This window comes from Winogradskyella sp. UBA3174, from assembly GCF_002364335.1.
Lineage (GTDB): Bacteria > Bacteroidota > Bacteroidia > Flavobacteriales > Flavobacteriaceae > Winogradskyella.
Genome location: NZ_DEXW01000025.1, coordinates 57,672 through 104,042, shown reverse-complemented (window position 1 = coordinate 104,042; position 46,371 = coordinate 57,672). Strand labels below are relative to the sequence as shown.

Annotated in this window: 40 protein-coding genes (1 of these 40 cut by a window edge); 32 read left to right on the top strand and 8 right to left on the bottom strand. The window is 32.4% G+C overall.

Annotation, left to right across the window (positions count from 1 at the left end):
- The 11 genes from B2U95_RS02895 to B2U95_RS02845 form a co-directional block, all read left to right on the top strand.
- The coding region (locus tag B2U95_RS02895; RefSeq protein WP_296312914.1) for an SET domain-containing protein-lysine N-methyltransferase at window positions 1-143 on the top strand (143 nt) is incomplete at its 5' end.
- A 202-nt stretch (window positions 144-345) separates the two neighbouring features.
- Window positions 346-2,553: a RelA/SpoT family protein gene (locus tag B2U95_RS02890; protein ID WP_296312593.1), complete on the top strand. Its 2,208-nt coding sequence runs from the start codon at window positions 346-348 to the stop codon at window positions 2,551-2,553.
- 107 nt (window positions 2,554-2,660) lie between these two features.
- Window positions 2,661-3,113 (top strand): Fur family transcriptional regulator, encoded by a 453-nt coding sequence (locus B2U95_RS02885; protein WP_296312591.1) that lies wholly within the window; start codon window positions 2,661-2,663, stop codon window positions 3,111-3,113.
- Between the two features lie 11 nt (window positions 3,114-3,124).
- Window positions 3,125-4,405: an adenylosuccinate synthase gene (locus B2U95_RS02880; RefSeq protein ID WP_296312589.1), complete on the top strand. Its 1,281-nt coding sequence runs from the start codon at window positions 3,125-3,127 to the stop codon at window positions 4,403-4,405.
- A 75-nt stretch (window positions 4,406-4,480) separates the two neighbouring features.
- Window positions 4,481-6,271 (top strand): OstA-like protein, encoded by a 1,791-nt coding sequence (locus tag B2U95_RS02875; protein ID WP_296312588.1) that lies wholly within the window; start codon window positions 4,481-4,483, stop codon window positions 6,269-6,271.
- Between the two features lie 7 nt (window positions 6,272-6,278).
- Window positions 6,279-7,454, top strand: coding sequence for an aspartate aminotransferase family protein (locus tag B2U95_RS02870; protein WP_296312586.1), 1,176 nt, complete (start codon window positions 6,279-6,281; stop codon window positions 7,452-7,454).
- 160 nt (window positions 7,455-7,614) lie between these two features.
- Window positions 7,615-9,021, top strand: a complete 1,407-nt coding sequence (locus B2U95_RS02865; RefSeq protein ID WP_296312582.1) for a tetratricopeptide repeat protein — start codon at window positions 7,615-7,617, stop codon at window positions 9,019-9,021.
- Between the two features lie 38 nt (window positions 9,022-9,059).
- Entirely contained in the window at window positions 9,060-10,028 is a 969-nt protein-coding gene (locus B2U95_RS02860; protein ID WP_296312579.1) for a DUF368 domain-containing protein, read from the top strand.
- Window positions 10,028-11,047, top strand: a complete 1,020-nt coding sequence (locus B2U95_RS02855) for a DUF368 domain-containing protein (RefSeq protein ID WP_296312576.1) — start codon at window positions 10,028-10,030, stop codon at window positions 11,045-11,047. The genes B2U95_RS02860 and B2U95_RS02855 overlap by 1 nt, the downstream gene beginning before the upstream one ends.
- Window positions 11,016-11,777: a shikimate dehydrogenase family protein gene (locus B2U95_RS02850; RefSeq protein WP_296312573.1), complete on the top strand. Its 762-nt coding sequence runs from the start codon at window positions 11,016-11,018 to the stop codon at window positions 11,775-11,777. The genes B2U95_RS02855 and B2U95_RS02850 overlap by 32 nt, the downstream gene beginning before the upstream one ends.
- A gap of 89 nt (window positions 11,778-11,866) precedes the next feature.
- Window positions 11,867-13,948 (top strand): DUF349 domain-containing protein, encoded by a 2,082-nt coding sequence (locus tag B2U95_RS02845; RefSeq protein ID WP_296312570.1) that lies wholly within the window; start codon window positions 11,867-11,869, stop codon window positions 13,946-13,948.
- A gap of 45 nt (window positions 13,949-13,993) precedes the next feature.
- Here B2U95_RS02845 and B2U95_RS02840 read toward each other — a convergent pair whose 3' ends face one another.
- The 5 genes from B2U95_RS02840 to ruvX all read right to left on the bottom strand — a co-directional run bounded on the left by B2U95_RS02840 (window position 13,994) and on the right by ruvX (window position 17,290).
- Window positions 13,994-14,527 carry a hypothetical protein gene (locus tag B2U95_RS02840; protein ID WP_296312567.1) on the bottom strand — a complete coding sequence of 178 codons (534 nt, stop codon included), beginning with the start codon at window positions 14,525-14,527 and terminating at the stop codon, window positions 13,994-13,996.
- A 505-nt stretch (window positions 14,528-15,032) separates the two neighbouring features.
- Window positions 15,033-15,806 (bottom strand): nucleoside triphosphate pyrophosphohydrolase, encoded by a 774-nt coding sequence (mazG, locus tag B2U95_RS02835; RefSeq protein ID WP_296312565.1) that lies wholly within the window; start codon window positions 15,804-15,806, stop codon window positions 15,033-15,035.
- A gap of 2 nt (window positions 15,807-15,808) precedes the next feature.
- Window positions 15,809-16,237 (bottom strand): DUF5606 domain-containing protein, encoded by a 429-nt coding sequence (locus tag B2U95_RS02830; RefSeq protein WP_296312562.1) that lies wholly within the window; start codon window positions 16,235-16,237, stop codon window positions 15,809-15,811.
- Window positions 16,238-16,247: 10 nt separating this feature from the next.
- Window positions 16,248-16,838 (bottom strand): peptide deformylase, encoded by a 591-nt coding sequence (gene def, locus B2U95_RS02825; protein WP_296312559.1) that lies wholly within the window; start codon window positions 16,836-16,838, stop codon window positions 16,248-16,250.
- A 38-nt stretch (window positions 16,839-16,876) separates the two neighbouring features.
- The gene (gene ruvX / locus B2U95_RS02820; RefSeq protein ID WP_296312555.1) at window positions 16,877-17,290 is read right to left on the bottom strand and encodes a Holliday junction resolvase RuvX; all 414 of its coding nucleotides are present in this window, start codon (window positions 17,288-17,290) and stop codon (window positions 16,877-16,879) included.
- A 374-nt stretch (window positions 17,291-17,664) separates the two neighbouring features.
- Between ruvX and B2U95_RS02815 the strand changes: the two genes are divergently transcribed.
- On the top strand, window positions 17,665-18,480 hold the full coding sequence (locus B2U95_RS02815; protein WP_296312553.1) for a 2,3,4,5-tetrahydropyridine-2,6-dicarboxylate N-succinyltransferase: 816 nt from the start codon (window positions 17,665-17,667) through the stop codon (window positions 18,478-18,480).
- Window positions 18,481-18,549: 69 nt separating this feature from the next.
- Window positions 18,550-19,611: a glycosyltransferase family 9 protein gene (locus B2U95_RS02810; RefSeq protein WP_296312549.1), complete on the top strand. Its 1,062-nt coding sequence runs from the start codon at window positions 18,550-18,552 to the stop codon at window positions 19,609-19,611.
- Here B2U95_RS02810 and B2U95_RS02805 read toward each other — a convergent pair.
- Window positions 19,598-20,218: a YrbL family protein gene (locus B2U95_RS02805; protein ID WP_296312545.1), complete on the bottom strand. Its 621-nt coding sequence runs from the start codon at window positions 20,216-20,218 to the stop codon at window positions 19,598-19,600. The two genes, B2U95_RS02810 and B2U95_RS02805, sit on opposite strands and share 14 nt — an antisense overlap.
- On the bottom strand, window positions 20,218-21,042 hold the full coding sequence (locus B2U95_RS02800) for a glycosyltransferase family 2 protein (RefSeq protein ID WP_296312542.1): 825 nt from the start codon (window positions 21,040-21,042) through the stop codon (window positions 20,218-20,220). The genes B2U95_RS02805 and B2U95_RS02800 overlap by 1 nt, the downstream gene beginning before the upstream one ends.
- Before the next feature lie 30 nt (window positions 21,043-21,072).
- Between B2U95_RS02800 and B2U95_RS02795 the strand changes: the two genes are divergently transcribed.
- Complete coding sequence (locus tag B2U95_RS02795; RefSeq protein ID WP_296312540.1) at window positions 21,073-21,843, top strand: glycosyltransferase family 2 protein; 771 nt, start codon at window positions 21,073-21,075, stop codon at window positions 21,841-21,843.
- A 5-nt stretch (window positions 21,844-21,848) separates the two neighbouring features.
- Here the strand turns inward: B2U95_RS02795 and B2U95_RS02790 are convergent, their stop codons facing one another.
- A complete protein-coding gene (locus B2U95_RS02790) occupies window positions 21,849-22,619 on the bottom strand; it encodes a lipopolysaccharide kinase InaA family protein (RefSeq protein ID WP_296312537.1) in 771 nt (256 codons plus the stop codon).
- A gap of 102 nt (window positions 22,620-22,721) precedes the next feature.
- Here B2U95_RS02790 and B2U95_RS02785 point away from each other — a divergent pair, with 102 nt between their 5' ends.
- From B2U95_RS02785 to B2U95_RS02700, 18 genes are all read left to right on the top strand, one after another.
- Window positions 22,722-23,726, top strand: coding sequence for a glycosyltransferase family 52 (locus B2U95_RS02785; protein WP_296312534.1), 1,005 nt, complete (start codon window positions 22,722-22,724; stop codon window positions 23,724-23,726).
- A gap of 58 nt (window positions 23,727-23,784) precedes the next feature.
- Window positions 23,785-24,972 carry a UDP-N-acetylglucosamine 4,6-dehydratase gene (locus B2U95_RS02780; protein ID WP_296312532.1) on the top strand — a complete coding sequence of 396 codons (1,188 nt, stop codon included), beginning with the start codon at window positions 23,785-23,787 and terminating at the stop codon, window positions 24,970-24,972.
- A 3-nt stretch (window positions 24,973-24,975) separates the two neighbouring features.
- On the top strand, window positions 24,976-26,115 hold the full coding sequence (locus B2U95_RS02775; protein WP_296312530.1) for a LegC family aminotransferase: 1,140 nt from the start codon (window positions 24,976-24,978) through the stop codon (window positions 26,113-26,115).
- A gap of 166 nt (window positions 26,116-26,281) precedes the next feature.
- Complete coding sequence (locus tag B2U95_RS02770; RefSeq protein WP_296312525.1) at window positions 26,282-26,917, top strand: acetyltransferase; 636 nt, start codon at window positions 26,282-26,284, stop codon at window positions 26,915-26,917.
- A gap of 11 nt (window positions 26,918-26,928) precedes the next feature.
- Window positions 26,929-27,933: an N-acetylneuraminate synthase gene (neuB, locus tag B2U95_RS02765; protein ID WP_296312522.1), complete on the top strand. Its 1,005-nt coding sequence runs from the start codon at window positions 26,929-26,931 to the stop codon at window positions 27,931-27,933.
- Window positions 27,930-29,087: a UDP-N-acetylglucosamine 2-epimerase gene (gene neuC, locus B2U95_RS02760; RefSeq protein ID WP_296312519.1), complete on the top strand. Its 1,158-nt coding sequence runs from the start codon at window positions 27,930-27,932 to the stop codon at window positions 29,085-29,087. Before neuB ends, neuC begins: the two co-directional genes overlap by 4 nt.
- Before the next feature lie 5 nt (window positions 29,088-29,092).
- The gene (locus B2U95_RS02755; protein ID WP_296312516.1) at window positions 29,093-30,130 is read left to right on the top strand and encodes a nucleotidyltransferase family protein; all 1,038 of its coding nucleotides are present in this window, start codon (window positions 29,093-29,095) and stop codon (window positions 30,128-30,130) included.
- Between the two features lies 1 nt (window position 30,131).
- Window positions 30,132-30,818 (top strand): cytidylyltransferase domain-containing protein, encoded by a 687-nt coding sequence (locus B2U95_RS02750; RefSeq protein WP_296312514.1) that lies wholly within the window; start codon window positions 30,132-30,134, stop codon window positions 30,816-30,818.
- Between the two features lie 118 nt (window positions 30,819-30,936).
- Window positions 30,937-32,352, top strand: a complete 1,416-nt coding sequence (locus B2U95_RS02745) for a CCA tRNA nucleotidyltransferase (RefSeq protein WP_296312511.1) — start codon at window positions 30,937-30,939, stop codon at window positions 32,350-32,352.
- Window positions 32,352-32,807, top strand: a complete 456-nt coding sequence (locus tag B2U95_RS02740; RefSeq protein WP_296312509.1) for a GNAT family N-acetyltransferase — start codon at window positions 32,352-32,354, stop codon at window positions 32,805-32,807. The genes B2U95_RS02745 and B2U95_RS02740 overlap by 1 nt, the downstream gene beginning before the upstream one ends.
- The gene (locus B2U95_RS02735; protein WP_296312506.1) at window positions 32,804-33,844 is read left to right on the top strand and encodes a COX15/CtaA family protein; all 1,041 of its coding nucleotides are present in this window, start codon (window positions 32,804-32,806) and stop codon (window positions 33,842-33,844) included. The genes B2U95_RS02740 and B2U95_RS02735 overlap by 4 nt, the downstream gene beginning before the upstream one ends.
- A gap of 32 nt (window positions 33,845-33,876) precedes the next feature.
- The gene (locus tag B2U95_RS02730) at window positions 33,877-34,395 is read left to right on the top strand and encodes an IS1096 element passenger TnpR family protein (RefSeq protein ID WP_296312500.1); all 519 of its coding nucleotides are present in this window, start codon (window positions 33,877-33,879) and stop codon (window positions 34,393-34,395) included.
- Between the two features lie 474 nt (window positions 34,396-34,869).
- A complete protein-coding gene (locus B2U95_RS02725; RefSeq protein WP_296312496.1) occupies window positions 34,870-35,787 on the top strand; it encodes an ABC transporter ATP-binding protein in 918 nt (305 codons plus the stop codon).
- Between the two features lie 35 nt (window positions 35,788-35,822).
- The gene (locus B2U95_RS02720; RefSeq protein WP_296312492.1) at window positions 35,823-36,650 is read left to right on the top strand and encodes an ABC transporter permease; all 828 of its coding nucleotides are present in this window, start codon (window positions 35,823-35,825) and stop codon (window positions 36,648-36,650) included.
- 110 nt (window positions 36,651-36,760) lie between these two features.
- The gene (locus tag B2U95_RS02715; RefSeq protein WP_296312489.1) at window positions 36,761-40,198 is read left to right on the top strand and encodes a T9SS type B sorting domain-containing protein; all 3,438 of its coding nucleotides are present in this window, start codon (window positions 36,761-36,763) and stop codon (window positions 40,196-40,198) included.
- Window positions 40,195-42,660, top strand: coding sequence for a T9SS type B sorting domain-containing protein (locus B2U95_RS02710; RefSeq protein WP_296312484.1), 2,466 nt, complete (start codon window positions 40,195-40,197; stop codon window positions 42,658-42,660). The genes B2U95_RS02715 and B2U95_RS02710 overlap by 4 nt, the downstream gene beginning before the upstream one ends.
- A gap of 38 nt (window positions 42,661-42,698) precedes the next feature.
- Window positions 42,699-44,480 carry a gliding motility-associated C-terminal domain-containing protein gene (locus B2U95_RS02705; protein WP_296312481.1) on the top strand — a complete coding sequence of 594 codons (1,782 nt, stop codon included), beginning with the start codon at window positions 42,699-42,701 and terminating at the stop codon, window positions 44,478-44,480.
- A gap of 240 nt (window positions 44,481-44,720) precedes the next feature.
- Window positions 44,721-46,371, top strand: partial view of a T9SS type B sorting domain-containing protein gene (locus B2U95_RS02700; RefSeq protein ID WP_296312474.1) — the 5' end (the start) only. The gene runs 3,176 nt beyond the window's last position; 1,651 of the gene's 4,827 nt are visible here — the first part of the coding sequence; it begins with the start codon at window positions 44,721-44,723; its stop codon lies beyond the right edge, outside the window.

Genomic DNA, 46,371 nt, shown 5'->3' with positions numbered 1-46,371 from the left:
TATCCAATAGCAATTTTAAAAATAATGCAAAAATCACATTAGATGACGACAACAATGTATGCATAAAAGCATCAAAAAAAATAAAACAAGGAGAAGAGGTGTTTTGCAGTTATGGTAAACGGTATTGGAAAAAACACAGCTGATAACACATGGTAAATTCCAGTAGACATAAGGAAATAGAACATTCATGAAAATCTACATTGAAATAACTCTTAATTAACGACTTCAATCGGTTAATAGACGAAAGCATATATATTTTCATATTCAAGAGACCCTAACTAAACTTCTAAAATTTCCTTCAAAAAAACCATTGCCTATTAGCAAAGGTTTTACTACATTAGTTCTATGACTGAGGAAGCCATAGAAATAGAAAATAAAGCCATTGCAAAAGCTTACAAAGAATTACTTAAGGTAAGCTATCAGACTCTGACTGCAAACGATAAGAAATTAATTCGTCATGCTTTTGAAGTAGCTGTAGATGCCCACAAAGACCAGCGACGCAAGTCTGGTGAGGCGTATATTTTTCATCCTATTGCTGTTGCTAAAATTGTAGCTCAAGAAATTGGCATGGATGCAACCTCTATTGCAGCAGCTTTGCTTCACGATGTGGTTGAAGACAATCCTGACTACACCATTGCAGACATAGAACGTCTTTTTGGTGAAACCGTTGCCAGAATTGTAGATGGTCTTACTAAAATTTCTTCGCTTAAAAAAGATATGGATGTCTCTCTACAGGCAGAGAATTTCAGAAAAATGTTACTCACATTAAATGATGATGTCCGAGTAATTATTATAAAAATCGCAGACCGTTTGCACAATATGCAGACTATGGATTCTATGCAAACAGACAAGCAAGTTAAAATTGCATCAGAAACCTTATACATCTATGCGCCTCTTGCTCACAGAATTGGACTTTATAATATTAAAACAGAACTCGAAGACTTAGGACTTAAATATACAGAGCCAGAAGTATACGAGGATATTTTAAGTAAGATACAAGACAGTAAAGAAGATCAAGACAAATACATTAAAGCGTTTTCTAAAGTTATAGAAGACTCCTTAAATACTGAAGGCTTAAACTACGAGATTAAAGGGAGACCAAAATCTATCTTCAGTATTCGTAGAAAAATGGTAAAACAAGGTGTTTCTTTTGATGAAGTGTATGATAAGTTTGCGGTAAGAATTGTTTACAAGTCTGATATAGCAAATGAAAAATTCTTAGCCTGGAAAATATATTCTATAGTAACGGATCACTTTACACCTAATCCTATTCGACTTCGCGATTGGATTTCTTCACCAAAATCTACAGGTTATGAAGCACTTCATATCACTGTTGTTGGACCAAAAAGTCATTGGGTAGAAGTACAGATTCGTAGTGAGCGTATGAATGAAATTGCAGAAAAAGGCTATGCTGCGCATTATAAGTATAAAAACAATGACAACAAAGATGATAATTTAGATCTTTGGATAAGCCGCCTACAAGAAGCACTTGAGAATAATGAAGCAGATGCCGTTGATTTTGTAGAACAGTTTAAGCTCAATTTATATTCTAAAGAAATATTTGTATTCTCACCAAAAGGAGATTTAAAATCACTCCCTAAAGGTGCTACTTCACTCGATTTTGCGTTTAGTATACACACCCAAGTTGGCATGAAAACAAGAGGAGCTAAAGTAAACGGTAAGTTAATGCCACTCAGTCACGAATTACAAAGTGGTGATCGTGTAGAGATAATGACTTCAGAAAATGTAAAGCCTAATGCCAATTGGCTAGACTATGCAACTACTGCAAGAGCACGGAGTAAAATTAAATCGGCATTAAATGCAGACACAAAAGAAATAGCCGAAGAAGGAAAAGAAATTTTAAGACGAAAGCTTAAACAACTTAAAATTACTTTGAATGAAAGTTCGGTTAACGATCTTGTTAATTATTTTAAACTCAGTACCTCTTTAGATTTGTTTTATCGCGTAGGTATTGGCACCATTGATAATACAAAGCTCAAAGCATTTGCATCGTCTCGAAGCAATGCCTTTATGAGCTATATTAAAAACCGTATCCGTAAAACAGATGTACCAAAGGATATTGACAAAGATGAGATTACCTCAAAGTACGATATGCTGGTTTTTGGTAAGGAAGAACAACACCTTAGTTACACCTTGGCTAATTGCTGTAGTCCTATTCCAGGTGATAAAGTGTTTGGTTTTGTTACGATTAACGATGGTATAAAAGTGCATAAAAAAAACTGTCCTAATGCAGTGAGTTTACAATCTAACTATGCTTACAGAATTATGCTAGCCAAGTGGATAGATTCTTCTCAACAGGTTTACACATCTCAGATCACACTTTCTGGTATAGATAATCTGGGTTTAGTAAGTGATATTACTAAACTCATATCTGGGAATTTACATGTAAACATGAAAAGTTTAAGTTTTTCTAGTGATGACGGTATCTTTACGGGTAAAATAACGGTTGAAGTTAAAAATCAAACGATGCTTAAAAATCTAATGGATAAGCTGAAAAAAATTAATGGTATAGATAAAGTCACTAGAGTATAGTTTTTTTCTTTATTAAATAAGTCTTGAAAACTTGTTCATTTCTTTCGCTTTTAATACTGAATTTAATAATTCATATCCTATAAATTTATGTAAATTTGTCTCTTATTATGGATGCAACCACAGAAGAAAGTAACCAAGAAATTGTAAAGCGTGTCTTTACACAATTCCTTGAAGATAAAGGTCATAGAAAAACACCTGAGCGTTACGCTATACTACAAGAAATTTATGATAGTGAAGATCATTTTGATATAGAATCTCTGTACATTAAAATGAAAAACAAAAACTATCGCGTAAGTAGAGCTACGCTCTATAATACTATTGAATTATTGTTGGATTGTTCACTAGTACGCAAACATCAGTTTGGGCAAAGTCAGGCGCATTACGAAAAATCATATTTTGATAAAAATCATGATCATGTTATTCTAACAGACACAGGAGAAGTCATAGAATTTTGTGATCCACGTATACAAACCATCAAACAAACCATCGAAGATGTTTTTGATATTGAGATAACTAATCATTCACTATATTTTTACGGAAATCGTAAAAAGGACAACTAACTAATTTTACAATGGCAGTAGATTTACTACTTGGATTACAATGGGGCGATGAAGGCAAAGGAAAAATTGTTGATGTATTTACCTCTAAATACGATATTATTGCACGCTTTCAAGGTGGGCCAAACGCAGGGCATACACTGGTTTTTAACGGTAAAAAACATATACTACACACGATTCCTTCAGGAATTTTTCATGAAGGCAAAGTGAATCTTGTTGGTAATGGCGTAGTTATCGATCCCGTTATTTTTAAAAAGGAATTAGACAAATTAGAAGAGCAAAATGTCGATTACAGAAAATCACTTTGTATTTCGCGAAAAGCTCATATCATTTTACCTACGCATCGCTTACTAGATGCTGCGAGTGAAGCTTCAAAAGGCAAAGCAAAAATAGGTTCTACATTAAAAGGTATTGGTCCAACTTATATGGACAAAACCGGTAGAAATGGCATTAGAGTTGGTGATATTGAATTAACCGACTGGAAAGACAAATACAGAGCTTTAGCAGATAAGCATGAAGCTATGATTGATTTTTACAACGTAGATATTCAGTATGATTTAAAAGAATTAGAGGCTGATTTCTTTAACGCCATTGAAACTTTAAAAAGTTTAAAATTTATAGATTCTGAAGAATACATTTATCAAGCACAACAATCTGGTAAATCTATTTTAGCTGAAGGGGCACAAGGATCGCTTTTAGATATTGATTTTGGAACGTATCCATTCGTTACATCTTCAAATACTACTGCAGCTGGTGCTTGTACAGGTTTAGGTGTTGCACCAAACCAAATTGGTGAAGTTTTTGGCATATTTAAAGCCTATACAACTCGTGTTGGTTCAGGACCTTTTCCAACAGAATTATTTGATGAAGATGGAGAAACTATGGGACGTGTTGGGCAAGAATTTGGTGCTACAACAGGTAGATCAAGACGTTGCGGTTGGTTAGATTTAGTGGCATTACGTTATGCTTGCCAAGTAAATGGTGTTACACAACTAATAATGATGAAAGGTGATGTGCTTTCTGGGTTTAAAACCTTAAAAGTATGTACTGCTTATAAATATAAAGGCGAAGAAATCACCCATTTACCATACAATATTGAAGCAGAAAACATAACTCCAATTTATACGGAAGTTAAAGGTTGGGCTGAAGATTTAACAGGTATGACACAAGCGTCTCAATTACCTAAACAATTAAATGATTATGTTGAGTTTTTAGAAAACAAACTTAATATCCCTATTACTATTGTTTCTGTTGGGCCAGACCGCAAGCAAACGATTATTAGAAAGACAATTTAGTAAGTTTGTACTTCTGTTAAAAAAACTGTTAAGGCATACTAAAGGAAATCTATACGTGTTATTTTATAAAAATATATGATGTTAAATCTTATAAAAAACATAAGCTTTCTTTTATGCTTTTGCACAGTATCGATCAGTTTTGCACAGAAGCAAAAAATCACTGTTGTCTACACTGGTACATTAACTACTGACCCTGAAATAAAAGAAGGCGCAAAAATCTTTGTAAGAGATAAATCAAAACAAGTCCACTTTATACATAAGGGAGCTGATGTTTTTTGTGATAAAGCAATTTATTATGAAGATGAAGACTTTTTAGAAGCTTTTGGTAATGTGAATATGAAACAAGGTGACTCTATTAATATGGTTGCCAAGTATGTGGAATATAGTGGTATAACACAACTAGCATTAGCAAGAGGTGATGTTGTCTTAACAGAACCACAGTCTGTGCTCACAACAGACTTACTCTATTTTAATAGAGCCAAACAACAAGCTTATTACAACACAAAAGGTAAAGTCGTTAGAGACTCTTCAGGTACAATTACAAGCCAAATTGGTCGCTATTATACGAATAGCAAAAAATATCAATTTGTGCAAGATGTTGTTCTTGTAAATCCTGAGTATACCCTAAATACAGAACGTTTAGATTTCTTTACAGAAAATGGTCATGCTTATCTTTTTGGACCATCAACTATTGTCGGAGAAACAAGCACTATTTATACGGAAAGGGGCTTTTATAATACAAACACTAATATTGGCAACTTTCAACGTAATGCTAAAATTGAATACGACAATAGAACTGTAGAAGGAGATAGTATATATTTTGACCGAAATCGCAGTTTTGCTTCTGCTACTAATAACATTACAGTTACAGATACCATTAACAAGAGTATTATTAGAGGTCATTATGCAGAAGTCTTTAGAGAAAAAGATTCTCTGTTTATAACCAAACGCGCCGTAGCCATTACAGTGCAAGAACAAGATTCTGTATATATCCGTGCAGATACTTTAATGGTAACAGGCAAAGAAGATAATCGTATCACTAGAGGCTGGAATAACGTACGCCTATTTAAAAGTGATTTAGCAGCAAAATCAGATTCCCTGCATGTTAACCACAAAACAGGTTTAACCAAAATGATAAACCTAGCTAGGTTTAGTTCTAATGATGTATTTTCTTTAAGACGAAAACCAGTATTATGGAACTTAGGTAACCAAATGACAGGTGATACTATTCATTTAATTTCTAACGTTGAAACAGAAAAACTAGATTCCTTAAAGGTTTTTAATAATGCATTTTTAGTAAGTAAAGATACCTTAGGTGAAGATAATTTTAATCAAATAAAAGGGCAACGACTTATAGGCTTATTTAGAGATAACGAATTGTATAACGTTGATGTTATAAAAAATGCAGAAGTTCTATATTACTCTAGAAATGAAGATCAGGAATTAGTTGGTATTAATAAATCTAAATCTGGGAGTCTTAATATAAAAATTAAAGAAAAAGCCATTCAACGTATTGGACTAATTAATCAAATTGATGGAGAGCTATTACCTCCGTCTAAATTCCCAAATAGCAGTAAACGCCTTAGAGGATTTGATTGGCGCGGAGAAGAACGACCAATGTCTGTTGACGATTTATTTAAAGACGAACCACCTTTAATATTAACAAAAATAAAAGGTCTCGACGACTATATACCACCTGAAGAATTTATTGATAATCAGGTTATTAAAAAAATAGAAGAAGCTGGCAAAGCTGCACCTAACAAACCAAATAAAGCAGCGCGTAACCTTCCTAAAAAGGAAGCACCTTTGGTACCATTGAAGAACAAAACTGATCCAAAAAAACTTCAGAATAAAACTGGTCAATAATAGCGTAATGCAAGATGATTTTTTTAAATATCAAGCGCAAACTACACCACATCCTTTGGCTATGGAAATAAGTCATGCCAAAGGTTCATATATATATGACACTAAAGGCAAAGCTTATTTAGACTTTGTTGCTGGTGTATCTGCTAATAGTTTAGGGCATTGTCATCCAAAAGTTGTCAACGCAATTAAAGAACAATTAGATAAGTACCTTCACGTCATGGTTTATGGAGAATACATTCAGAAACCAGCAGTTGAATTATCTAAACTAATTGCAAAAAATTTACCACAGCCATTAGAAACAACTTATTTAGTTAATTCTGGCACAGAAGCTATTGAAGGCAGTATAAAATTAGCCAGACGATATACTGGTCGTAGTGAAATCATAGCGGCCAAAAACGCATATCATGGTAATACAATGGGTTCTTTAAGTTTAATGGATTTTGAAGAACGAAAGAAACCTTTCCTACCCTTAATACCAGATATAAAGCATATAACATTTAATTGCGTTTACTGTCTAGAACAAATTACAGAACAAACAGCTGCTGTTGTATTAGAAACGATACAAGGTGGCGCTGGTTTTATTGAACCTATAAATAACTATTTACAGAAAGTTCAAGCAAAATGCAATGCAGTTGGTGCTGTTTTTATTTTAGACGAAATACAACCAGGTATTGGTAGAACAGGAAAATTATTTGGATTCGAAAATTACAATTGCCTACCAGACATAGTTGTAACTGGCAAAGGTTTAGGTGGTGGATTACCAATTGGGGCGTTTACCGCTTCAAAAGATATGATGCTACATCTTAGTGATAATCCAAAACTCGGACACATTACAACATTCGGTGGAAACTCAGTTATTGCAGCAGCAGCATTAGCCACACTAAAGGAAATTACCGAGTCTAATTTAATGACTGAAGCACTAGAAAAGGAACAACTTATTCGTAACAATCTTCAACATAAACATATCAAAGAAATAAGAGGTCGTGGCTTAATGCTCGCTTTAATCATGGCTAATTCTGAGGTCGTAAATACCGTTATTTTGCGTGCTCAAGAGGAAGGACTTATTCTTTTTTGGTTGCTTTTTGAACCTAAAGCCATTAGGATTTCGCCTCCACTAACAATTTCTAATGTAGAAATCATTAAAGGATGTCAGATGATAACTTCCATATTAGATTCGATTTAGTGCACTTTATGAAAACACAACTTACTGGTTTACATTATATAACATAGATTATTTAAAGTAAATTTTTAATGTTAATTAGTTTGTTAAGAACATTAAATCAAAAATCGATTAAGTGTAAATGATAAGAGTAAATTTAATCTAGTGAATATTTAAACCGCTTATGCAATACAGTCACGAAGACGAAAACTTATCGCTTACCAGATTCGAATCGATGTTAAAGACAAATGATATTTTGTTTTTTGATTCGAGTGAATTCGAAAATATTATTCACCATTACCTTGAAATTGGAAAAATTGCTTTAGCTAAGCGCGCTATTAAATTAGGCTTAGAACAACACCCTGCTTCTATTAATCTTAGATTATTTCAAGTAGAAATATTAATTATTGAAAATAAATTTCCTGACGCCAATAACATTCTCGAAATGCTTCATAATTTAGAGCCAGCAAATGAGGAAATTTTTATTCAAAAAGCAAATGTGCTTTCTAAACAAGATCAACATGAAAAAGCTATAGAAACATTACTCATAGCAATAAACATGTCTGATACTCCAGATGACGATGCTGACTTATATGCTTTAGTTGGTATGGAGTATTTGTTCTTGGATAAGTTTGATAAAGCCATTGTATATTTTAAAAAATGCTTAGAAACTGATGAGTCAGATTATTCTGCTTTACACAACATAGTCTATTGCTATGATTTCCTAAATAAAAATGAAGAAGCCATAGAATATCTAAATAAATTCTTAGATACAAATCCTTATTGCGAGGTAGGTTGGCATCAATTAGGTAGACAATATTTTACTTTAAAAGATTATGAGAAAGCTAATGCTGCTTTCGATTTCGCAATAATTTCTGATGACACTTTTGTAGGTGCTTATATAGAAAAAGGAAAGGTATTAGAAAAACTAAAGAACTACGAAGAAGCTATTGAAAATTATAAGATAACCTTAGCTTTAGAAGAACCTACGTCTTTTGCCTTATTACGAATAGGCCATTGCTACGAAAAATTAAATCAAGATGACTTAGCTATTCAATTCTTCAAAAAAACAGTAGATGAAGATCCTTTGTTAGACAAAGGTTGGTTGGCTATTACAAAATTCTACATGAAGCGCTTAAACTATCAAAAAGGACTTTATTATATTAATAAGGCCGTAAATATTGATGGTGATAATGCGCTATACTGGAAACTATATGCAACAATAAACAAACGCTTAAATTTTCTCGAAGAAGCAGAACGTGGTTATAAAAACACCTTAGAATTAGGCAACTATGAGCTAGATACCTGGTTAAATAGATCTGATATTTTAATTGCCCTTGGTGAGTTTGAAGCCGCTTCATTTAATTTAATTCAAGCTACTGAATTTTATCCCGAAAATGCAGAAGTAGAATATAGACTTGGCGGACTATACTTTACACTACACATGGTTGACGAAGGACGCTTTCATCTAAAGAATGCCGTTCTCTTAAATAAAGATTACAGCTTTATCATTTCAGAACTGTTTCCTAAGTTGGTAGAAAAACCTATGGTTAGCGCTATAATTTCAGATTCTAAAAAGGCGACCAACTAAAAAAACCCATACATTAGCACTTCATACAAATAAGAGAAATGCAAAGACGTTTTTTAGATTATTTAGTAGTTATGTTTAAGGGTATTGCTATGGGAGCTGCTGATGTAGTACCCGGAGTTTCAGGTGGAACTATTGCTTTTATCTCAGGGATTTATGAAGAACTTTTAGAAAGTATTGATAAAGTAAATCTTGGAGTTTTTAAAGTCTGGAAAAAAGAGGGATTTAAAACCGCTTGGAATTCCATTAATGGGAATTTTATTTTGGCACTTTTCTCTGGTATAGCTATTAGTATTCTATCCCTTGCTAAAGTAATAAAATGGTTATTACATAACGAACCTGTTTTGTTATGGTCGTTCTTTTTTGGTTTAGTCTTAGCAAGTATATTATATATAGCTAAACAGATAAAAGACTGGTCAGTAAAAATTATATTAGCAATACTAATCACTTCCGTTTTATCTTATTTAATAACACTAGCAGAGCCTTTTGCATCACCAGATAGTCCGTTCTATCTTTTATTTTGTGGTTTTATAGCCATTATAGCAATGATTTTACCTGGTGTTTCTGGCGCTTTTATATTACTCATTTTAGGAGCTTACCAAACAGCAATAGATACCATAAACAATCTTATAGAAGGGATTACCTCAGGAAACATGGATCTTTTTAAAGATGCACTACTTAAGTTTACCTTATTAGCTATTGGTGCCGTAATTGGTCTCAAAGTGTTTTCAAAAGCATTAAACTGGATGTTTAAACATAAAAAGAACCTAACCTTAGCCATTCTCACAGGTTTTATGATTGGCTCACTTAATAAAATTTGGCCTTGGAAACAGGTATTAAAAACAAGAATTAATACTGAAGGTGAAGAAGTCACTTTATTAGACAAAAGTATTCTTCCAACCTCTTATGATGGAGATAACCAAATGGTAATGGCTCTTTTGTTTATCATCATCGGTTTTACCGCTATTTTAATTCTAGAAATTTTAGGCAAACAAAAAAACAAAGCTTAATGCAAAGCACCAGAACCCTTAAAGATCGTTTTTTTCTGATTATTAAAGGTTTGGCCATGGGAGCTGCAAATAAAGTTCCTGGAGTTTCTGGTGGTGTTGTTGCTTTTGTAGCTGGCTTTTACGAAGAATTTATATACTCGCTACAATGCGTTAATAAAACGGCACTCAAACTACTTCTAAATGGCCGTTTCAAAAGTTTTTACCGCTACATCAATGGTAAATTTATAAGCCTTTTATTTTTTGGAATGATTGTGAGTTACTTTAGCGTTTCTAAAGTTCTAGATTATTTGATTGCCAATTATGAGCTCTATGTTTGGAGTCTTTTCTTCGGAATGATTCTTGGCTCAATATATTATATCAGTAAAGATTTTGGGGAATGGAATAGGAAAACAATACTTACCTTAGTTTTTGGTGCTGCGGTAGGCCTAAGTATTAGCTTTTTAGATCCTGCGACAGAAAACGACAACTTGTTTTTTGTATTCCTTTGTGGTATTATCAGCGTTTCTGGCATGACACTTCCAGGGTTTTCTGGTTCATTCATTCTAATTTTATTAGGTAATTATGTTTTACTTCTTGTAGACTCAGTAAATGCATTAAACGATACTATTTTTGATATTTTTAGTGGTGATTTTGAGTTTATAAAAAATGAAGCACGTGTAAGGTTACTTAAAGTTTTAAGTGTTTTTACATTAGGTTCTATTGCAGGTTTAGTTACCTTTTCTCATATTCTAAGTTATATACTTAAGCATTATAAAAGCATTACGCTTTCAACTATTATGGGCTTTATTATAGGTTCGTTAGGAGTCGTATGGCCGTGGAAAGAAACCATTTATAAAACAAATTCCGAAGGTGCTTCAATATTAGATTCTACTGGAAAACAAATCATTGCAGATTTTGAACGTTTTTTACCAGAATTCAATACCCAAACTTATTTCGCAATTGCTTATATTGCCTTAGGAATCCTTATAGTTTTAGGATTAGAATGGTATGGACACAAAACAAGACAACTCAAAGTTTAAATTCGGATTAGTAGGTAGAGACATCTCTTACTCGTTTTCACGAAATTATTTTGCTAATAAATTTAAAGAAGAAAATTTATCACATTCCTATGTGAATTTCGATTTGCTATCTATCTCAGAACTCAACACTATAATTAAAAACACTCCAAATTTAAAAGGTCTCAACGTTACAATTCCTTATAAAGAAGAAGTCATTCCTATACTAGACTTTTTAAATAAAAAAGCTCGAGAAATTGGTGCTGTAAATACTATTAGAATTACACAAAATAAAAAAATAATCGGCTATAATACTGATTTTTATGGTTTTAAAAACTCAATAAAACCGCATCTAAAAAAACATCACAAAAACGCATTAGTTCTTGGCACAGGTGGAGCATCAAAAGCTATTGCTTATGCACTTAAAAAGCTGAAAATTAATTTTGATTATGTATCGCGTTCAGAAAAAGAAGGAGTTCGATTTTTGTATTCTAATTTGACTGAAGACATCATAAAAAAATATACTATTATAATTAACTGCACACCAATTGGTACATTTCCTTATGTAGATAAGTGCCCTGATATTCCCTATGATGCAATTACAAAAAAGCATATACTTTACGATCTTATCTACAACCCAGATGAAACTAAATTCTTGAGCTATGGTAATATTAAAGGAGCAACAACAATTAACGGATTAGAAATGTTAAAGTTACAAGCAGAAAAGTCTTGGCGAATTTGGAATAAGTCCTAAAGTCCCAATATTCTTGACACAATCACCAAAACCTTTTGTAATTATGCTACTTGTCACTATCTTTAGCATCCTAATAAATATTACGACATATGTCTGAGAATGATAACCTGCAAGATGCAGACGGAAAAAAAGAAGTAGAATCACAAGAAACTACTCCAACACAAGAAGTAACTTCACCGATTGAAACTAAAATCGAAAAAGAGGTAGACACTGAAACTGAAGTAAAAGCTGGGGTTGAAATTAAACCTAATGAAGTCAAAGCTGAGACTGAAAACGAAGAAACTTTGGTAACAAAGGAAGAAGACGCAGTAACTGAAACTAAAGTTGAAGCTAAAACTGAAGAAGAGATTACTGAAGAAACTGATTCAGATAAAAAAGACCATGTTGATGAAATTGAAGCCTCTAACGCAGAAGACGCAGAGGATGAGTCTAATGCAGAACGTCATGAGCTAGAAGACAAAGACTACCATGCTATGTCTATGAACGAGTTGGTTACTGAATTTAGTTCACTTTTAAAGCATCACAAAATTCAGACCATTTCTAAGCATGTCAATGAGATTAAAACTGAATTTAACGCTAAATTTAGTGGACTTATAGATGAAAAGAAAGAAGAGTTTGTAGCTGAAGGCGGAAACGCAATAGATTTCTACTATACTGATGATACCAAGAAATTGTTTGGTTCGCTGTACAAAGAATATAAGTCTTCTATTAATGGATATTACAAAGAGCGCGAGCAGAACCTTAAGCAAAATCTAGAAAACAGATTAACTATAATCGAAGACATTAAGGGTTTATTAAGTGTTGAAGAAAACATTAACACTACCTATAAACACTTTAAAGAATTACAAGAAAGCTGGCGTAATGCTGGTCCAATTCCAAGAGATAAATACAATAATGCTTGGAATACCTATCACCACCATGTAGAACGTTTTTACGACTTTTTACATCTCAATAATGATTTGAGAGATATGGACTTTAAGCATAACTATGAGCAGAAACTAAAAATCATAGAACGTGCAGAAGAGTTGGCACAAGACGAGAATACAAACCGTTCGTTTAGAGAGTTACAGGTGCTACATAAAATGTGGAAAGAAGAACTCGGCCCTGTTGGAAAAGAGCACAGAGAGAAAATATGGGAACGTTTTAGTAACGCTACTAAAACCATTCATGACAAACGTCAAAGTTACTATGCTGACTTAGATAAAGCGCATGAAAAAAATCTAGAAAATAAAGAGGAAATCATTGCTAAAATTATGGTTGTTGCAGAAAATACAACAGATTCTCATAGTGCTTGGCAAAAGAAAATAAAAGAAGTTGAAGCGTTAAGAGAAGCTTTCTTTAACGCAGGTAAAGTGCCCCTAAAACTAAACGAACCTACTTGGGCCAAATTTAAAGATGCTGTTAGAACTTTTAATCGTGGTAAAAATCATTTCTATAAAGACTTAAAGAAAGATCAGTTCGAAAATCTACAGAAGAAAAAGGATTTAATTAAGATCGCTGAAGACAACAAAGACGGTGAAGATTTTGTAACTGTAACTGCGTTGATGAAGAAAATTCAGAACGAATGGAAGAAAATCGGACACGTACCAAGACGCGATAGTGATAAAATATGGAAACAATTTAAAGGTGCATGTAACCATTATTTTAATAGAATGCATGCTGAGCGTAAAGCGAAAGATCAGCATTTATTTGATGCTTTTGATAAGAAAGCAAAACTACTAGATGAATTAAAAGCTCTAGAATTAACGGACGATCCTAAAGCAGATATTAAAACACTACAATCTAAAATATCTGAATGGAAAGAAATTGGCTATGTACCACAAAACAAACGTTACATAGATGGTAAATTCTATAAAGCGATTGATGATACCTTTGACAAGCTGAAAATAGATAAATCTAAGCTAGAAATGATAAAGTTTGAAAGCAAGCTAGAAAACCTTGCCGACACTGACGATACACGTTTACTAGACAATGAGCAAAACTTTATTCGTAAGCGTATAGACGATATTAAATCTGAGATTAACCAATTAGAAAATAATCTACAGTTTTTCTCTAACGTAAAATCAGATAATCCTTTGGTTAAAGAGGTCCATAAAAACATTGATAATCATAAAAAGGATTTAGACACTTGGAAAGCTAAGTTGACTAAGGTTCGTAAGATGTATAGTTAAATAAAAGGTAAGCTAATTGCTTACCTTTTATTTATATTTATTTTTTTACCAATTAAGATTTCCATTAACCCAAAACTTAGTTTTGACATCAACGACTTTACTGTTGGATATTTGTACTATTGAAGCTAAATAAAGACCTTTACCTGTGCTTATATGGTCACTTTTTGTAATGTTTGGTAAGCTATGATTTTTTGAAATATTTATTTTTAATGGTATCAAATATTGTTTTACAAAAGGATTATTTTTATTTAAAGCTTTTACAGTATTAAGCTTTTCTCCGTTTCTAAAACACAAGACGAAATCTTTATTCCAAATAACACTATAGTAAACAGTAGCACTATAGTAATCTAAAGAATAAAATATATCATTTTCAGTATTATTAAAAGTATCATGATTTCTTAGTGAGTAGTTTCTACCATTACTCAACATTTTGAGTATCCAAAAATCAGCATAAACACCGTCATTTATAACCAATTCATCTCTTATCCTTTTATTCTTTATTTTATCATTATGCTTCAACTGTTGTTCATATAATATGTGCAAGTGGTTTTCCGTACCCTTTTCTAGTATAGTCTCCATACTACAGCAATTACTTAAAAGAAGAGAGAGAGAGAGAGAGAGAGAGAGAGAGAGAGAGAGAGAGAGATAAATATATAGGTATTAAATTTTATCATCAATAAGTTAAGTCCAACTTCTATAAATATAGTAAAAATCAAAACCCATCTGTTATTTACAGATGGGTTTTGCCCTAACTAAACTAAATTAACCTTAATTACAACCGCTTAAAATAATAACTAAGATCTCCTACTAAAATTATAAAAACGTTTATTGCTTTTATATACAGTATTTACGTACACAAATTAGTTTTGGATTTTTAGAATTGAACTTTTAGTAAATTTTAACAGAATACTAAATTGTGATTTCTTCTTAAATAAGAAAGTTTTAAAACATTTAAAACAATTCTATATTCTGAAACGAGTTCAGAATAACAAATCAATGGTTGTCTGAGTAGTTGGTTAATTTATTTAAGTGCATTTTTTGCTTTGTGTAGATTGCCTGGCATTCGCAGGAATAACAGAAAATACTACAAAGACTTCGCCTCTTCCCAAAACACATCCATTTCAGAAAGTGTCATATCCTTAAGCGACTTGTTTAAATCTTTAGATTTACTTTCAAGATACTGAAAGCGTTTAATGAATTTTTTATTGGTGCGTTCTAAAGCATTCTCAGGACTAACCTTAAGAAATCTTGCATAATTAATCATTGAGAATAATACATCACCAAATTCACTTTCAATAGCATCTTGGTCGCCTTTTACAATTTCAACTTTAAGCTCTGCAAGCTCCTCCTCTACTTTTTCAAAAACTTGTTCTGGTTCATCCCAATCAAAACCAACACCAGACACTTTTTCTTGTATGCGATTAGCTTTTACCATCGCTGGCAAACTTTTTGGCACACCTTCTAAAACACTAGTTTTTCCCTCATTTAATTTAAGTTGCTCCCAATTGCGTTTCACCTCCTCTTCATCCTTAACCACAACATCACCATAGATATGCGGATGACGACTTACAAGTTTATCACAAATACTATGGCAGACATCTGCAATATCAAAGTCGTTAGTCTCACTACCAATTTTGGCATAGAAAACGATATGTAATAAAACGTCACCCAACTCTTTTTTTACTTCATCCAAATCATTATCAAGTATGGCATCTCCAAGTTCGTAAACTTCTTCGATAGTTAAATGACGTAATGATTCTAAGGTTTGTTTTTTATCCCACGGACATTGCTCTCGCAACTCATCCATGATGGTCAACAAACGCTCAAATGCTTTTAATTGGGCTGCTTTATCAGGCATATTTATTCTTCTTCGTCAGAAGTCTTTTCTTTGTCTTCTGTTTCTAATACTTCTAGAAGATCGTTTTTTTGGAGTAAATTATACCATTGCACCACCTTTTTAATATCTGAGGGATAAACACGGTCTTCATCATAATCTGGTAATACTTCAAAGAAAAATTCTTCTAAAGCATCCTTGCTATCCTTATGGCTAATAGTTGTTAGCTCACCTTTCTCTTTATCCTTAACCTTCTTTAGCACATCCTTTAAAGGCACTTCTTCTGTTAAGGTATAAATTGCTATTTCACTTAATATACTAATGTTGCTATGTGCACCTACAGTAATACGTTTTTTATCAATTAATGATTCTACTACAGCACCTGTTCTAGTCTGTGTTACGATTTGAAATAATCCTGGTTTCCCAGAAATGGATAAAATTTTATCTAAACTCATATATTTTGTATTAGCGCTTTTTACTCATCGCAGGAAAACGCATTTTATAATCTATGTTAATCTTGCCTTTTGATATGTTGGTTAACTTGCCTTTTATTAAACGCTTCTTAAATGATGATAATTTATCAGTAAATAAAACTCCTTCAATATGATCGTATTCATGCTGAATAACTCTAGCTATTAAACCCTCGTATTCTTCGACATGTGTTTCAAAATTTTCATCTTGATATTGAATTTTAATCTTAGGTTGTCTAAAAACGTCTTCCCTTACATCTGGAATACTTAAACAGCCTTCATTAAAAGCCCATTCATCACCATCTTCCTCTAATATCTTAGCGTTGATAAAGGTCTTTTTAAAGTTTTTCATCTGCTCTCTATCTTCCTCTGAAAGATCTTCATCGTCAGAGAATGGCTCTGTGTCTACCAAAAATATACGGATAGCCAAGCCTATTTGCGGAGCTGCTAAGCCTACACCAAATGCACCATACATAGTCTCATACATATTTTCTAGGAGTGCATCTAACTTAGGATAATCTTTATCTATTTCCTTTGCCTTTTTCTTTAAAACAGTATCGCCATAAGCAACGATTGGTAAAATCATAATTGGTTTATTTTCGGTTGCAAAAATACAATTCTTATTTAAAAATTTGAAGCCAAATAACTTTGTAAAATTAATGTGGCGCTAATCTCATCAATTAACGCTTTATTTTTGCGTTGTTTTTTCTTTAAACCACTATCAATCATTGTTTGAAATGCCATTTTAGACGTAAAACGTTCATCTACGCGTACAACAGGAATTTGAGGAATAGCTTTTTCTAATTGAACTAAAAACTTCTGAATAAAAACCTCACTCTCAGATGCTGTATTATCCATTTGCTTAGGTAAGCCTACAACAAATTTATCTACATTTTCATTTGAAATATACTTTTTCAAAAATTCAATTAAACCTTTAGTGTCAACTGTTGTTAAACCAGATGCAATAATCTGCATCTCATCTGTAACAGCTAAACCTGTTCGTTTAGTACCAAAATCTATAGCTAAAATTCGTCCCATATTTGGCAAAGGTAATGCAATAAAAAACGCTCCTTAATAAAAAGAAGCGTTTTTAAAAATTAGCTATCAATTAAACTCTGATTTTATTAGCCTCTATAAGTAAATCATTGTATTAATCATTTATTAAGACACTATTGATTTAAATAGGTCACATTTTTCTTGCTAAATTTCTAAAAAAGAAAACTACTTAATTAAGGGGAAAAGAGCTTTCTAAATTAGCTATTAATTAAATTCTAAGATATTTATTAAAAACACCGATCGACTTAATTACCATTAAGACAAAGCTTTACCTAATAGGTTACATTTTTTTGAAAAAGTTTTTTAGCTTACATGATTATAAAAGTATCTTTGAAGCATAACTTATAATTACTGCAATGAAACAACTACAATCTATTATAGAAAATGCTTGGGATGATCGTTCTCAATTAAAAAATGAAGTCACAATCAACGCTATTCGTAATGTCATTGATCTTGTAGATGAAGGCACATTAAGAGTTGCTGAGCCTATTAAAGATGGATGGCAGGTTAATGAGTGGGTTAAAAAAGCTGTCGTACTTTATTTTCCAATCCAAAAAATGGAAACTTTTGAAGTCGGTATTTTTGAATATCACGACAAAATCCCATTAAAACGTGGTTATGCAGAAAAAGGAATCCGTGTCGTACCTCATGCAGTAGCAAGACATGGAGCCTATATATCTTCTGGCACTATCTTAATGCCAAGCTATGTAAATATTGGGGCTTATGTAGATGAAGGCACTATGATAGATACTTGGGCAACGGTTGGTAGCTGTGCACAGATTGGTAAAAATGTACATCTTTCTGGTGGTGTTGGTATTGGTGGAGTTTTAGAGCCATTACAAGCCGCTCCTGTAATTATTGAAGATGGCGCCTTTATTGGGAGTCGTTGTATTGTTGTTGAGGGAGTCCGTGTAGAAAAAGAAGCTGTTTTAGGTGCAAATGTAGTATTAACTATGAGCACTAAAATCATAGATGTTACTGGTGACGAACCTATTGAAACGAAAGGTGTTGTACCATCACGTTCTGTTGTGATACCAGGAAGCTATACAAAGAAATTTAAAGCTGGTGAATTCCAAGTGCCATGTGCATTAATTATTGGGAAACGCAAAGAGAGTACAGATAAAAAGACCTCTTTAAATGATGCTTTACGTGAATATGATGTAGCCGTATAAAAGATAATCAGTATTAGTTTGCAATAGGAAGTGCTAACTCAAAATAACTAAATAAATAACTCTTAGAGTTTGAAAGTTTTAATCATTCAACAAAAAATGATAGGTGATGTTTTAGCTACAAGCATTTTGTTTGAAGCTATAAAACACAAATATCCAAATTCAGAATTACACTATGTGATTAATTCTCATACGCATCCTGTTGTTGAAGGAAATCCTTATATAGATAAATTCCATTTTTTCACTTCTGAATACGAAAAGAGTAAGATTAAACTATATAAGTTTGCGAAAGCATTACAAAAAGAGAATTATGATGCTGTAATAGATGTCTATTCTATATTTTCAAGTAATTTAATTTCTTTAATATCAAAGTCTAAAATTAAAATTTCAAAGTATAAATGGTACACTTCATATATATACACTCATACGTTTAAAGAGGCTAAAACACCAAAAACTAACGCAGGTTTAGCCATTGAAAATAGGTTACAACTTTTAGAGCCATTAGGTATCGATACAACACAAATTGTAAAGCCTAAAATTTATCTTACAGATTCTGAAAAGAATAAAGCACGTGAAATTTTAGAATCTAATAATATTCAACTAAATCAACCTCTTTTTATGATTGGCGTTTTAGGTAGTGGCATTACTAAAACATATCCTTTTGAGTACATGGCAAAAGTGATTGATGAAATTGTTATAGCACAACCTAAATCTCAAATTTTATTTAATTATATCCCTAAGCAAGAAGAAGACGCCAAAACTATTTTAGAGATGTGTTTGCCAGAAACAAAAAAAAAGATTTACTTTAATGTCTTTGGTGAAAATCTTCGTAATTTTTTAGGATTAACATCCCATTGCACTGCGCTAATTGGTAATGAAGGAGGTGCTACTAATATGGCAAAAGCTTTAAATATACCAACATTTACAATCTTCTCTCCTTGGATAAAAAAAGAGGCTTGGAATATGTTTGATGATAACAAACAAAATGTTTCTGTTCACTTAAAAGATTTTAAACCAAAACATTTTTTAGACAAGCCATCTAAAGAATTAAAAGAAAACTGGAAATCATTATATAAAGTCTTTAACCCTGTTTTATTAAAGACTTCACTTCAAAAATTTCTTAAATATATTTAGCTCCTATAGCTCTAAGACGCTTTAATAAAATACGTTGCGCTTCTAGTGAGTGTAAATTAGATTTTATAAAGCGACGCTCCACTTTCTTTTTAGCATAATGATGAAACCAATCTGCTAATGGGAAAAAATCGCGATGCCCAAGACCATCTATAACGATTAATTGAATGGATGTATCTTTCAAAATTTTTACACAAATATTTCTAGCTCTCAAATCACCAACAAAAACTTTATGCTCTATCATTTGTTGTTTTAAACGCTTTAATTCATTAATAATAGTCGCATCTGAAATAGGCGAATCTTCCATCTCTAAATAATGGCGTAATGTTAATGATATTTTTTGTGATGGTTCGTCTTTAATTAAATCATAAACAAAACCTGTACCCAAATTTGTGCTGATTTCTCCACGAAATTTCGAATAGAACGGATATGAAAACTGACTCGTATCTTTCTTTTGTATTTTACTATAGTAATTTATCTCTTTATATAAGTGGTCTTTGGCTATTTCTGGCTTTCCAATTTTTATACATAGGTTAGTGTTTTCAGGATGATGATAACATTTTCTGGCAACACCTTCTGCTATATACAGACTATCATTGAGTTGTACCATTACCCTAATTTTTCTATTCCAAAAGGAGTTCTTATTACTTTTTCTGCTTTTGTAATTGCTCTTATCTTCTCATTTTTGGCAACCATTTCTGGTTTTGCATAGCTTCTTGCATGATCTAAATGTATACAAATAGCGCTGTAGCGAATCTGTTTAGCTTTAATACCATTATTAAACATTCGCTCACCAAGTTCTCTATCTTCACCTCCATATTGCATACGCTCGTCAAAACCATTTACTGCAATAATATCCTTTTTCCAACCAGAAGAATTGTGTCCATTCCAAGTAGCGGTTGTTGGTGTAAATTTATTGAGCACCTTTTCTTTGAGTCCGCTTGCTGTAATTTTGTTAGTCTTAAAAGACGATTTTAATCCATTAGACTTTAACCAATTAATATCAAAACAGCTTTGTTGTTTTATGTCTGATTCAGAAATTAATTTAGAAATATTCATTGGTAGCTTAAAATAACCACCAGATAAAAAATAACCAGCCTCTCTAAAATCCAAATGCTTTTGAAGAAAATCGTTACGCACAACACAATCTCCATCTGTAAAAAGCACATAATCTGCATCACATTCTAATAATGCTTTATTCAAAATTTTTGTTTTCTGAAAACCATTATCTTCGTGCCAGACATGCTTTATAGGAAAATTGACTGTAGTTTTAAATACATCAATAAAGTGTTTAGTTTCTTCAGTAGAGCCATCATCAGCAATTATGAGCTCAAAATTTTTAAAATTTTGGCATTCAAAACTCCACAATACTTTTTGTAACCATTCAGGATGATTATAAGTACTTATAACAACAGAAATTTCTATCAGATTCATTACAACAAAAATACTATTTTTACCAAATCTATGAGCACCTCAACAATTAAACTCTCTGGAGTCATTATAACTTTTAATGAAGAACGTAATATTGAACGTTGTTTACAGTCGTTGACAAAGGTAGTCGATGAGATTATTGTTGTAGATTCTTTTTCTACAGATAATACAAAAGCCATTTGTAATCGCTTTAAAGTAAAATTTATTGAACAAAAATTTCTTGGTTACATAGAACAAAAGAATTTTGCTTTAAAACAAGCCAAATATAACCATGTTGTATCATTAGATGGTGATGAAGCGTTATCTGAAGCACTTCAAAAAACAATAATAGATTTAAAAACCAATTGGCAATTTGACGGTTATTACTGTAATCGTTTCAATAATTTCTGTGGGCAATGGATAAAACATTCTGATTGGTACCCAAATAAGAAACTCCGTGTTTTTGACAAACGTAAGGGAGAATGGTGCGGTATAAATCCGCATGACAATGTGCAATTGCATGATGCAACTACAAAAAAAAGTTATTTAAAAGGTGACATTTTACATTGGACGTATAGAACTTATAAGGAGATGGATAAGAAAACAGCGTATTTTTCTACCATTGCAGCTAAAGCTTATTTAGATAAAAATAAAACGGCTCCATTAACTAAACTTATATGGAATCCGTTTTGGGCTTTTTTTAAAGCCTATGTTTTAAGACTTGGTTTTTTAGACGGTTTAAATGGTTTTAGAATTTGTTATCAAACAGGTAAAATTACGTATTTAAAATACTCAAAACTGAGAACCTTAATTAAACAGCGGTAAGCACTTTACTTTTTCTTCTTCCAAAATTTTAATTTATTTTTTAAACGACGTCGTCTCCAATAACGGTTCTGAAAATCTTGGGTCTCTTTCCACATTAAATTAAAAACAGTACCGTAAGGCTCATTACAACATTTTGCGTACTCGTCGCTCATCGTTTCAATCATAGATTTATGCGTCGTTAATTTTGCGAAGTTTTTTATACGCTCGCTTAAATCCATAGTCTTAAAGTCCATTCTGTTAAGATCTACTAAATAAAAATTGTAAACGTCGTCTAACTTTTTAATCAAAGTGTTTCCTGGAGAATGGTCTAAAAATTTTACATTTTTCTCATGCAGTTTGTAAGTAAATCTTGTAAATGCTCGTAAAATAGCTTCGTGATCTGGAAATTCTAAATCCTTGGTGAGCTCTCTATACGTTAAATCACACTCTAATTGCTCTGAAATATAGTAACTCTTATTAAATAAAAATGGTGTTTTAAACTCATAATATGCCACTGGTTGTGGCGTACCAATATCTAATTTTATTAGCTTATTCGCATATTCAAAAGAGCGTTGCGCCTTGCTTTTTCTGAAAAAATTATAAGCAATTTGATTAATAACATTAGGAATTCTAAAAGACTTTACATTAAAAATATAAGGGGCAATTTCAAAAAGCTTTAGTGAGTTTCTATCTTGATTTCCGAATGGAGTTCCCTTAGTATCGTAATGCTCAATACTATCATCTAAAAGCGTTTCGAGAGATATAAAATTTTGATGTATTTTTTTAGTTCTGTGCACGCAGCAATAGAGTTTTATTTTGTCTACAAATATAGTTTGATTTATTAATACCTATTGAACTTTAAAATAATCCTATTTTTACAATCTAATCTTTACTTTAAAATGCAACCAAAAGGAATTTTCGTTATCACTTCTGTATATCACATCTTGTTATCGATACTGCTTATTGAAGAGCGAAAACTTAAAAATAATGTCTTAGTCATTGTTGAAATAACACCAAATATTGAATCATTAATCGCAGGCCTAAAAAAAACCGAGTGGTTTGATGATGTCATTTTAATGATCGGTAGAAAGAAGCAAAAAAAACGTGCCGGAAAATTCACCTACACCTTCAATAGAAAAAAGATTGTCGATTTAATAGATGCAGAAAATTCAGGATTAAATACAATCAAAAACGGCAATGATAATTTTGACGTTTACATCTGCTCACCAGACTCAGCCAAAAACTATTTCATGTATAAGTATAAAAACCATGATAAATACATGATTGAAGATGGCTTAAAAAGCTATGTAACCGAAGCACCAAGCTTTTCTAAAAAGTTAACAAGCTGGTTAGTTAACAGGCCAATAGTCAATGGATTTGATAGACGTATTACAAAAGTCTTTGCAACCACTCCTAATGATTTACCAGAAGAACTTAAAGTAAAATCTGAGAAATTAAACTGGAAGGAGACTTTAAAAAATTTGAGTCCAGATAAATTAAATATATTATCCTCTGCTTTTTTACCAGATATAGATCTAGATACTGAATCCTTATTTCCAAAAGATAAAACCAAAAGTATCATTTTAACCCAAACCTTAAATGAAGATGGCGTTATTGAGCACGAACAAGAAAAATTAGACATCTGTATAGACTTTATAGACCAAGCAAATACAGATATTATCTACATAAAACCACATCCTAGAGAACGAACGGATTATAAAGTCCTCTTTAAAACGGATTCTAGAATCATTGTGTTGCCGAAACTTTTTCCGGCTGAATTGTTGAACCTTCATCCCAATTTAAAGTTTAAAAAAGCATTTACAGCCTTTTCAACAGCAATTGATAATTTAGAACATGTTGAAGAAAAAATAAGTCTTGGACATGCGCATTTCAAACGAAAATAAGATGACGTACCTAAGATTAACAAACATTATAGTATTTTTACGTTAAACACCAAGTTACATGCAAATTTTAGAGCTTATTGGAAGGCAAAAAGAACTTTTTAAAGATGATATTGATGCTAACCAAAAGCAATTAAAAACGATCGTTTCAGCTTCAAGATTTTTAGTTATTGGTGGAGCTGGCTCTATTGGGCAAGCAGTCACCAAAGAAATCTTTAAACGCAACCCTAAAAAACTCCATGTTGTAGATATAAGCGAAAATAATTTAGTAGAACTGGTAAGAGATATTCGCAGTTCGTTTGGATATATAGATGGTGATTTTAAAACCTTTGGACTAGATATTGGATCTCTTGAATATGATGCGTTTATAAAATCGGACGGCAAGTACGATTATGTTCTAAACCTGTCTGCGCTAAAACATGTGCGTAGTGAAAAAGATCCGTTTACATTAATGCGAATGATTGATGTCAATATTTTTAACACCGACAAAACTATTCAACAATCTATTGATAATGGTGTGAAAAAATACTTTTGTGTTTCTACAGATAAAGCAGCTAACCCAGTAAATATGATGGGAGCTTCTAAACGTATTATGGAAATGTTTTTAATGCGAAAAAGCAAACAAATCCCTATTTCTACTGCCCGTTTTGCTAACGTTGCCTTTTCTGATGGTTCTTTACTTCATGGTTTTGACCAGCGTATAAAAAAGCAACAACCCATAGTAGCACCAAATGATATTAAACGCTACTTTGTTATACCAAAAGAATCAGGTGAACTCTGTTTAATGTCTTGCATCTTTGGCGATAACCGAGATATATTTTTCCCTAAGCTTAACGAATCGCTTCACTTAATAAGTTTTGCAGATATCGCAGTTAAATATGTAAAATCTCTTGGATATGAGCCTTTTCTATGTGATACAGAAGATGAAGCAAGAGCTTTAGCGAAAACATTACCAAAAGAAGGTAAATGGCCTTGTTTATTTACAAAGAGCGATACGACTGGCGAAAAAGATTTTGAAGAATTTTTTACAGATAATGAAACATTAGACATGAATCAGTTTATCAATTTAGGTATCATAAAAAATGAATTAAATGTAGATGATAATAAACTCGAATTGTTTGAAAAAAAAATTAACGAATTAAGGTCTAATAAATCTTGGAAAAAAGACGATTTAACCGCTTTGTTTTTTAAAATGATTCCTGATTTCGGACATAAAGAAACCGGAAGATATTTAGACCATAAAATGTAATTGATGCACCAAGATATAATCACACTTATACGCGATATTTATAAAACCGAAGATTTTATTCCGCTTCACGAGCCTAGATTTAGAGGCAATGAAAAAAAATACATTAACGAGTGTATTGATTCTACATTCGTTTCTAGTGTTGGGAAATTTGTAGATCAGTTTGAAGCTTCTGTAGCCAAATTTACAGGTGCCAAATATGCAGTTGCCATGGTAAATGGCACTGCTGCATTACATATCGGTTTACTATTAGCAGATGTAACATCTAATGACGAAGTTATAACACAGCCACTAACATTTGTAGCAACCGCAAATGCGATTAGTTACTGTAGTGCACATTCTGTTTTTGTAGATGTAGATAGAGATACAATGGGTCTATCACCAGAAAAACTTAAATATTTCTTAGAAAAAAACACCTCTATTATTGATGGTAAATGCATCAACAATAGCACAAAGCGCATTATAAAAGCAGTTGTACCCATGCACACATTTGGCTTACCAACGCGTATCGATGCCATTGTTGAAATTTGTAACAAACACCATATTAATGTTGTTGAAGATGCTGCTGAATCCTTAGGAAGTTATTACAAAAACAAACATACTGGGACTTTTGGTCTGGTTGGAACTTTGAGTTTTAATGGCAATAAAACCATTACTACTGGTGGTGGTGGCATGATCATTACAGATAACAAAACACTCGCAGAAAAAGCAAAGTACATTACCACTACTGCTAAAGTACCGCATCCTTGGGAATACCATCATGATGTTACAGCCTACAATTACCGTTTACCAAATCTAAACGCAGCTTTAGGTTGTGCTCAAATGGAATCCTTACCAAGTTTTTTAGAATCTAAGCAGAAACTCTCAAAAACATACAGCTCTTATTTTAAAGATAATGACGCTATTAATTTTATAGAACCAATTTCAGAAGGCCTATCAAATTTTTGGCTAAATGCTATTGAATTAAAAGGTTTAGAGGCACGAAATGAGTTTCTTAAAACCACTAATGAAGCTGGTGTAATGACCAGACCTATATGGAAACTAATGAACTCACTACCTATGTATAACTCTGCACAATGTGGTAATCTCGATAATTCTGAATATTTAGAAAATAGAATTGTAAATTTACCTAGTAGTGTTATTTAAACTAAAAATAATATAGCGTAATTACATTTGTAGATATTGCTAAAAAACCTTGAAGAAAAAAGGTTAGCATCTATCATTTAACCAAATGACGACCAATTAAGAAATGACATATAACATTAGATTTAACAAGAAATAGGAAAGTAATTAGATAGTAAAATGTAATGCAATGATTAAAGATATTTACATAATTGGTTCAGGTGGTTTTGCAAAAGAGGTCTATTGTCTTATTGACGCAATAAACAGTAAGAATCATACTTTTAATATCTGTGGATTTATAGATAAAAGCGATACAATACAGGATGAAATTTTTGGTCTACCAATTATTAACGAAAACACCTTTCTTCAAAGTCATAATTTAGTCGATTTAGCGATCGGTATTGGCGATCCGCAAATCATTAGAAAATTAAAAACGATATACAATAATTATAATTTCCCAAATCTTATACACCCTAATTTTAATGGTTATTTAAAAGAAATTAAGTTAGGCAAAGGAAATATCATTACAAGTGGCTGCAATTTTACTTGTGACATAAAAATTGGATCTCTAAATGTTTTTAATCTAAATGTCACTTTAGGGCATGATTCTGTTATAGGCGATTGCAATGTTGTAAATCCAGGTGTTAATTTAAGTGGTGGTATTAAAATTGGCGATAATAACCTTATAGGATCTGGAGCAACCGTGCTTCAAAATTTAAATATAGGATCTAATTCAATTTTAGGAGCTAGCTCTCTTCTTACTAAAGATTTATCATCAAACACATTATCCATAGGAATCCCATCAAAACCTATTAAAGATATATAAAGAAGTCATCTATGAATTCAAATAAAGTAATCATTATTGCAGAAGCTGGTGTTAACCATAATGGAAATGTTGAGTTAGCAAAACAAATGATTGATATTGCCGCAGATTCTGGTGCTGATTATGTGAAATTTCAAACATTTATTTCAGAAAAAGTTATTAGCAAACATGCGCAAATGGCGGAATACCAAAAGAATAATACTGGTAAATCTGAAAGTCAACTAGAAATGGTAAAGCGATTAGAATTAAGTCACGAAGAGCATCATTTATTAATTCAGCATTGTGCTCTAAAAGGCATCAATTTTCTCTCAACCGCTTTCGATTTAGAAAGTATCGATTTTCTGAATAAATTAAATATCGCATTATTTAAAATACCTTCTGGTGAAATCACAAATTACCCATATTTAGAGAAGATTGGAAGCCTAGGAAAGCCAATTATTATTTCCACAGGAATGGCAACTATGGAAGATATAGAAAATGCTATCAACGTCGTTACAAAAAATGGTGCTTCAATAAACGATATTACCATATTACATTGTAACACAGAATATCCTACACCAATGCACGATGTTAATCTAAAAGCTATGCAAACTATTGCAGAACGTTTTAAAGTTCCTATTGGTTATTCGGACCACACTCTTGGCATAGAAGTTCCGACTGCTGCTGTTGCTCTAGGAGCAACCGTTATTGAAAAACATTTTACTTTAGATAAAACATTAAAAGGACCTGACCATAAAGCATCATTAGGACCTATTGAGCTAAAAAATATGGTTTCTGCGATTAGAAATATTGAAAAAGCACTTGGTAACGGTACAAAAGAACCAACACAAAGCGAATTAAAAAATAAAGATATTGCTAGAAAAAGTATTGTTGCGAGCAAAACTATCTCAAAAGGTAGTCTTCTAACCGAAGAAAACATTACGACTAAACGACCTGGTAATGGGATTTCAGCTATGCAATGGCCAAACATTATAGGTACAATAGCAAAAAAAGATTACCTTGAAGATGATTTAATATGAAAATAAACATCGCTATAATAACAGGTACAAGAGCAGAATATGGTCTCTTAAAACCATTAATTTCTGCTTTAAATAAAGAGACGAATGTAAACCTTCAATTACTAGTAACTGGTATGCATTTATCAGAACTCCACGGCAACACAATAGAAGAAATTGAAACCGACGGATTCCATATTACAGCTAAAGTTAACAGTCACATAAATAATGATTCTGCTATAGGTATCTCAACGTCTATTGCACACACAATCAAAGGTTTTTCTGAAATATTTAAAACTCTAAATACAGATTTAATTATGGTTTTAGGTGATCGTTCAGAGATTTTTGCAGTGGCCACAGCAGCTACTGTTAAAGGTATTCCAATTGCACATATTCATGGTGGTGAAACTACGGAAGGAGCATATGACGAAGCCTTTAGACATGCTATTACAAAAATGAGTCATTGGCACTTAACCTCTACTGAAGTTTACAGAAAACGAGTTATTCAACTTGGAGAACAACCCAATTCTGTATTTAATGTTGGTGCTATAGGTATTGACAGTATTATTAATTTAGATTTAATGTCTATGTCAGAATTTGAGAATTCTATCGATTTTAAATTGAACAAAAAAAATATATTAATTACATTTCATCCTGTAACATTAGAAAAAAATACATCTGAGGTACAATTTAAAGACTTACTTTCTGCTTTAGATGACTTGGAGGATGCTACTTTAATTTTCACAAAACCAAACTCAGATAAAGACGGAAATATTATTATAAAACTTATTGATGATTATGTTTCTAAACACAAGTATAAATCTGTTGCATTCACATCTTTAGGACAGCTGCGTTATTTATCAGCTTTACAATATATGGATGTTGTTGTTGGCAACTCTTCTAGCGGAATTGTTGAAGTTCCTTTATTCAAAAAACCAACCATTAATATTGGAGATCGTCAGAAAGGGAGATTAATGCCTGCAAGTGTTATAAATTGTGAACCTAATAAAACTGCAATAAAGGAAGCACTAGAGAAATCATTTTCAGCAGCATTTTTAAACAGTATTAAAAATCTACCAAACGCTTATGGTAATGGCACAGCAACTCAACAAATTTTGGATATTATTTTAAATCAACCCATACCAAGTATTAAAAAATCATTCTTTGACCTAAATTGATTAAAATGTCTGACCAATATATTATATCATCAAAAGCAACTATTAAAGACGCACTTATTAAGCTCGACTTATCGTTGGGTAAAGCATTATTTATTACTGATGATAACCATAAAATTTTAGCAAGTCTTTCTGATGGAGATATTAGACGTGCTCTAATTAAAGGGCATTCTATTACAGAACCTGCCTTAGATATAGCGCACAAAAGCTTCAAGTTTATTCAACAAAACACAACTAAAAAAGAAGAGCTCGAACAGTTTAAAGCAAATAAAATAACACTAATTCCAATTATGAATTCTGATATGGAATTGGTGAAAATCATAGATATTTCTAAGATTAAAGTCATGCTTCCTTTAGATGCAGTAATTATGGCTGGCGGAAAAGGCTCGCGTTTAATGCCACTTACCGAAAACACACCAAAACCTTTATTAAAGGTTGGAAATAAGCCCATTATTCAGCACAACACAGATCGCTTGGCCTCTTATGGTATTAGAAATATAAACATTACGCTGAATTATTTAGGTGAGCAGATTATTAGCTTTTACGAAAAAAACAATGAACACCAAATTCAATTTAATTATGTTAAAGAAGACAGCCCATTGGGAACAATTGGTGCACTTAAACTCATAAAAAAATTTGAAAACGACTATATTCTTCTCATGAATTCTGACTTATTAACCAATGCAGATTTCGAAGATATTTTTAACAATTTCTTACTGAAGGAGGGAGATGCCTTAATTGCTACAATTCCATACAAAGTAAATATTCCTTATGGTGTAGTTGAGACAAAGGGAGATTATGTTACCGATTTAAAAGAAAAACCATCTTATACCTATTACTCTAATGCAGGTATTTATATTTTCAAAAAAGAGTGTTTAGATTTTGTACCAGACAATGCATTTTTTAATGCTACAGATCTCATCGAAGTTCTCATAAATAAAGGTAAAAAAATCATCAATTACCCAATCTTAAGTTATTGGTTAGATATCGGTAAACACGAAGATTTTGAAAAAGCACAAGAAGATATAAAACACATAAGATTGTAAGATGAAGTATTTAGTCATAATTACAGCTAGAGGCGGTAGCAAAGGCATTCCAAAAAAGAATATAAAACATCTCAACGGTAAACCTCTGATACAATACAGTATTGATGTTGCTAAAGGTATTTCGGACATAGAAGATATTTGTTTCACCTCAGATAGTTACGAAATTATAGAAGTTGCTAAAAACGGTGGTTTAAAAGTCGAATTTAAAAGGCCTGAAGCATTATCTACAGATACAGCAAACTCTAGAGATGTAATGCTTCATGCTTTAGGTGCTTATGAGAAACTTCATAATAAAATTTATGATGCTATTATTCTTCTGCAACCAACCTCACCTTTCAGAACATTAGAGCAAGTAAAAAACTGTATTAAATTATATACAAATGATTTAGATATGGTGGTTTCCGTTAAAGCAGCTTCTGCAAATCCGTATTATAATTTATATGAGGAAGAGAGTGGTTATTTAGAATCTTCAAAAAAAGGAAACTTTACCAGACGGCAAGATTGTCCTGAAGTTTGGGAATTTAATGGCGCTATTTATGTTATAAATTGTAACTCACTTAAAGCACAAAGCATGAAGGCTTTTAGCAAAGTGAAGAAGTTCGAAATGTCTGAAGAAACATCAATTGATATTGACACTCCATTGGATTGGAAAATTGCCGAATTCCATCTTCAAGACACTAAGTTATAATAGCATTATAAAAAGCTATTAAAGGGTTTTAAAACCTACTTCGCATATCGTATCTTTGCAATTCTAAAAACAGAATAGTTTTTTTCATAACTCACAGTATTAATGTGACAAACAAAACATGAACCATAAACAAGCCATAAAACATAACATCTTTAATATCATTTCTCAATCTGCTGAAGAATTAGGAGTAGAAAGTTATGTTATTGGTGGTTTTGTTCGCGATTATTTATTAGAACGTGGCACTGCAAAAGATATTGACATTGTTGCTGTAGGTAGTGGTATAGAATTAGCAGAACAAGTTTCAAAAAATTTACCAAATCAACCAAAAGTTCAAATTTTCAAAACATACGGTACAGCTATGTTGCGTTATGATGATATTGAAATTGAATTTGTCGGTGCACGCAAAGAAAGCTATAACGAAGATAGTAGAAACCCTATTGTAGAAAATGGTTCATTAGAAGATGACCAGAATCGTCGCGATTTTACTATCAATGCATTAGCTATAAGTCTAAATAAATCTAATTTTGGGGAACTATTAGATCCTTTTAATGGCATTAGCGATTTAGATAAAGGAATTATTAGAACTCCTTTAGATCCTGATATTACTTATAGCGACGATCCTTTACGTATGATGCGCGCTATCCGTTTTGCAACGCAACTCAACTTTAAAATTGAAGAAGCCTCACTCAAAGCTATCACCGATATTAAAGACAGAATTAAAATTATTACAGAAGAACGTATTGTTGTAGAATTAAATAAAATTCTAGAAAGCAAAACACCTTCTATTGGTTTTATTTTATTAGAACAAACAGGTCTTTTATATTATATTTTACCAGAACTAACAGCTCTTAAAGGTATTGATGAGATTGAAGGCCAGAAACATAAAGACAACTTCTACCATACCTTAGAAGTTGTGGATAATATAGCCCCAACAACCAATAATCTATGGTTAAGGTGGGCTGCCTTATTGCATGACATTGGTAAAGCACCTACAAAGAAATTTCATCAAAAAATTGGTTGGACGTTTCATGGACACGAGTTTGTGGGTTCTAAAATGGTCTATAAACTATTCAAACGTTTAAAAATGCCACTGAATGATAAAATGAAATTTGTTCAGAAAATGGTATTTATGAGTTCTCGTCCAATAGTTCTAGCTACAGACGTTACTGATGCTGCAGTTAGACGCTTGGTGTTTGATGCTGGTGATTATGTAGATGATTTAATGACGCTTTGTGAAGCTGATATCACAACTAAGAATCTAAAGAAATTCAATAAATATCACAATAATTTTAAATTGGTAAGAGATAAAATTATTGAGGTAGAAGAACGCGACCAAGTGCGTAATTTTCAACCACCTGTAACAGGTGAAGAAATTATGAAAGCTTTTAATTTAAAACCATCTAAAGAAATTGGTATTATAAAAGAAGCTATTAAAGAGGCTATCTTAGAAGGTGACATACCAAATGAATATGAAGCAGCTTTTAAATTAATGGTAGATAAAGGCATAGCATTAGGTCTAAAAACAAGTAAGTAATGCTAAAACTCGTTAGAACAAATTCTAAAAATAAAGACTTCATCTTTTTGGTTAAAGATCTAGACGCGTTTTTAAAAATTGCAGATGGAGATGAACACGATTTTTATAATCAATTTAACTCTATAGATGCTCTAAAACATGTTGTAGTAGCTTATCTAAATAAAAAGCCTGTTGCTTGTGGTGCAATTAAACAACTAACAAAAGAGCATGTCGAATTAAAACGTATGTTTACTAATGAAGCAACACGAGGAAAAGGTATTGCAACTCTAGTATTAAAAGAATTAGAAGACTGGGCAACTGAGTTAAATTATAACACTATTGTTTTAGAAACTGGAACTAGACAAAACGAAGCTGTTCGGTTTTATAAAAAGAATACATATCAAATCATCTCGAATTACGGGCAATATAAAGATGTTGAAAATAGTCTTTGTTTTGAAAAAAATATTAAAAAATGAAAAAGCGCTTTAGAAAAACAGCGAAGGTTGCTTTGGTACTTATCTATCTAGTTATAATTGCTGGTGCAGTTGTCCGTATGACGGGTTCTGGGATGGGTTGTCCAGACTGGCCTAAATGCTTTGGATATTACATACCACCAACAGAATTATCAGAACTACAATTTAAACCAAATCACGAGTATAAAAAAGGTATCGTAATTATAGTAGACGAAGAATTACAGGTCGCAATAGAGAACTTCACATCTAATGATGCACTTAACTTAACCCATTGGGAACCTTACACTGCTCATGATTATGCCGTATTCAACCCACTTCACACTTGGGTAGAATATATCAATCGTCTTTTGGGTGCGCTTTCTGGTATACCAATACTAATATTCACCATAATGTCTATATGGCTTTGGACCGATAAAAAACGATTTCTATTACTATCAATTTTCACAGTTATTGGAATGGCATTTCAAGCTTGGCTTGGCAAAACTGTTGTAGATTCTAATTTATCGCCATATAAAATAACGATACATATGGTTATGGCATTGGTAATCGTAGCTGTGATTTTATATCTCATTTTTAAATCAAAAACAACGTTTAAAAATCAAACATTTGATAAACGCTTTAAAAATGTGCTAATCATTGCAACTGTATTAACACTAATACAAATAGTTTTAGGTACACAAGTTCGACAATTTGTAGATATTCAGAATAAATTGAATGGTTCTTTTAATTGGGATATAACAGCAATTGCACCATTTAAATTTTATGCACACCGTACGTTATCTATCCTGGTATTAGTTTTAAATTTGTGGCTATTTCAACATAATAGAAAATTTAATCTAGGTTATAATAAATTTAAGTTTGTTTTAATTTGCATAGGCTTAGAGATTGTAACTGGCATAGTTATGTATTATTTCAATTTCCCTTTTAGCACGCAACCATTGCATTTAGTAATTGCTGCTGTGTTGATTGGTATTCAGTTTTATATCATTTTAGAAAGTAGTCGCAGAAGCCCTTTAAAAACTGTTACGACTTCAACATAAATTGTATCTTTGCAAAGGATTAAAAATGAACAATGATTTATAGATTTAGAGTCATATTAGATAATACTTCGGAAGACGATGTGTTTCGCGATTTAGAAATTCGTGAAGGTGATACCATGGAAGACCTTCATAATATCATTACGCAATCTTTTGGATTTGACGGAATGGAAATGGCTTCATTTTACGTGAGTGATGACCAATGGAATCAAGGTGAAGAAATTGCCATGATGGATATGAGTGAATCTGGTGCTACAGTAAAAATGATGAGTACCACTATTATAAATAGTCTTATACATGAAGCGGCAACTCGTTTAATTTATGTTTACGATTTCATGAACTTATGGACATTCTATGTGGAACTTGGAGAAATTGTTGAAGAAGCAGAAGGAACAGATTACCCAAATCTAATGTTTGTAAATGGACAAATACCAGACGAAGCACCAGAAAAAACATTTGAAGCTGAAGAAGAAGATGACGACTTTAATGAGTTTGAAGATGGTATTGATGACGATGACTACCAAGACATGGATTTTGATGAAAATTGGAATTAACTAATATAAAAATGATCTAAACATTCAATATTTAGAATCTTTTTAAGCGATTTGCATATTCGTATTATCGTTTAAAAAATACTTTAATAAATAAACACTTCCATCCAAAAAGGGAACAAAACAGAGTATTACCAACCATAAAAATATTGACAAACCTTTCTCTGTTTTTAGCATCAGTACTAAAGAGGTTAATAGTAGTATCATCCAACATATTACCACAGCTATAATTATAAATGGTCCTATCATTATATTTGGTGCTATGATTTATATCATAATTAAGTATGAAATTATAAACACAAACATTTCATTATTTTATTTACACATTGTATAATATTCATAAATATAATTCATACTAAAACTAAATTTTAGTGTAACAAATAAAGACGGGTCTCGTCTTATCTAAATAACCAATCTTGCATAATCATAATACCAACTATTAAAAAGGTGTTTCATTTGCAAATAAAATCAATCATTTTGGAGCCAATCCTAACAATTAATAATCTTACTAAGAAATTCGGTTATCTAACCGCTGTAAAAGATTTAAGTTTTACAATCAATAAAGGAAATGTATATGGTATTTTAGGACCAAACGGAAGTGGTAAATCCACAACCTTAGGTATAGTCTTAAATGTCGTTAATAAAACAAAAGGTGACTTTCATTGGTTTGATGGTAATACGACAACACATGATGCCTTAAAACAGGTTGGTGCTATTATAGAGCGACCAAATTTTTATCCGTACATGACTGCTGAGCAAAATCTTAAGCTTGTTTGTAAAATAAAAGGTGTAGATCAAAGTAAAATAGAAGAAAAACTAGGTGTTGTAGGTTTACTAGATAGAAAAGATCATAAGTTCAGAACGTATTCTTTAGGTATGAAACAGCGTTTAGCAATTGCCTCTGCATTACTAAATGATCCTGAAATATTAATTTTAGATGAACCTACAAATGGTTTAGATCCACAAGGAATTCATCAAATACGTCAAATTATAAAAGATATTGCAGCAAAAGGCACTACTATTTTGTTGGCTTCTCACCTACTCGATGAAGTAGAAAAAGTATGCTCTCATGTTGTGGTTTTAAGAAAAGGCGAAAAACTATATTCTGGTCGTGTAGACGAGATGACTAGTAGTCATGGCTTTTTTGAATTAAAGGCTGAAAAACACCAAGACTTATTAAATATATTAGAAAATCATTCAAATTTTGGTAAAGTAAAAATTGAAGATGATTTAATTACTGCGTTCTTAAATGAACCAATGTCTGCGCCAGATTTTAATAAATTAATGTTTGATAAAGGCATTTTATTATCGCATCTCGTAATGCGAAAAGAAAGCTTAGAAGAACAGTTTTTACAATTAACTGACGACTTAGAAACTAATCAAAAAATAGCATAATTCCTTTCACGGAATAATGTAAAACCAATCCATATATGTTACGTCTTATACAACTCGAATTACAAAAACTTTGGCTCAATAAAATTAGTAAAATCTTAATTTTTGTATCCTTTATATTACCATTTACAGTCCTAATCTTATCATCTATTAAGATTAATTTCTTTGGCTTTTTTACTCTAGAATTAGGTGAATTAGGCATATTCAATTTTCCAATTATTTGGCATATCACAACCTTTTTTGCATCATACTTTAAATTCTTTTTTGCCATTGTGGTTGTAAGTATGATAGGCAACGAATACAGCAACAAAACACTAAAGCAAAATCTTATTGATGGTCTTAGTAAGAAAGAATTCATTTTATCTAAATTTTATACCATTGTATTCTTTTCACTTTGTGCAACAGTATTAATAGGTGTTGCTACATTTTTAATTGGCCTCTACTATTCTAGCTATACTGAAACTTCAATAATCATTAGAGAAATAGACTTCTTACTAGCCTATTTCGTAAAGCTTGTAGGCTTTTTCAGTTTGTGCCTATTCTTTGGAATGCTAGTTAAACGCTCTGCATTTGCATTAGGCTTCTTAGTGATTCTATACATATTTGAATGGATAATATTTTGGGGAGCTTTCGAGGTATTTGGCAATGCTGATACGGCATTTAAGGTTAAAAACTTTTTACCGTTAGAATCTATGTACAAACTTATAGATCAACCTATTCAGCGTATTATAATGACTAAATTCCCAGATAAAGGTGACTTAGCTTACGACTATGCAGTACATTGGTATGAAATAGCTATTGTATTAGGCTGGACAGCACTTTTCGTATTTTTATCTTACCGATTATTAAAAAAGAGAGATTTGTAATATCTTTGATAGCTATTGCTATTAAAATTTCAATACTATAACTAGGATTTTTAACGTTCAAGTTGTTATATATTGTAATGAAGTTGTACGCTATGTGCATCAAAGATGTTATGAAAAAGATAGGTTTTGTTTTTCTTCTATTGGTTATTTGTGCCTATTCGTTTGGGCAAAACGAAGCCTCGTATTGGTATTTTGGGCAAAATGCTGGTTTAAGATTCAATGCCCAAACAGGAACAGTAACGGCTATTACAGACGGACAATTAAGCACTTTAGAAGGTTGCACCTCTATTTCTGATGAAAATGGTAATCTGCTATTTTACAGTGACGGCCAAACCATTTGGAATCAGAATCATCAAATAATGCTTAATGCAAATTATTTTGGTGGCACAGGTTTATTAGGTGATCCGTCGAGTACTTCATCTGGTCTTATAGTACCAAAACCAGAAGACCCAACTAAATATTATATTTTCACAGTAGATGAACCTCATCACCAGAATGCTGAGGTTTATCCGAACCAGTTTACAGGTGCTTACGATAGTGGAGGTTCTGTACCAAGTGCTGATGACGGTTTTAATAACGGCTTCAACTACTCATTAGTAGACATGAATCTAAATGGTGGATTAGGTGACGTAGATACAGCAGAAAAGAATGTGCCTTTAGTTACTTATGACCCAACAAATCCCTTAGAGGCTTCCTATAAATGTTCAGAAAAAATTACCGCAGTTAGAGCAGAAGATTGTTCTTCATTTTGGGTGATTACACATTTTGGTGATTCATTCTATGCTTTTAAAATAGACATTAATGGAGTAAGCACCACACCAATTATTTCTACTGTTGGCCCTAATATTCCTATTGAGGGCTATAGACGTAATGCTTTGGGTTATTTAAAAGCTTCGCCAGATGCATCAAAAATAATAGTATCGCATTTTGGAGAATCTACAGTTACAGCAGGTGATGCTGGAGGTGGTATTTATCTTTTTGATTTTAATAATGAAACTGGGATTGTTTCTAACAGCATAGAGTTGTATAGCCCACAAAATAATAATAGCCCTTATGGCGTAGAATTTTCTGCTGAAAACAGAAAAGCCTATGCAACGATTGGTCTAGGAATAAATGGTGGTGGACCAAGTCAAGTATTACAATGGGATTTAGAAAGTCCTAACATTCAAAATTCACAACAAATCATTCACACATCAATAAGTATAAGTGCTGGTGCTTTACAGTTAGGAATAGACAGACGTATTTACAGAGCACAACTTAGCTTCAGCGGAAACCTAAATGTAGCACGATATCTTGGTGTAATTAATAATCCTGAAGCAGATGGTTTGGCTACAAATTACGATGAACAAGGTGTGCTTTTAGATCTAGGTGGCTTTACTCAAAATAGAAGTCGACTTGGGTTACCGCCTTTCATTCAATCCTTATTTAACTCTCAAACAGACATAATTAGAAATGGTATAAGCACCACAGATTTAAGATTGTGTATAGGAGATAATTACACCTTGCTAGCAGACGATATAGTCGGTGCAGATTATGCTTGGTCTTTTAATGGTGCACCATTAACAGAAACAACCTCTCAGTTATTTGTGGATACTCCTGGTTTTTACGAAGTTTTTATTGAACCTAATAACGGAGACTGCCCAATTGAAGGTGCAGCCGTAGTTGGTGTTTTTGATATTCCGGTTGCAAATCCACTAACAAATATAATTGCGTGCGATACCAGTGGTAATGATGGGATTTTCACGTTTGATTTTACAGATAAAAATTCTGAAGCGTTACTTACACAAGATGCCGATCTGTATAATGTGCGCTATTTTGAAACTTTAACTGATGCCAATACTTTTGAAAACGAAATCAGTTTCCCTTACACAAACACAAGTAATCCTCAAACCATTTTTGTACGCGTAGATAATGTGGACAATACCAATTGCTTTGACGTTAATAGTTTTCAGTTAGAAGTATTTAATACTCCGCAAATTGTGCAATTAAATACTATTGAGTTTTGCGATAATGAAGGTGACGTTATGGATGGTGTAGCTACAGTAGAACTTGGAGATTTAATACCGACGATAAGAGGTGCTCAAGATGAAGTAGCGACTGCAATTAGTTTTCATCCCAGCCAAGCTGATGCAGATAATAATACTGCTAATCTGCCATTAACACATACCAATACAACACCATTTAATGAACCTATTTTTGTAAGAATTGAAAACACAACGAATACGACATGTTATAGTACTGGTAGTTTTAATATTATTATTAATGCTATTCCATTAGCTAATGACATTTCAATAATTCAATGCGATGAAGATGGTATTCCAGAAGGTTTTACAACCTTTAATATTACTAATTTCACAGATGATATAACTGGTGGAATACCAAATATGACTGTGCAGTTTTATGCATCGCTTATCAATGCAGAAACTGAGACTAACCCTATTAATAGTGATGCTTTTGACAATTTTCTTAACCCTCAAATAATCTATGCTCGTGTTTCAAATACTAATACAAATTGTGTAAACTTTAGTGAAGTTTCTTTAGAGGTAAGTACAACATCTTCTAATAATGCAACAATTGAGCTTTGTGATAACGATGGGACCGAAGATGGCTTTATAAACTTTGATCTTGCCAATTCTAACACTATTGTTTTAGCTGGCTCACCTGCAGGACTAGATGTGCAGTATTACGAAACCTATTTAGATGCTTTGGTAGAAACAAATCCTATTGGACCAAACTTTACGAATACAACTCCTTACAATCAAACGATATATGCACGGGTAGAAAATTCTAATTCTTGTTATGGCATAAGTGATATAGAACTCATCGTCTTCGAATTACCTAATATAGAAATACAAGACGAAACCTTATATTGTCTTAATTCATTTCCTGAGACTATTATTTTAATTGGTGGTGTTATAAATGATTCACCAAACAACTATTTTTATGAATGGTCAACTGGTGAAGATACTGCAGAAATTGAAGTTAATGCACCTGGTAATTACACCGTAAGAGTCACAAATACTAATGGTTGTTTTAAAGACAGAACTATAAATGTTGAGCCTTCTAATATCGGAACAATTACAGATATTGAAGTTGTTGATGCAACACAGAATAACACCATTTCGGTCTTTGTAAGTGGTGAAGGTGATTATGAATATGCTTTAGATAATCCTAGTGGACCATACCAAGACAGTAATACGTTTCAAAACATTTTACCTGGACTATATACGGTCTACGTTCGTGATAAAAACAACTGTGGTATTGTTGAAGAATTGATTTCAGTTATAGGTTTTCCTAAGTTTTTTACACCAAACGGAGATAACACTAATGATTTTTGGCAAGTAAAAGGTATTACGTCTCAATTTCAACCTAACACTTCTATTCTTATATTTGACCGCTATGGTAAACTTATTAAAGAGTTAGACCCACTAAGTCGTGGTTGGGATGGTACATTTAACGGCGCCAATATGCCAGCTAGTGACTATTGGTTTAAAGCTACTTTACAAGACGGAAGAATATTTACAAGTCATTTTGCACTCAAACGATGAATATAAAAAAAAATAATTTTCCTAAGTTAATACCAAGCTTTTACTTTGTGTTTTTTACAGCTTTAATTGGCTATGCACAACAACCAAATGACTGTCAAAATGCGGTAACTGTTTGTGGCAACTCTAGTTTTAGTCTAGATGTAAATGGTATTGGCACGCAAGAGTTAAGTAATTCAAACACATGCGCAAGTCAAGAAAATAATAGTATTTGGTTAGAAGTCACGATTGCTAACCCAGGAACTTTAGCGTTTACATTAACGCCAGGAAGTACGGATATTACTGAAGATTATGATTTTTTTATCTTTGGACCAAACGTAACTTGTGGAAATATTGGCCAAGCTATTCGGTGTTCTACAACAAATCCTGCAGCAGCAAATCAAGGCAATAATCTTACAGGCTTAAATGCAACAGATCCAGATCCCGACGAAGGTCCTGGTGCAGATGGAGATAGTTTTGTTAGTGCTATAGATGTACTTGCTGGTCAAAGTTATTTTATAGTCATAGATAGACCAATAGGTACTAGTCCTTTTTCTTTAGAATGGACAGGTACAGCAGCATTCCCAGACAATCCTAGCAACCCTGTTTTAACAAATCCGAATTTAGTAAGCTTACCAGATTTTGATGTTTGTGATAGCTTAGCTCCTTATGACGACGCTATTACTCAAATTGATTTTACAACGTTAACTCAAGATATTATTAATGGTGAATCTGACGTTGTTATTTCTTACCATGCCTCAGAAAGTGATGCAAATATAAATGCCAATGCTTTGGGTAATATTTTTAATACGACTAACAATTCTCAGAGAATTCATATTAGAATAGAAAACACAACTACGGGCTGTTTTGTCTTAAATGACGTGACTGTTAATGTTACCGTGTTTAATGATTTTAATACTCCCACAGATTATGAATTGTGTGATGATGCTATAGATGGTGATGACCAGAATGGATTAACCACTTTTGATTTGAGTATAAAAACGCAAGAAATAATCACTAATATTGCCAATGCCAATTATACAATTTCTTATTATCTGAGTCAAATTGATGCTGAAACACCAGCTAATCCGTTACCCTTAAATTATACGAATACAGCACCTACTCCAACTGAATTATTTGTAAGAATTGTAGATAATATAGAGGGCTGTGTTGCTTTTACCTCTTTTAATATAATTGTTGCTCAAAAACCTATAGCCAATGATGTTTCTCTAATTCAGTGTGATGAAGACGGCATACCAGAAGGCTTTACAATATTTAATATAACTGAAGCTTTTAACGAAATTACTAATAACAGTACCACTACTACAATAACCTATTATCTATCACAAGTTGATGCTTTAAACGACGTTAACGCTATTGATGGTAACGTTTTTCAGAATTTTCTTAACCCACAAATTATTTACACACGTGTTACCAACCCTAGTACTGGATGTTTAAATTTTAGTGAAATTTCTCTTGAAGTAAGTACAACATCTTCTAATAATGCGTCTATTGAACTATGTGATACTGACGGAACAGAAGATGGTTTTATGAGTTTTAATCTCGTGGATTCTAATACTATTGTTTTGGCTGGTTCACCAGCCGGATTAGATTTAAAATACTACGAAACGTATGACAATGCTTTATTAGAAATAAACCCTATTGGTCCTAACTTTACGAACACCATAGCTTATAACCAGATCATATATGGTCGTGTAGAAAACGCTAACGCATGTTATGGTATCAGTGAGATCGAACTTACAGTCTTTGAATTGCCTAATATTGAAATTGAATCAGAAACCTTATACTGTCTCAATGCTTTTCCTGAAACTATTGTTTTAGATGGTGGAGTCATAAATGATGCACCAAGCAACTTTTTTTATGAATGGTCTACAGGTGAAGATACTGCTGATATCGAAGTTAATTCTCCAGGAACTTACACCGTGAAAGTCACCAATACTAATGGTTGTTTTAAAGATAGAACTATTACAGTTTTACCATCTAATAGTGCATCAATTACAGATATTGAAGTCGTTGACGCGATACAAAATAACACAATTTCGGTGATTATAAGTGGTGAAGGTGACTACGAATATGCTTTAGATAATCCTAATGGACCTTACCAAGATAGTAATGTATTTCAAAATGTATTACCTGGTTTATATACCGTTTTTGTTCGTGATAAGAACAACTGTGGTGTTGTAGATGCGCTAATTTCTGTTATTGGGTTTCCTAAATTCTTTACACCAAATGATGATGGTGATTTTGACACATGGCAAGTAAAAGGGATTAGCTCTCAATTTCAAGCTAACTCAGTTATACTTATATTTGATCGCTATGGGAAACTTCTTAAAGAATTAGATCCACTAAGTAATGGTTGGAATGGCACATACAATGGTACTGATATGCCAACGAGCGACTACTGGTTTAAAGTTACTTTAGAAGATGGTAGAACATTCACTAGTCATTTTACTTTGAAGCGGTAAATTAAAAAACACTAATTTAGTTTTACCAAAACACAACTTTGAAACGTACCTACTACATATTATGTTTTATTATTTTTGGCTCAACCATCCCTATAATTGCGCAAGATGTAGCCTTATTTCAACAATTTAATGGACGTTACGACTATACTGCTATTGGCAACACACTTAATATTGTAGAAAATGGACCAAATAATATCTGTGAGATACTAAACACTTCATCTGCTGCTCTAAATTTAAATACAAATCAAAATGTAGTTGCTGCATATTTATATTGGGCTGGTTCGGGCAATGGTGATTTGGATATTCTATTAAATGGTATTCCTATAACTGCTGAGCGCTTATTTGATGACGGAATAGACGCAAATCGGGTGTTTTTTGCAGCCTTTGCAGATGTTACTGACATTATAACAACCCAAGGTAATACAACGTATACACTTTCTGATTTTGACCTTTCTGATGTTATTGGTCCTTATTGCCCATCAGGCACAAACTTTGGTGGTTGGGCAATAACCATAATCTATGAAGATAGTAACCTACCGCTTAATCAACTTAATGTTTATGACGGTTTACAAAGTGTACCAACTTTTTTAAGTATCACCTTAGATAACCTAAATGTTTTAGATAACGAAGATGCAAAAATTGGTTTTGTAGCTTGGGAAGGCGATAGAGCACTTGCGGTAAACGAACAACTCACTATTAACGGAAATGTTATTAGTAATTTACCATTAAACCCAGCAAATAATGCCTTTAATGGTACAAATTCATTTACTGGTGATACCGATTTATATAACATGGACATTGATGTTTATAATATCCAAGACAATATAAGTATTGGTGATACATCTGCAACTATTGCACTAACATCTGGTCAGGATTTTGTAATGATTAATAATATTATAACCGTATTAAATAGTCAATTACCAGATGCTACAATGACTATTAACGACTTCATTGTAAATTGTGGAGATAACAGTATAGAACTTTTTTACACTGTAAATAATTTTAATAGCACAGCACTATTACCTGCAAATACACCAATAGCTTTTTATGTAGATGGTATTTTAATAGGACAAAGCCAGACTGTAAATGACATACCAATAAGTGGAACTGAAAGTGCTGTAATAACAGTAACAATTCCTGATGAAACAGATCCTAATTTAACAATAATAGCAGTTGTAGATGATAATGGTACTATGAGCGGCATAGTAACCGAAATTAACGAAGACAACAATATTACGTTTGAAGATATTGAATTACTAGTTATACCTGAAACAACTATTTTACCAGAACTTACAGGTTGTAATGAAGGCTTTAAAACTTCAACATTTAATTTATTTGAAGCCCTTGAAAGTATAGAATACGATGACGACGCTATATCTTTTTATAATTCTTTAGAAGATTTAGAAACAGCATCTAATTCTATTTTAGACCCAAGTAATTACAATAATAATTCTAGTCCAGAAATTATCTATGTAAGATTTGAAAGTCCTCCCTGTTATGAGATTTTTCAGGTTCAACTTAATATAGAAAATTGTCCACCTTATATTCCAGATGGGTTTTCACCAAACAATGATACCTCTAACGATTCGTTTAATATACAAGGGTTATATGACATTTTTACAGCGCATCAACTTCAGATTTACAACCGCTATGGCGATCTAATTTTTGAAGGGAATAATAGTAAACCTTGGTTAGGTATAACGAATAGAGGATTGAATAACAAAGGTAACCTTGTACCTGTTGGAACTTACTATTATATTCTCAACTTAAATGACTCAAACTATAAGCCCTTTATAGGTTGGGTTTATGTGAATTATTAGTTGTTGATTTTATAATTAATAACCTATTAAAAGTCAGTTATTTGCAGAAAATAGTCCTCTACTTCACTATCAGAGCAACAAATTATAGTCTTATTCTGTATAAATGTTAATATTATGCGCTTTTCATCGTATTATTTTGCACTTAAGCTATTATAAGTCTATTTTTACATTCAACAAAAGGACAAGTTAGTGTTAGCCCTAAATCTACCCTCTCTTAAACTTTTTAATTAACCGCTAAATATGTTTAACACTAAACAAGCCATTGGCTTTATTTTGTGCTTTATTTGTAGCATTTCATTTGCACAACAAATAACAGTAAATAATGGAGTTTCACCAGAAAGTTTAATCGAAAACACGTTAATACAAGGTTGTGTAGAAGTCTCTAATATTTCTTCACCTATTAACGGAAATACTGTAGGCTTAGGAAGTTTTGGTTTTTTTGAGCGAGGAACTTCAAGTTTCCCTTTCGAGAACGGTATAGTACTAACAACAGGAAACGCAAATTCAGCCGGAAATTCTCAAAATAATTCAACTTTAAATGATGGAAACAATAGCTGGACAACTGACAGTGATTTAGAAACAGCGCTTGGTATTACCAACACTTTAAACGCAACATCCATAGAGTTTGACTTTATTTCAATTTCAAATCAAATACAATTCAATTATATATTAGCTTCAGAAGAATATTTTGGGAATTTTCCATGTCAGTATTCAGATGGTTTTGCTTTTTTAATTAGGGAAGCTGGTAGCAGTAATCCTTATGTTAACATTGCTTTAATACCTGGTACTACGACACCAGTAAACACAAATACAGTACATGATGAAATCGTTGGATTTTGTGATGCTGCAAATAGTCAATTTTTTGAAGGTTATAATTTAGGTGATACCAATTACAATGGTAGAACGGCTGTGCTATCTGCTGTAGTAGCAATTCAACCCAATGTACAATACCAAATTAAATTAGTTATTGCTGACCAAACAGATGAGAATTATGACTCTGCCGTATTTATAGAAGGTAATAGTTTTAATGCTACTGTAGATTTGGGAGAAGATATAACTACATGTGCAACCAATGTCCTTTTAGATGGAAATATAGAAAACTCACAAGCAACCTATATGTGGTATTTTAATGATAGTTTAATCTCTGGTGCAAATCAACCAACATATAATGCGCTACTGACAGGAAACTATCGTGTTGAAATATCTATTCCGCTTTCAGGAGGAGCGTGTAACATAGAAGATGAGACTAATATCACATTAAGTTCTACACAATCTTCAGGTCCTATTACAGATTTTGAAGTTTGTGATGATTTAAGCAATGACGGTTTCGAAATTTTTAATTTAAACACAAAAGATGCTGAAGTTTTAGCTAGTGTACCGGCTTCAAATTATACAATTTCTTATCACTTAACTAATACTGAAGCAGAGAATGGCACTAACGCCATTACAAATCCGATTCAGAATACATCTAACCCACAATTAATATATGTAAGAATAGAAGATATTGATAATGGCTGTTTGGCTTTTTCATCATTTAGCGTAATTGTAAATGAGTTACCTACTATTGTTGCCCCTAGTCCATTAGATATTTGTGATGACCAAACTGCTGACGGTTTTACAACAATAGATTTAAATATTAAAAATGACGAAATTACTAATGGGCAAACCAATTTAGTAGTTACCTATCACAGTTCACCTTCAGATGCTGCATCTGGCAGTAACCCATTACCAATGCCTTTCGTAAATACCAATGTTAATGAACAGGTATTTGTTAGTGTGCAAAACCCACAAACAGGTTGTATTAGCACAACGGCTTTAGATATTACTGTTTTAGACAATCCAGTTATCAACACGGATAACCATTATATCGATGCTTGTGACGCAGACCATG

Coding starts and splice junctions, on each gene's coding strand:
- B2U95_RS02845 (WP_296312570.1), top strand. CDS start 11,867: ATGTCTGAGAATGATAACCTGCAAGATGCAGACGGAAAAAAAGAAGTA.
- B2U95_RS02855 (WP_296312576.1), top strand. CDS start 10,028: ATGCAAAGCACCAGAACCCTTAAAGATCGTTTTTTTCTGATTATTAAA.
- B2U95_RS02775 (WP_296312530.1), top strand. CDS start 24,976: ATGCACCAAGATATAATCACACTTATACGCGATATTTATAAAACCGAA.
- B2U95_RS02715 (WP_296312489.1), top strand. CDS start 36,761: ATGAAAAAGATAGGTTTTGTTTTTCTTCTATTGGTTATTTGTGCCTAT.
- B2U95_RS02795 (WP_296312540.1), top strand. CDS start 21,073: ATGAGCACCTCAACAATTAAACTCTCTGGAGTCATTATAACTTTTAAT.
- B2U95_RS02755 (WP_296312516.1), top strand. CDS start 29,093: ATGTCTGACCAATATATTATATCATCAAAAGCAACTATTAAAGACGCA.
- B2U95_RS02730 (WP_296312500.1), top strand. CDS start 33,877: ATGATTTATAGATTTAGAGTCATATTAGATAATACTTCGGAAGACGAT.
- B2U95_RS02850 (WP_296312573.1), top strand. CDS start 11,016: ATGGACACAAAACAAGACAACTCAAAGTTTAAATTCGGATTAGTAGGT.
- B2U95_RS02880 (WP_296312589.1), top strand. CDS start 3,125: ATGGCAGTAGATTTACTACTTGGATTACAATGGGGCGATGAAGGCAAA.
- mazG (WP_296312565.1), bottom strand. CDS start 15,806: ATGCCTGATAAAGCAGCCCAATTAAAAGCATTTGAGCGTTTGTTGACC.
- B2U95_RS02745 (WP_296312511.1), top strand. CDS start 30,937: ATGAACCATAAACAAGCCATAAAACATAACATCTTTAATATCATTTCT.
- B2U95_RS02805 (WP_296312545.1), bottom strand. CDS start 20,218: ATGGTACAACTCAATGATAGTCTGTATATAGCAGAAGGTGTTGCCAGA.
- B2U95_RS02735 (WP_296312506.1), top strand. CDS start 32,804: ATGAAAAAGCGCTTTAGAAAAACAGCGAAGGTTGCTTTGGTACTTATC.
- B2U95_RS02860 (WP_296312579.1), top strand. CDS start 9,060: ATGCAAAGACGTTTTTTAGATTATTTAGTAGTTATGTTTAAGGGTATT.
- B2U95_RS02780 (WP_296312532.1), top strand. CDS start 23,785: ATGCAAATTTTAGAGCTTATTGGAAGGCAAAAAGAACTTTTTAAAGAT.
- B2U95_RS02840 (WP_296312567.1), bottom strand. CDS start 14,527: ATGGAGACTATACTAGAAAAGGGTACGGAAAACCACTTGCACATATTA.
- B2U95_RS02750 (WP_296312514.1), top strand. CDS start 30,132: ATGAAGTATTTAGTCATAATTACAGCTAGAGGCGGTAGCAAAGGCATT.
- B2U95_RS02710 (WP_296312484.1), top strand. CDS start 40,195: ATGAATATAAAAAAAAATAATTTTCCTAAGTTAATACCAAGCTTTTAC.
- neuC (WP_296312519.1), top strand. CDS start 27,930: ATGAAAATAAACATCGCTATAATAACAGGTACAAGAGCAGAATATGGT.
- neuB (WP_296312522.1), top strand. CDS start 26,929: ATGAATTCAAATAAAGTAATCATTATTGCAGAAGCTGGTGTTAACCAT.
- ruvX (WP_296312555.1), bottom strand. CDS start 17,290: ATGGGACGAATTTTAGCTATAGATTTTGGTACTAAACGAACAGGTTTA.
- B2U95_RS02720 (WP_296312492.1), top strand. CDS start 35,823: ATGTTACGTCTTATACAACTCGAATTACAAAAACTTTGGCTCAATAAA.
- B2U95_RS02875 (WP_296312588.1), top strand. CDS start 4,481: ATGATGTTAAATCTTATAAAAAACATAAGCTTTCTTTTATGCTTTTGC.
- B2U95_RS02815 (WP_296312553.1), top strand. CDS start 17,665: ATGAAACAACTACAATCTATTATAGAAAATGCTTGGGATGATCGTTCT.
- def (WP_296312559.1), bottom strand. CDS start 16,838: ATGATTTTACCAATCGTTGCTTATGGCGATACTGTTTTAAAGAAAAAG.
- B2U95_RS02740 (WP_296312509.1), top strand. CDS start 32,352: ATGCTAAAACTCGTTAGAACAAATTCTAAAAATAAAGACTTCATCTTT.
- B2U95_RS02870 (WP_296312586.1), top strand. CDS start 6,279: ATGCAAGATGATTTTTTTAAATATCAAGCGCAAACTACACCACATCCT.
- B2U95_RS02830 (WP_296312562.1), bottom strand. CDS start 16,237: ATGAGTTTAGATAAAATTTTATCCATTTCTGGGAAACCAGGATTATTT.
- B2U95_RS02770 (WP_296312525.1), top strand. CDS start 26,282: ATGATTAAAGATATTTACATAATTGGTTCAGGTGGTTTTGCAAAAGAG.
- B2U95_RS02890 (WP_296312593.1), top strand. CDS start 346: ATGACTGAGGAAGCCATAGAAATAGAAAATAAAGCCATTGCAAAAGCT.
- B2U95_RS02785 (WP_296312534.1), top strand. CDS start 22,722: ATGCAACCAAAAGGAATTTTCGTTATCACTTCTGTATATCACATCTTG.
- B2U95_RS02885 (WP_296312591.1), top strand. CDS start 2,661: ATGGATGCAACCACAGAAGAAAGTAACCAAGAAATTGTAAAGCGTGTC.
- B2U95_RS02800 (WP_296312542.1), bottom strand. CDS start 21,042: ATGAATCTGATAGAAATTTCTGTTGTTATAAGTACTTATAATCATCCT.
- B2U95_RS02865 (WP_296312582.1), top strand. CDS start 7,615: ATGCAATACAGTCACGAAGACGAAAACTTATCGCTTACCAGATTCGAA.